Below are 57,671 nucleotides of genomic sequence, written 5' to 3' on the forward strand. Positions count from 1 at the left end.
AACTGGTCCGCATACGTTCACGCTAATCGCGCGGTTGGCTCTGTTTCGTGGGTCTGGCTCACCAGTGCTGGTAAATTCTCACCATAGTGCCGCTCGACCACCCGCCGGTCGTGGTGAACATCGGGGTCGGCCGGCATGGCGTCACCAGCCGCACCGACACGTTCCTGCTGCCGGACCTGTGGTCGCTGCACCTCTACTCGTACGTGGCCGACCTGACCGTCGAGGGCGTCCGGTACGCGATCCGGCCCGGGACGGTGAGCCTGGTGCCGCCCGGTGCGCAGACGCACTATCGCTATCGCGGACCCTCCGAGCACCTGTACGCGCACCTGCGACTGGTCGAGGCCGGCGAGCGGCAGGCCGTGCCGGTCGCGCAGGACGCCGGGGCCGAGACGCCGGCGCTGACCGCCCACCTCCACGAGGCGCTGGCCGCGTCGACACAGGCGCCGCCGCGCGCGGTCGCAGAGGTGTGGTCGGCACTCTGGCGCGTCGCGCGCCTGCGCACCGGCTCTGTCGAGCCGGGACACTCGGCGGTGGCACGCGCGATGGCACTCATCGAGGCGCGGCTGGTCGGTCACCTGACCGTCGCCGGTCTGGCGCGTACGATCGGCATCTCGCACAACCACCTGACCCGGCTTTTCCGTGCGGAGACTGGACAAACGGTCGTCGCGTACGTCCGGCGGCGGCGGTTGGAACGCGCGCGTCACCTGCTGCGCGAGACCACGATGTCGATCCCGGCGATCGCCGCGTCGGTCGGCATCGCCGACCTGCAGGCCTTCAACAAGGCATGCCGCCGCGAGTTCGGCACGTCGCCGCGCAGCCTCCGGTCCTCCTGACGCCATTTCCGTGCGGTCACCTCTTATGTTAAAGTCATTCACATTGTGAATGGCGCTAACATCTGGAGGCAGCGGTGACCAGGCGTCGGCTCGGCCGGACCGACATCGAGATCTCGCCGATCGGCATCGGCACCATGCAGATGTCCAACCGCGGCGTGGTGACCACCGCCTTCCCCGGCGTCAGCGCCGACACGCAGGCGGCGGTCGTACGCGCGGCGCTGGACGGCGGGGTCAACTGGTTCGACACGGCGGAGATGTACGGACGCGGCCAGTCCGAGCGCAACCTGACGAAAGCGTTGCGCGCCAACGACATCGAGCCGGGTGGCGTCGTCGTCGCGACGAAATGGGCCCCGCTCGGCCGTACGGCCGGCAACATCCGCACGTCCATCGACCAGCGACTCGCCGCTCTGAGCGGATTTCCGGTCGACCTCTATCAAATCCATCATCCATGGGGAAGTTTCTCTTCGCTGGCGGCACAAATACGCGCGATGGCCGAGCTGGCGAAGGCCGGCAGGATCCGGTCGGTCGGCGTCAGCAACTTCTCCGCCGCCCAGATGACCGAGGCCAGCGCGATCCTCGACTCGTACGGCCTCAGACTGGCGTCCAACCAGGTGCAGATCAGTGCGCTGCACCGGAAGATCGAGACCGACGGCGTGCTGGCGGCGGCGAAACGGCTCGGCGTCACGCTGATCGCGTACAGCCCGCTGGCCACCGGCATCCTCACCGGCCGCTTCCACGACGATCCCAAGGCCCTGCGGTCGATCAAGCTGGCGCGAAGGCTGGCCGGCGGCTATGGCAAGCGTGTCGGCCAGGCCGCGCCACTGGTCGAGGAGCTGCGTAAGGTCGCGACGGCGCACGGCGTCTCGGTGTCGCAGGTCGCGCTCGCGTGGCTGGTGACCTACTACGGCGACACCGTCGTCGCCATCCCCGGCGCGTCGAAGCCGTCGCAGGCCGAGCAGAGCGCCGGCGCGATGGCCGTCGAGCTGACCAGCGCCGAGCTGGCCGGCATCGCCGAGGCATCTCGACGGAGTGGAGCCCTAGGCTGAGGCGTGTGAAACGGCCTCGATATCACCATGGCGACCTCGCGGCGGCTTTGGTCGACACGGCCGTCGAGCTGATCGCCGAGCGCGGAGTGGCCGGCTTCTCGATGGCCGAGGCGAGCCGCCGGCTCGGCGTCACCGTCGCCGCGCCATATCGGCATTTCGCCGACCGCGACGCGCTGCTGACCGCGGTGGCGGTAAAAGGCGCCGGCGCTCTCACGGCGGCGGTCGCAGCGGAGACCGGCGAGCTGGCCACGCCGGCGGAGCGGCTGGTCGGCGCCGCCGCCGCGTACGTACGGTTCGCCGCCACCAACAAACCGCTGTTCCAGGCGCTGTTCGCCGCCGGCCTGGACAAGCGCGACCGTCCGGACTTCGACGAGGCGACCGCGACGCTGGCCGACACGCTCTTCCAGGCCGCCGACACGCTCACCGGCGGCGGCTCCCACAGCGGCAAGCCACTTACGCTCGCGATCCTCGCGACCTACCACGGACACGCGACTCTCCTGCTCGACGGCGCTTTCGGCCACGGCGAGACCGCCGTCACCGAGGCCGTCGGCCACGCGCAAGCCGCCACGCGCGCACTCATCGCCGGCCGAGACGCACTCCGCACTCCGTAACCGGAGCCGCTGTTGTCCAACGGTACGCGTAGACATATAGTGAAGTTGCTTCACAATGAAGCGAGCACTTCACATCTGAGGAGGGGACCATGGCATCGGACCAGGTCTTGATGGGGGCCCTGATAGCTGGCGGCATCGCACTGGGCGGCGGCGCGATCGGTGCGGCGATCGGCGACGGACTGGTCGGCTCGGCGATGGTGAACAGCCTGGCCCGGCAGCCGGAGTCGCGCGGCCGGACGTTCCCGGTCTTCGCGTTGACCCTCGGCGTCGTCGAGGCAGCGTATTTCATCAACCTCGCCTTCATGGTCGTGTTCGTCTTCACGATCGGCAAACCGTTCGGCTAGCGCACGCCGAAACAGGCCGTCTTTCGGTGGAACGTGGCAGCTTTTCGAGGCCCCGGCCGGCGCAGCGGCTGGCAGCATGTCGGCGTGACGATCACCCCGGACACCAAGGACTGGACCTGGATCCTCGAGCGACGCTGTCCAGAATGCGGTTACCTGAGCCAAAACGTCGACCGTGACCGGGTCGGCGACCTGCTCCGCGCCACCACCGCGCACTGGCCGGCGACACTGAGCGAGCCGACCGCGCGCGAGCGGCCGCGACCAGACAAGTGGTCGGTGCTGGAATACGGCTGTCACGTACGCGATGTCGGCCGGCTGTTCCGGCAGCGGCTGGACCTGATGCTCACCGAGGACGATCCGGCCTTCGCCAACTGGAACCAGGACGAGACCGCGATCGAGGACGCGTACGACCAACAGGATCCGGCGGTCGTGGCCGATGAGCTGACCGAAGCCATCGAGGCTTTGGCTTCGGACTTCGACAAAGTCACCGAATGGGACCGCACCGGGCGGCGCAGCGACGGCGCGCGGTTCACCGTCGACACGTTCGCGCGCTATTTGTTGCATGACGTCGTCCATCACCGCTACGACGTCACCGGGCAGCCAGCTTAGGGTCGTACGATCCCTTTTCGCGGATCACCGGCCGGCACCGGCGAGGTGATGTGCAGCGTCGCCGGTTTGGCCATCTTGCCCTCCAGCAACGCGTTCATCTCGACCAGCACCGGGCCGCCGCCGTGCGCGCGCAGCGCCTCCTGGCTGGTCCATTGTTCGACGAACACGAAGTTGTCGGCGTTTTCCTGCAGCGAATACAGTTCGCAGCCGTCCTCCTGGTGCACCTTCGGGATGAGCGACACGAGTGCGTCGCGCACCTCGTCGCGGTGCTCGGCTTTCGGATGCAGGATCGCAACGACGACGACAGCCATATTAGTCCTTTTGGTAGTAGCCAACGGCAAACTCGGCGATTTTCGGTGGCATCTGCGGCGTCGCGAGCACCAGCAGGGCGAGCGTGTCGGCGATGGTCACCGGCCGCCGACAGCCGGCCTCCACCGCGGCCAAGAACCGCGCCGCCACCACGTGGGCCACGTCCGTACGCGCCGGCGGCTCGACCCACGCGGTGGCGACCATCGCCAGCAGCGCCGCCTCGCTGACCCAGTCCTCCGGCCCGAATGCCAGCTCGAACAACACTTTTCGGCGCGTCGACGACCGCCACGGCTCGTCCGGCAGGTGATGCGCGATGCCGAGGCACGCGGCGACCTGGATCGCGCGCAGCCACCGCGGCCAGTCGGTCTTGTCCTCCGGAGCCGGCGGATGCACCATGACGCCGAGCAAATCCGGCAGCGGGAGGCCGGCGAGGCGTACGGCATCGTCGAACAGCTGCGGCAGGTGCCGCCACTGGCTGGTGGCCAGGTCGCGTACGGCGGCGGCCGACTCTGGCGCGGGCGGCGCCACCGCGGGCTCGCCATCGGGCGTCCAGACCAGCGTTTTCGGCTCGTCCTCGTCGAAAACGTCCGGCACCGGCAGCCACGCGTCCGGCTCCGGCCGGTCGGTCACCTCGATCGACGAGCCGGGCGCCACGCTGCTGAAGGCAAGGAACGCGCTCGGCGGCTCCGGCGCGGTGACGGTGCACGACACCGCACCGGAATTTTCCGGCAGCTGCGCCAAAAGGTTGAGGATCGACTCGTACGTCCGCGGAATCTCGCTGAGCCAGTAACGCGAGCCGGACGTCCGCGCGAGGACGCCCTCGGCGTAACCGTTGTCCGGATGCTCACGCAGATAGTCGGCCAGCGCGACCAGGTGCGCGATGTCGTTGTCCCGCCGGAACCGCATGCCGCAGGCGGTCGGAAACGCGCCTTCCTCCCGCGGATCGCGCTCCAACGCACGCTCGACCCAGGCGAGGCCTTCGTCGTGCCGGCCGTTGTTGTCCAGCAACTCGCCGAGGTCGGTGAAGACCGCGAGGTTGCCGGGGTCGAAGTCCAGTGCACGGATCCAGGCACGCTCGGTGTCCTCGATCCGGCCCTGCGACCGGTACGCGTATCCCAACGCCAGCGCGGCGGGAAACGACGGCTGGATGTCCATCGAACGCTGCGCCAGATCGGCGGCTCGCTCGGGATCGCCCATCCTGCGTACGAAAATCGACGCGCTGGCCAGCAATCCGGCAGCCGTCGGAAAAGCGGCGATCGCGTTCTCCAGAAAGTCGGCGTACGGTGCGAACATCGTTCGCTGATCCTCGGCCACCGGATCGGCCATCACGCCGTACAACTGGTTGAGCAGTTGGACCACGTCGTCCGGTGACAGCCGCGCCGGCAGCGCCGCGTCGCGTACCCAGGGCACGTCGGCCCACGCCGAACGCGGCTCGGCGCATTGCGCGGAAACCAGCCACTCCAACGCCTCGGCCTCCTCGCCGCGCGCGGCCAGCAGGTGAGCGCGGGCCACCGCCTCGCCGAGAAACACCGGCGGCTCCATCGAGAACAGCTCCGGGTCGACGAGCGTGGCGAGCAGCTCATGCACCTCCGGCAACGCCGGTGAGCACACCAGCGCGCGAGCGACGTGCTCCGCGGCGTGCCACCGGTCGCCCTCGTCCAGCGCGATCCGCGCCAGGCTCAGCTCACCTTCGGCTTCCAGGGTCGGATCGGCGACGCCTTCGGTGTCGGTCATGCCGGGTCAGGCGACCGTCAGGTCGACGGTGATGTTGCCGCGGGTGGCGCGAGAGTACGGGCAGACCTCGTGCGCCGCCTCGGTGAGCTGCTTGGCCTGCTCGGGATCGACCCCTGGCAGCTTCACGACCAGCGTCACGGCCAGCCCGAAAGCCGGCCCGTCCGGACCGATGCCGACCCGCGCGGTCACCTCCGAGCCGTCGACGTTTGCCTTGGCGCGCCGCGCGACCAGCCGCAGCGCGCTGTGGAAACAGGCCGCGTAACCGGCCGAGAACAGCTGCTCCGGGTTGGTCCCCTCCCCCGACCCACCCATTTCCGGCGGCATCGCCAGGTCGAGGTCGAGCCGCCGGTCCGACGACGTGACGTGACCGTTGCGGCCGTCGCCGCTGGACACCGACTCGGCGGTGTAGAGGATCTTCTCCGGCATGCTCGTCCTTCCGGTCCGGTGGTCTCGAGGCGAGCGTCGACCAACTTACCGGCAGATGCAACCGCACTCGGCTCGTCCCGGGTCAACCGCGATGAGACCGCACCGAGGAGGCCGCATGGAGGTGGCGATCGCGGTGGCGCGGGTCGACGACGACCGGCACGAGATCGCGCGGATCCACCGCGACACGTACGAGCGGCTGCTGCTGTCCGCGTACGCGCTGACCGGAAGTCGCGCGGAGGCGCAGGACGCCGTGCAGGAGACGTTCGTACGCGCGTCGCGGCGGCCGGCGAGCGTGCTGGCGGCCGACAGCGCCGAGGCGTGGCCGCGGACGGTGACCCTGAACATCTGCCGGAGCCGCTACCGGCGGCGCCAACGGCTGGAGATGCTGCGGCGGCGAAGACCGGCCGAGCCGGACGTGCTGCCCGGCATCGGCCCTGAGCGGCTCGAACTGATGGAGGCGATCCGCCGGCTGCCGCGGCCGCGGGCGGAGGCGATCGCGCTGCTCTACTACCACCTGCTGACCGCGACCCACGAGTGCGGCTATTCCGGATCGATGCTCCTGGCCCGTACGGCCGACGCGGGCCGGCACTGGCAGACGTCGACGATGCCTGCCTCGACGGGGCAGATCGTCGTGGTGCTTGATGAGAACACCGTCATCGTTGGCGGACTGATCAGCCACAACGGCGGCGCGACCTGGGCCAAGGTGCCGGCCGAGGCACCGCCGGCCACCGCGGCACCGGCCAACTGGCCGGTCTTTCGCGACCAGGGCGCGGAGTTCACCGTCGACCCCAAGACCGGCGGCCAGCGGACCTTCGCCGCGCAACCACCGCCGGATCTCACCTATCCCGACCCGAGCCAGGGGCCTTCGTCGTCATCCAGCCTGCTATGCCGGCCACCACGGATCGCTGTGGACGGCCAGCACGACCGGCACGGCCTTGGCGGTGCACGTCAGCCGGGACCGTGGCAGGAGTTGGCAGAACCATCCGGTCGCCAACGCCGCCACCGCCGGCACGTTCCTCAGTGTCGCGACCCACGACGGCCGGACCGTCTACGCGCTGGCGTTCGAGCCGGTGGCTTCGCGACCTCGCCTTTTCCGCAGCCTCGACGGTGGCCTCAGCCGGACGCAGGTGAGCGAAGGCGCCACCCTGCCGACCTGGTCGGTCCAGGTGACCGACGGCAGGTCCTTCGTCCGTGTCGCACCGCCGCCGGACAGCCGGCTGCCGAAGGCCTAAGGCCTAGAAATGGCGGATGTCGCTGCTGCCGTCGGGATGGCCGATCACGACGGCGGCGGCGATGCCGATGAACAGGCCGTGCTCCACCACGCCGGGGATGGTGTTGAGCCGCGCGGCGAGCGCCGGCGCGTCGTCGATCTGCTTCAGGTGCGCGTCGAGGATGTAGTGGCCGCCGTCCGTACGCATGATGTCGCCGTCGCGCATCCGCAGCTCGATTTTCGGGTCGGCATAACCGAAATCGGCGAGCGCCCGGCGCAGGTGGCGCTCGGTGCTGCGCCACCCGAACGGGATCACCTCGACCGGCAGCGGAAACTTCCCGAGCTTTTCCACCACTTTGCTGTCGTCCACCAGCGCGACCATCTTTTTCGCCGCGGTGGCGACGATTTTCTCCCACAGCAGCGCGCCGCCACCGCCTTTGATCATGTTGCCGGCGGCGTCGATCTCGTCGGCGCCGTCGATGGCGATGTCCAGCTCGAGCACGTCGTTGAGGTCGGCCAGCGGCACCTTCGCCTCGGCCGCCACCTCGGCGGTGGTCTGCGAGGTGACCACGCCGGTGATGGTGAGGCCGTCGGCGACCGGCTTGGCCAGCGTACGGACGAACCAGCGCGAGGTCGTGCCGGAGCCGAGGCCGACCCGCAGGCCGTCGGCCAGGTATTCGGCGATGGCCCGCTCCCCGGCCACCCGCTTGGCGTCGTCCTGACCAGTCACTCGCGTCCCCTCTCTCCGGCCGCCATCCTTCCACCCGCCTTCGTGCGCCTGGCGCCAATGCCAGGAACTTAAGGTCGTCCGGATCGCTTTTCTCGTTTGGTGTGACTCGTAGTGACCGGGAGTGTCCCTGCGGCCGGCGCTCAAACGGGGGTGGGGTCGTACGCGGACAGTCCGGACAGGGCCGGTGGCAGCGGGGCGCTGTGCAGCACGCCGAGGCGTTGTGTCGGACGCGTCAGGCTGACGTAGAGGTCGTTCCCGCCATACTCGGACTCGGCCACGATCGCCTGCGGCTCGACCACGAGTACGGCGTCGAACTCCAGGCCCTTGGACTGGCTCGCGGTCATCACGGCGGCCCGCGCCAGCGACGGTGGCGGCGCGGTGAAGGCCTGCGGCAGCGCGTCGACCAGCAGGCCGGACAGCTCGGCGACCAGCGCCGCCGGCGCGATCACCGCCAGCGTGCCGTCCCCCACCTGCGACAGCTCCGCCTCGACGGCCTTCACCAGCTCACCGGAGAGTGTGTCGGCGCTGGCCTGCCGGTGCCATGGCGGGACGCCGGTGCTGCGCACCGACCGGGGCGCGGTGGCGCCGGCGCTGACCTCGGCGAGTACGTCGGCGGCGACCGCCATGATCTCGTCCGGCGTGCGGTAGTTGACGGTCAGCTCGGCCAGCCGCCAGCGGTCGCGGACGTACGGCCGCATGACCTCGTCCCACGAGCCGGCACCGGCCGCCACCGACCGCTGCGAGATGTCGCCGACGACGGTCATCGACCGGCTCGGACAGCGTCGCATCACCGCGCGCCAGGCCATCGGCGACAGCTCCTGCGCCTCGTCGACGATCACGTGGCCAAAGGTCCACTGCCGGTCGGCGGCGGCGCGCTCGGCGGTCGTCTCGTACTCGGCGCTGTGGTGCCTGGAGGCCAGCGCGCTCGCCGTGAACACGTCGGTGACCTGCAGGACCTCCTCGTCGGCGTGATCGGACGGGGTCATGATCTCCAGGACCCCTTCGGCGTACGCGATCTCCATCGCGCGCGCGTGCGCGGCCTGGCGCTCCGCCTCGCGGGTGTCCTCGCCGAGCACCTCGGCGGCCTCGTCGAGCAGTGGTACGTCCGCCGGTGTCCATGGCGAGCCCGGCTCGCGGCGCAGCAGCGCGCGGTCGGCCGGCGAGAACCGCGGAGCGGCCGCCACCAGCCGCTGGTCGCTCGCGTACAGGTCGGTGAGCAGCCGCTCCGGCGTCAGCATCGGCCACAGATGGTCGATCGCGGCGATGACCGACGGATCGTCGCGCAACTCGCCGCGGATGTCGTCCATGTCGCCGCGCTGCAGGAACTTGTCGCCGAGCTTGCGCGCGAACTGGTCGCCGAGCGCGCGGATGATCTGGCGTGCGAAGTTCGCGCGCGCCACGTTGTGCAGCTGCCGCGTGTTGCGCGCGCGGTCGCGTGCCTTCGCGACGGTCTGCCGGTTGAGCCGCAGCGTGTAGCCGTCGACCTTCAGCTCGATCGCCACCTCCGGCAGCTCCTGCCGGTCGCGTACGGCCGCCGCGATCACCTTGGCCATCGCCGCCCGGCCCTTCACCGCGGCCACCCTCGGCGGCTCCACCCCGGTCGCCGTGAGGCCCGGCAGCAGGTCGCCGAGGTCGGAGAGCAGCACGTCGGTCTCGCCGAGCGACGGCAGCACGTCGGCGATGTAGCGAACGAAGGTCGCATTCGGACCGAGCACCAGCACGCCCTGCTTACGCAGCCGGTTGCGATGCGTGTAGAGCAGATACGCGGCCCTATGCAGGGCGACCGCGGTTTTTCCCGTACCAGGGCCGCCCTGTACGACGAGAACGCCGTTCGCGTCGGCACGGATGACGGCGTCCTGCTCGGCCTGGATGGTCGCGACGATGTCACTCATCGCGCCGGTGCGGTTGGCGTTGAGCGCCGCCAGCAACGCGCCTTCGCCGTTGAGCGTGCTGCGGTCGGCGTCGTCGAGCGAGTCGAGGTCGAGCACCTCGTCGTCGATGCCGGTCACCGCGCGGCCGCGCATCCGGATGTGCCGGCGCCGCCGTACGCCGGCCGGTGTCGCTGCCGTCGCGGTGTAGAACGGCTGCGCGGCCGGCGCGCGCCAGTCGATCAGCAGCGGCTCGTAGTCGTTGTCAGGGTCGAAAAGTCCGAGCCGGCCGACGTAGAACCGATCGTTGTTGAGCATGTCGAGCCGGCCAAAGCACAACGCGTAGTCGACCGAGCGGAGCTGCGCCAGCCGGTCGCTCTGCATCGTGTACGCGGCGTCGCGCTCGACCACCGCGCCGGGCGTACGGCCGTCCTGGATCAGGATCTCCTTCAGCCGCCGCTGCGTCGCCTCGCGCTGCTCGTCCAGATGACGGTAGAGAAAAGCCAGGTAGTCGCGCTCGTTCTCCAGTTCGCTTTCGTTGCCTTCGGTGCGTTGGTCCGGACTGACGCCAGCCGCCGAGGTTGACAATGCCGCTGCTCCCTTGGTAGCATTGATGCCAATGGATTTATGTGTTCATTTTTCTATCTAGCAACAAGCTAATCTACCACAGCGAGCATCCGTTCCGGATGGTCGCATTTTTTTGGTCTCCATTTGCCGGGCCGCCTCGGACATGCTTACATGTCTCTTGAGACATATAACTCTGGAGGCAGAAGATGTTCGCGGCACCTGACCTGTCGGATCGCCGGTACGAGCTGACCACCGACCGCGCGATGGCGTTGAGCGCCGACGTGCTCTATCGTGCCTGGACGCAGGAGTTCGACCGGTGGTTCGCCGCGCCGGGATCGGTGCTGATGGAGCCGCGGATCGACGCGCCGTTCTTCTTCCAGACCGACTTCCAAGGCGCGCGCCATCCGCACTATGGCAGGTTCCTGCGCCTGGAGCCGGCGCGGCTGGTGGAACTGACCTGGGTGACCGGCGACGGCGGCACGGAAGGCGCCGAGACGGTGGTGACGGTGACGTTCACGCCGGAGGCCGACGGCACGCGCGTACGCCTGCGGCACGCCGGTTTTCCGCGCGAGGAGCTGCGCGACGGTCACCGGGACGCGTGGCCGCTCGTGCTGGAACAGCAGGAAAAAGCCCTCCGAGCCTGACTCAGGCCGGGCAGAGCCAGCCCGGGTCGCCGTCGCGCGCGTCCTCGGGATCGGCGTCAGGGCTGGGAAAATGGCGCCTGAGGGTGAAGGCGTATGGCGTCGGCCCGTGCTCGCGCAGGTGCAGGATTCGCTCCTCCGCCTCGGCGGTGGTGGGCACGTGTCCGGCCGCGACCCACCAGAGCGCGGTCGTTGGGCGCTCCACCTTCTCGAACCACTTTCGGCGCTGCCGCAGGAAAGCAACGTGCAGCGGGCCGTAGACGAAGGCGGCGAGGGCCTCGATGCTCGTCCACGTCGACATGTTCACGATCACGCCGGCACTCTCGCCGGCGTCCCACTCGAACGCGCGGATCGCGGTCGCGTCGCCGTCCTCGGTCTGCATCCGCCACACGAAGCCGGGCGCCGCATCGGCGACCGCGTTGACCGGCTCCAGGCCGGCGACGAACGCGGCCAGCCGCGGATCGTCGAGCGGAGCGAGCAGCCGGCTGTAGTTCACCTGCGCGAGCTGATAGGTCATGCGCCCAGTCTGCACAACGCCGGCTGGCCGACTCCAGGTCCAATCCGGCCGTAATCGACCGGACCATCTTGACGTTGGACCAGTGCGCGGATACGTTCCGGAAATCGATTTCCAGCGCGCATGGAAGCGAGTCCGAAATGCGTACGATGGCAGCCCTGTTGATCGTCGCGGCCCTGCTGGTGCCGAGCACTCCGAGCGCGGCGGCCGCGCCGCCGGAAAGCACGTACTTCTCCACCGTCAACGTCGAGGAACACACGACCGCCGGCACCAACAGCGACGGCGACCTGTGGCCGTCGTGCTGGTCCGATGACGACAACCTCTACACCGCCAACGGCGACGGCCGCGGTTTCAGCGGCAGCACCGGCTATGACATCGCGGTCAGCCGGGTCAGCGGCGCGCCGGGCAGCCTGACCGGAGCGACGCTGACCGGCGGCGACAACGTCGGCAGCATCTGGACCTCCGGCTACAACCGCAAGCCGACCGGCATGGTCTGCGTCGACGGCACGATCTACCTCGCCGTGCAGGACCTGAAGGCCGGCACCAACGCCTTCGACGCGGCCGACGCCGCGACGATCCTGAAGTCCACCGACCACGGCCAGACCTGGACCTGGGACCATTCGGCGCCGATGTTCGGCAACTTCAAGTTCACCACGATCATGTTCCTGGACTATGGAAAAGACAGCGCCAACAACACTGACGGATACGTCTACGCGTACGGCCTGGACAACAACTGGCGCGACTCCTTCTCCGGCATCGTCGCCGATCCGCAGGACGTTTATCTGGCCCGCGTTCCCAAGGGCAGCGTACAAAACCGGTCGGCCTGGCAGTTCTACGCCGGCGGCACGTGGTCGTCCAACATCGACGCACGTACGCCGGTGCTGACCGACACCAGCCGCCGCTATGTCTCGATGTACAACGGAACGCCGCCGTCGCAGGGATTCAGCGTGATCAGCCAGGGTGGCGTCGTCTACGACAAACCGCTCGACCGCTACATCTACACGTCGTGGACCGAGTTCACCTGGGAGTTCTACGAGTCGCCGACGCCGTACGGGCCGTGGAAGCATTTCCTCACCAAGGACTTCGGCGGATATCCGTGGACCACGGCCAAACACGGCGGCTACGGCGTCACCATCCCGTCCAAGTTCATCAGCGCCGACGGCAAAAGCATGTGGGTGCAGGCGAATGTCTGTCCGTGTGGCGGCGGTGGCCTGAACACCGTCTACAGCTATTCGTTGCGGCGCATGACATTGACGCCGCAGGCCGACACGACACCGACCAACGGCATCGACGGCTCGCGCAACCTGGCGCAGGAGCCGGGGACCGTGCCGATCGAGAAGTCGTTGCATTACGGCAATGTCAGCTATTACAACGACGGTGTCCTGACCCAGACCGACGACGACTGGAACGACGAGAACAAGCCGCAAAGCTGGTGGGGTTACACCTGGCCGCGCACGTACAACGTGAACAAGGTGGTCTACACGACCGGCAACATGTTCAGCGACGGTGGCTGGTTCTCGACACCACCGACCGTGCAGGTGCGCAGAAACAACGTGTGGACCAACGTCACCGGCCAGACCGCGACGCCGGCCTATCCGACCAACAACACCGCCGGCCCCAACAAAACGTACGTCTTCATGTTTGACCCGGTGGTGGCCGACGGCGTACGCGTCATCGGCGGCGCCGGCGGCACGCGTACGTTCACCTCCATCGCCGAACTGCAGGCATATTACGGAACCGCGGTCACCGACCCCGGTTTCGAACGCCAGCCGACCAACACCGTGTCGGCACCCTGGGTCGCCGAGGGACCCGACCAGCACGGCATCGACCACGGCGGTTTCCAGCACGCCGGCAACAACAACGCGTGGATCCACACGAGCACGAAAAACTGGAACGCCACGACACAGCTCGTGCCGGTCAAGCCGAACACCACCTATCGCCTGACCGGCTGGCTGCGTAACTCCAACAACTTCACCGGCGGATATTTCGGCGTACGCAGCGGATCCGCGGTGTTCGCCGAGACCAACTTCGGCGGCCTGCCGGCGTACACGCAGGTGAACGTCGACTTCAACTCCGGCGGCAACACCGCGATGACGGTCTACGCCGGATATTGGTCGCCTGGCACCGATTCCTGGCTCCAGATCGACGACGTCACACTGAATCCGGTCTAGCGGCGTCACCGAACGGTGCGGCTGTAACGCTAAACGCCCGTTCTGCCGGTTTGGGTGATGGTAGCAAGACATCAAAGCGCGCGGCTGTCCGGTTTGTTCGTTCTCCCCCGTCGGCGAGCTCTGCTTGAGCACATTTGCGCCGGGGCTGCCGCGTACGCGACGCAACCACCCACCCAACGCAACAAGCAATCGATGACGTTAACCCAGCCTGGTGCCTTTTACGTGCCCGGTTGGTTGAGGAACGGGATGTCGGAGAGCTTCCGATACGCGTCCAGCGCCGGCTGGGACGAGTCGACCCTGGTGATGCCGACCGGGTGGAATGGCACCGAGTTCCAGTAGACCAGCGCCTTGATGTTGGGATACTGCTGCATTCCGCCGATCTGGTTGAGGAAGAAGTCGGCCTTGCCGTCCGGATCGCTCGGCTGTTCGTCGACGCCCCACTCGGCGAGCATGATCGGCCGGTCGGGGTGATATTGCTTGGCCCAGCTGTAGAAACCCGGCCACTGCGGATGTCCGGATTCCTTGCGGTCGACGGCCGCGCCGAAAGTCGTCGTCCACCACGGATCGGAGCCGCGGATCACGTACGGGTCCTCGGCGATCCAGTCGACCACGTCGTCACCGGGATAGAGATCGTTGAACCACGGCTGGCTGCCCCAGTCAGGCGTGCCGAGATAGTTCAACACAAATACGGCGTTGGTCACGCCGTCGGCACGCAGCCGCTCGACGACGTGCCGGAACATCGCGGCATAATCCTTGGCGGTCATGCCGGAACCGGCGGTCGGGTTGACGTCCATCTCCGGCTCGTGGTGCAGGGCCAGGAAAAACCGGTCGGTGAAGTTTTTCTTGAGATAGCTGGCTTCCTGGTCGATGTACGCGTCGACCGCGCCACCAGCGACCTGCGCCCAGGTCCGGTCACCCTGCGGTTTCCAGTTGATCAGCAGGATCCGCGGATGCGCCGGGTCGTGCGCGCGGGCGATCTCGGTCGAGGAGGGGAAGAACTCCGGCGACTTCTTGTAGAAATGCGCGATGTCGACCGACCGGCCGATCTCGGTCTCGAAGTTGCTCAGCGCCTGGTCCCAGGTCTCGCCGTTGAGCGGATTGGCCGCCACACCCCACCACGCGCCGCACGACGGCACCAGCTTGTCGGACACCGGGCAGGCCGGATCCGGTTGCGCGGACCCGGATCCACTCGGTGACGGGGATGGCGACATCGATGCCGACGGCGTCGGCGAAACCGACGGACTCGGTGACGTGGACGGACTCGGAGACGCCGACGGCGACGGCGACTCCTCGGCGCGTATCGGCGGCGCCTCGCCGTTGAGCTGGATCTCCAGCCGCGGCGGCGATCCGCTCTCCCGTGACGCGAACACGGTTTGCGGACCGCTGCCCCACACCGCGAGGGTGACCTGAGTCTTTCCGCGTACGGCTCGCGTCACGTCGAAACTGGCCGCGTCCTTGCCGGTTTTCCCGCTCGACCGGCCCAACGCGTAGCCAGGGGTCGGCCCGTTTTCCGCGGTGACCCCGTTTTCGGTCCACCAGGAGGCGGCCAGCGCGGTCGACACGGTGGCGCCCGCGGCCGGCGGTGTCGCGTATGTCAGCACCAGACGCGCGCCGCGAATCTGGTTCGCAACGGCGGCCGGCAGCTGGAAGCGTACGTACGACATCGGCCACGACCTGCCACCAACCAACAGCCGCCGCGACTGTCCGAAGTTGACGGTCGGGCGGTCGTGATCCACATAGGAATCGGCTTCCGCCTTCGCCACGACGCTGCTGCCGGCGTCCGGAGCGGCCGTGTTTGCCAGCACCAAACCAGATGCGCCGAGCGGCACGGCGATCGCGCACGAAATGGCGGCGACACGCACGGTGCGACGGGAAATGCGACACCCAGACGACACGCCGAAGCGCGGTTGCCGCTTTCCAGTCCCCCCGGACGGTATTCTTGCTGCCATACTCGTTACCCGATCCGCCCTCTGATCAGACCCCGAAATTAATCCCTGGTCATGGTGTGAGCAAATCGAGGACCCGTCAACGGATCTTTCGTGACCGGTTCGTGACGTCCTGCGAACGGCATTCCGCCACACCGTTGATTACGCTGCGTTATTACAATCCGCAGTCAAAGAATTACTTTTCCAGGCGGCCGGTGAATATTACGGACGCAATAGAGCGCCAGCACCGACAGTGACGTTGGTCGCCTCGTCGATGAGAATGAACGAACCGGTGGTGCGATTGCGGCCGTAGTCGTCGCACAACAGCGGCTGCGTCGTACGCAGCCGCAGCCGGCCGATGTCGTTGAGCCGCAGCTCGGTGGCCGTCTCGTCCCGGTGCAGTGTATTCACGTCCAGTCGATACTGCACCTCGCGAACCATGGTCCGCACCGACCGTGTGGTGTGCTGGATGACGTACTTGCGGCCGACCGCGAGCGGCTGCCGCTCGTCCATCCAGCAGACCATCGCGTCCAGGTCCTGCGTGACGCTCGGCGCGTTGTTCGGCCGGCAGATCAGGTCGCCGCGCGACACGTCCAGGTCGTCGGTCAGCCGCAGCACCACCGACATCGGCGCGAAAGCCTCCTCGATCGGACCGTCCGCGGTGTCGATCGAGGCGATCTTCGAGGTGAACCCGCTGGGCAGGACGAGCACGTCGTCGCCGGGTTTCAGCACGCCGCCGGCGATCGTGCCGGCATAGCCGCGATAGTCCGGATAGGCGGTGGACTGCGGCCGGATCACATACTGCACCGGAAAACGTACGTCCACCAGGTTGCGGTCACTGGCGACGTGCACGTTTTCCAGGTGGTGCAGCAGCGAACTTCCCTCATACCACGGCGTGTTCTCCGACCGGCTGACGATGTTGTCGCCGCGCAGCGCGGAAATCGGGATCGCGGTGAGGTCGCCGACCTCCAGCTTGGCGGCGAACGAGGTGAACTCGTCCCTGATCCGCTCGAAAACGTCCCGGTCGTAGTCGACCAGGTCCATCTTGTTGACCGCCAGCACCAGATGCGGCACGCGCAGCAGCGTGGCCAGGAACGCGTGCCGGCGGCTCTGCTCCAGCAGGCCTTTTCGCGCGTCCACCAGGATGATGGCGAGGTCGGCGGTGGAGGCACCGGTGACCATGTTGCGCGTGTACTGGATGTGGCCGGGCGTGTCGGCGATGATGAACGTACGCCGTGGCGTCGCGAAATAACGATAGGCGACGTCGATGGTGATGCCCTGCTCGCGCTCGGCGCGCAGGCCGTCGGTCAGCAGCGCGAGGTTGGTGTATTCGTCGCCGCGGTCGCGGCTGGTCCGCTCCACCGCTTCGAGCTGGTCGGTGAAAATCGACTTCGAGTCATAGAGCAGCCGGCCGATCAGCGTCGACTTTCCGTCGTCCACCGAGCCGGCGGTGGCGAAGCGCAGCAACTCCTTGCCGGGCAGCTGTGTACGAGGAGCAACCGTGGTCGTCATCTAGAAATACCCCTCGCGCTTGCGGTCTTCCATGGCCGACTCGGAAAACTTGTCGTCGCCGCGGGTGGCGCCGCGTTCGGTGATCCGGGTCGTGGCGATCTCGTCGATGATCTTCGCGACCGTGTCGGCGTCGGAGCGTACGGCCGCGGTCAGCGTCGCGTCACCGACGGTGCGATAGCGGACGGTTTCGGTGCGTACGGTCTCACCGGCACGCGGCTGGCAGAACTCGTTGGCGGCGAAAAGCATGCCGTCACGCTCGAACACCTGGCGCGGCGCCGCGTAATAGATCTCCGGCAGCGGAATGTCCTCACGGGCGATGTATTGCCAGATGTCCAGCTCGGTCCAGTTGGACAGTGGGAAAACCCGGATGCTCTCGCCCTGGTGGACCCGGCCGTTGTAGAGGTTCCACAGCTCCGGGCGCTGGTTTTTCGGGTCCCACTGGCCGAAATCGTCGCGGAAGGAGAAGACGCGCTCCTTCGCGCGCGCCTTCTCCTCGTCGCGGCGAGCACCGCCGAACAGCGCGTCGAACTTGTGTTTTTCCACCGCGTCAAGCAAAACCGGCGTCTGAGCGCGGTTGCGTGAGCCGTTGGGCTCCTCCACCGCGATGCCGCGATCGATGCCCTCCTGGACGCTCGCGACGATCAGCTGGACGCCGAGCTCGCGTACCCGCCGGTCACGATATTCGAGCACCTCGGCGAAATTGTGGCCGGTGTCCACGTGCATGACCGGAAACGGGATCGGCGCCGGCCAGAACGCCTTCTGCGCCAGCCGGAGCATGGTGATCGAGTCCTTGCCGCCGGAGAACAGCAGGCAAGGCCGCTGCATGACGGCGGCCACCTCGCGGATGATGTGGATCGACTCCGCCTCCAGCACATCGAGCTGGCTCAGCCGATAGTCCGCTCGCAACGTATCTCCTCACTGACTCGCGATCACACTGCTCGACTCCGGAACCGCTCCGCGCCTGATGAGCAGCACGCTGACGCACGCTGCTTGCGATGCTCACGAACCCGTCGCCTTCGCGATAGCCGCGAGCACCGCTTCGGCCAGGTCGGCGCGGCACACCACCAGGTCGGGCAGCCACGGGTCGGCGCGGTTGTAGGTCAATGGTGAGCCATCCAGCCGCGAGGTGAAGACCGATGCGGCCTTCGCCACAACGACCGGTGCCGCCGAGTCCCACTCGTACTGGCCGCCGGAGTGCACGTATGCGTCGACCTGGCCGCGTACGACCGCCGAGGCCTTGGCGCCGGCGGATCCCATCGGCACCAGCTCGGCGCCGAGGCGGTCGGCGACCTTGGTCACCAGCTCGGTGGCACGGCTGCGGCTGACCGCCAGCCGGACCGGACCGTCGTGCCTGGCCGGAGGCGGCGGCGGGTCGTCGGTCGCCAGCGTGAGGCCCTGTCCCGGCAGCGCGACCGCGCCGGCCACGAGATCGCCCTGCCACAGCGCCACGTGTACGGCCCAGTCCACCCGGCCGTCCTCGCCGTACTCACGGGTGCCGTCGAGCGGGTCGACGATCCAGACGCGCCCGCTGTCCAGCCTGGCCGGGTCGTCCTTGCCTTCCTCGGACAGCACGGCCTCACCTGGCCGGGTCTCGGCCAGCCGCTTGACCAGTAGCCGGTGGGACAGCTGGTCGGCCTCGTCGCGCAGGCCGGCGGGGTCGGCGAAGCCGCGCTCGGCGCGCAGCCTGAGCAGCTCGGCGCCGGCCTCGTCGGCCAGTTGGCGCGCCAGCTCGTGGTCGTCCATCGTGCCCCCAGGTTACGTTTATCTCTGGGTCAGAACCAATGACGCCTTGGCCACATTCCGCTAGTACGCGCCGGCGTGGCGGAGGACGGCGGTGACCGTACGCAGGAGGATGACCAGGTCGAGGCTGAGCGACCAGTTTTCCACGTAACGCAGGTCCAGGCGTACGGCGTCCTCCCAGGACAGGTCGGAACGGCCGCCGACCTGCCACAGCCCGGTGATCCCCGGCTTGACGACCATCCGGCGGCGGAACTCCTCGTACCGGTGGCCCATCTCGCGGGCCGGCAGCGGCCGCGGACCGACCAGCGACATCTCGCCGCGCAGGACGTTGACCAGCTGTGGCAGCTCGTCGATGGAAAACCGGCGCAAGAAGCGGCCGAACGGGGTCACCCGCGGGTCGCGGCGCATCTTGAACATCGCACCGTCGGTGTCGCTCTGCAGCGCGGCCAGCTGCTGCTCGGCGTCGGCGACCATCGTCCGCAGCTTGAGCATCACGAACTCCTTGCCATGATGGCCGACGCGTACCTGCCGGAAGAGCATCGGTCCGGGGCTGGTCAGCCGGATCACCAGGCCGAGCATCAGCAGCGGCAGCGCGAGCGCGGCGAGGCCGGCACCGGCGACGACGCGGTCGAACGCGCCCTTGACCAGCCGCCTCGCGCCGGAGAGCTCGGCGTGCTCGAGGTGCAGCATCGGCAGTCCGTCGACCGGCCGGATGGTCGTACGCGGACCGGCGACGTCGAGCAGCGCGCCGGCGACCATGAGATCGGTGCCGGTGCGCTCCAGCTTCCAGGACAGCCGGCGCATCGCCGCGGCGTCCATCTCCGGGCAGGCCAGCACGGCGACCGCGTCGGCGCCGGTGCGTCGTACAGCGAGGTCGACGTCGTCGAAGCTGCCGAGCACTGCGACACGTCCGAAGTCGAGGAACTGCGCCGTGTCGCCGGGGCCGGCGATCGGTGCCGTCGGCAGGCACGCGCCGACGACGGTGAGGCCGTGGTGGAAGTTGCGGCGCAGCTCGCGGCAAAGATCGAGAACGGACCGCTCGTATCCGACGACGACGACCCGGCGCATCGCCTCACCGCGCGCGCGGCGGCGGACCAGCCACTGCCGCATCGCGAAGCGGCCGACCATGTCGGCGGCGGTGAGGATCGGCAGCGCGATGAGGACGTAACCGCGCGCGACCTCCAGGCCGGCGACGTACGAGAGCAGCGCGAGCGTGGCGGTCAGGCCGGTGGCCGCGTTGAGCACGCGGCGGTATTCGTCGTTGCCGTCGAAGAGAAACCGCCGGTCGTACGCGCGGCCGAGCGCGAGCGCGGTCAGCCAGACCAGCGGCAGCGCGAGGCTGAGGACCAGATAGGGCCAGGTGAAGTCGCGCAGCTTGCCGAACCGTACCGCGAACGCGGCGCCGCCGGCCAGCAGACCGACGGCCGCGTCGAGCGCGACGAGCTGGTGCACGTAGCGCTCGGCCCACCGCGTTTTCGGCGGCGTTTCGGTGGGGGCGAAGACAATGCGGAGGTCGTCCTTGACGGTTTCGGCATAGTCGACGACCGGCACCGTTGCCTCCTTGCCCTATATGCACTGAAATACAGTGATAAAGCGGCATAGTACAGGTATCGCACGGTTGACCATCGTCAGTCGCCACGTGTCTCGCCGTCGACTGTCCACGTTGGACACACGTGGGATGTCTAAATCGGACAGTCGGGCCAGAGATACCCGCTACGGCACGAAACTGTCGTACCCGTGTGCCAATCTGGGCCCCACCCAAAAACGGGTGGGGGGTGGGTTCGCGGGAAAACTTGGATAAGTAAAACGCGTCAGGAGGCGTGGAAGGCGTTCTGCGCCGCGGTCAACCCGTCGCGTACGACCGCCTCGGCCGCGTCCGCCGCGCGGTCGATGACCAGGTCGAGCTCCTTGCGCTCCGCCGCGGAAAAGTCACGCAGGACGAAGTCGGCCGGGTCCTGCCGGCCCGGCGGACGGCCGATGCCGACGCGTACGCGCACATAGTCCTTGGTGCCGATCGACTGGCTGATCGACCGCAGGCCGTTGTGGCCGCCTTCGCCGCCGCCCTGCTTCAGCCGTACGACACCGAAAGGCAGGTCGAGCTCGTCGTGCACGACGATCAGCAGGTCGGACTTGTAGAACTGGCGCAGCGCGGCGACCGGTCCGCCAGAGACGTTCATGTACGTCAGCGGCTTGGCCAGCACGACACGGCGGTCGAGCCGCGCCTCGATCACCTGGGCCCGGCCGCGGCGCGCCAGCTTGAACGTGCCGCCGGCGCGCGTGCCGAGCAGGTCGAGCACCATCGCGCCGACGTTGTGCCGGTTGCCGACGTAGCCGGGCCCGGGGTTGCCGAGCCCGACGATCAGTGCCGGGCCGTCGGGGCCGGTCAGGCGTTCTCCTCGGCGGCCGGAGCCTCGGCGGCTTCCTCAGCACCCTCGGCGGCCTCCTCGGCGGCCTCGGCCGGCGCCGCGACGACACCGACGACGTAGGCCTCCGGGTCGCCGACCAGCGTCGTGCCGGCCGGCAGCGCGATGTCGCCGGCGGTGATGCTGCTGCCGATCTCGAAGTCCTCGACGGACACCTCGACGCCGTCGGGCAGGTGCGTCGCCTCGGCCTCGACGGTCAGCCGGTCCAGCTCCTGGTTGACCAGGCCGCCCGGCGACGGCTCGCCGACCACCGCGATCGGGATCTCGACGGTGACCTTCTCGCCGCTGCGTACCAGCAGCAGGTCGACGTGGTCGAAGGTGCCCTTGATCGGGTCGCGCTGGATCGCCTTGGGCAGCGCCAGCTCCTTGCCGCCGTCGATCTCGACGGTCAGCAGCGTGTTGATGCCGTTCTTGATGGCGGCGGCGAACTCCCGGGCCGGCAGCGCCACGTGCCGCGGCGCCGTGCCGTGGCCGTACAGCACGGCCGGGATCTTGCCCGCGCGGCGGGTGCGGCGTGCGCCACCCTTCCCGAACTCGGTGCGCGGCTCGGCGGTGATACGGACCTCGGACACGACTCCTGCTCCTTAAAGCTGCGGTACACGCGGCGGACCGCGACGGCTGTACTGGTTGTGTGTGGACAAGGCACCGGGCTGGGTCACCTCACCCGGCCGGCTCGTCGTCCGCCGGGGAAGGCCAAACACGCAGCGATCCGAGCGCGTCGATAACGGAGCCGAGATGGCATCCCTCGCCGGGCAACCCCGCAAGTCTAGACGACCCTTGACCACATCTCCCAATCAGGTGTAGTGCCCGCGGGACTCCCTACGCGCGCCAGGCCCGCGGTCAGGAGACCGCACCGCCGCGGATCGCGGTGAACAGCATGCCGCGCCAGTCCGGCCACGGCGGCAGGCCGGCGCGGATCCACCGGTCGTGGGCCAGCGGCGTGTACGCCGGCCGAGCCGCCGGCCGCGGAGCCGGCGTCCGCGTCGGCGTGAGCAGCGACCGGTCCAGGCCGGCCACCTCGAAGGCCGCCACCGCCTGCTCGTACCGGCTCGCCGACCCGCTCGCCGACCCGTGGTAGACCCCCGGCGCCGCCTGCGACAACGCGAGCGCGACGATCCCCTCCGCGACCGGACGCGTCCAGGTCGGCTGTCCGCGCTGGTTGTCCGGGAGCGTGAGCGGCTCACCGGCGCGGCCGGCCGCGAGGACGGTCGACACGAAGTTGCCGCCGTACGCGCCGTAGAGCCAGGTCGTACGCAGCACGAACCCGTCGGCGGGCAGGGCCGTCAGCACCGCCTTCTCCCCCGCCAGCTTGCTCCGGCCGTACGCGTTGACCGGATGGGTGTTCGCGTCCTCCGGATATGGCCGGCTGGCGGCACCGTCGAAGACGTAGTCGGTCGACACGTGGATCAGCCGCGCGCCGACCTGTCCGCAGGCGCCGGCCAGCGCCGCCGGCCCCTCCGCGTTGACCGCGAAAGCGCCCGCCTCGTCGGCCTCGGCGGTGTCGACGTTGGTCCAGGCCGCCGCGTTGACGACGATGTCGCCGGGCCCGACCGCCTGGCGTACGGCGGCGCCGACCGCGGCCGCGTCGGTGATGTCCAGGTCGGCGCGCGGCAGCGCCACCGTCACGTCGTCGAGGCGCTGCTCGCCGAGCAGCACCGCCAGCTCGCGGCCGAGCATGCCGCCGGCGCCGGTGATCAGCCAACGGGTCACGTGAGCGGCCTCCACCAGGCTTGGTTGTCGCGATACCAGTCGACCGTATCGGCCAGGCCGCGGTCCAGCTCGACCACCGGCCGCCAGCCGAGCTCGGCGCTGGTCGCGCCGATGTCCAGCGAATAGCGCACGTCGTGTCCGAGCCGGTCAGGCACCGTACGCACACGATCCCAGCCGACGCCGCACAACGCCAGCAGCCGCCCGGTCAGCTCGCGGTTGGTCAGCTCGACACCGCCGCCGAGGTGATAGACGCCGCCGGCCTTGCCGTCGCGCAGGGCCGCGGCGATGCCGGCGCAGTGGTCGCTGACGTGGATCCAGTCGCGTACGTTGTCGCCGGCCCCGTAGAGCGGCACCGTCCCGCCGTCGATCAGCCGCGTCACGAACAGCGGGATGATCTTCTCCGGAAACTGGTACGGCCCGTAGGTGTTGGAGCCGCGTGTCACCACCACGTCCATGCCGTAGGTCCGGTGGTAGGCCAGCGCCATCAGGTCGCCGGCGGCTTTCGAGGCCGCGTAAGGAGAATTCGGCGCGAGCGGCTGGTCGGGCGGCCACGATCCGGTGGCGATCGAGCCGTACACCTCGTCGGTGGACACCTGCACGAACCGGGCGACGCCGGCCTGCCGTGCCGCCTCCAGCAGCGTCTGCGTGCCGACGACGTTCGTACGCGCGAACGCCGCCGGATCGGCGATCGACCGGTCGACATGGGACTCGGCGGCGAAATGGACGACCGCGTCGGCGCCGGCCACCGCCTCGGCGACCGGCGCCGGGTCGCAGATGTCCGCGTGGACGAATTCGATCCGGCCCGCCACGGCGTCCAGATTGGCGCGGTTGCCGGAATATGTCAGCGCGTCGAGCACCACCACCGACGGTTCTGCGGCGAGCGCGAGCCGGCCGGCGACCGCGGCGCGGACGAACTCCGAGCCGATGAAGCCGGCGCCGCCGGTGACCACCAGTCGCACGAACGAAAGAATATGCCACGCTGGCCGTTTGGCGGATGGAAGCGTCCGGTGCGGGAACTATCGTCGCTGACGTGCGCGGAATCGTCCTGGCCGGTGGGACCGGCAGCCGGCTGTGGCCGGTCACCCGCGCCGTCTCCAAACAGCTGTTGCCGGTGTTCGACAAACCGATGATCTATTATCCGCTTTCGGTGCTGGTCGAGGCCGGCGTCGAGGAAATCCTGATCATCACCACACCGCAGGACCGGCCGTTGTTCGTCCGGTTGCTCGGCGACGGCGGCCAGTTCGGCCTGCGACTGTCGTACGCGGAGCAGCCACGGCCGGAGGGGATCGCGCAGGCATTCCTGCTCGGCGCGGATTTCGTCGGCGACCAGCCGGTGGCGTTGATCCTCGGCGACAACATCTTCCACGGCCTCGGCACGCAGCTGGACCTCTCCGGCGAGCTGACCGGCGGCCGGATTTTCGCCTATCCGGTGGCCAATCCGCGAGACTACGGTGTCGTCGAGTTCGACCGCGACGGCAATGTCGTGTCGATCGAGGAAAAACCGGTGATGCCCAGATCGCGGCATGTCGTGCCCGGCCTGTATTTCTACGATCACCACGTGGTCGACATCGCACGCGGCCTGACGCCGAGCGCGCGCGGTGAACTGGAAATCACCGCGGTCAACGAGATCTACCGGCGGCGCGGCCAGCTGCGCGTGACGGTGCTGGACCGCGGCACCGCCTGGCTGGACACCGGCACCTTCGAGGCGATGGTCCAGGCGTCCGAGTACGTGCGGGTGATTTCCGAGCGCCAGGGCCGAAAGGTCGGCTGCCTGGAGGAGGCCGTCTGGCGTGCCGGGCTCATCGACAACGACCAGTTGCGCGCCCTCGCTCGGCCCTTGCGGCACAACGGATACGGCCAATATCTCGAAGATCTGCTCACCGACGCCTCGGCGGTGGTCCCGTGAAGATCATCGAGCTGGACATCCCCGGTGCCTATCACGTCATTCCGGAGCGGCACACCGACAGCCGCGGCAGCTTTTTCGAGTGGTATCGCTTCGACCTTCTCTCCGACGCGCTCGGCCATCCGTTCGAGCTGGCACAGGCCAACATCTCGGTGTCGGCGAAAGATGTCGTCCGCGGCGTACATTTCGCCGACACCCCACCGGGACAGGCGAAATACGTGTCGTGTTTCGCCGGTGCCGTCATGGATGTCGTGGTGGACGTACGCGTCGGGTCGCCGACCTTCGGTCAGTGGTCGACCGTACGGCTGGACGACGAGGATCGTTGCGCCGTCTACCTTTCCGAGGGCCTCGGCCACGCTTTCTGTGCGCTGACCGAAAACGCGACCGTGATGTATCTGTGCTCCCAGACCTACGCTCCACGTCAGGAGCACACGATCAACCCGCTCGACCCGAAGTTGGCGATCGGCTGGCCGACACCACATCCGATCCTGTCCGAGCGAGACGCCGCGGCGCAGTCGCTGTCCGAGGCGGCCGCGGCCGGTGTCCTGCCGGACTTCCTGCCGCCGCCAACGATCGACCTCCGCGACCTGGACGGCCGCCGGTAGGATGTCCTGGTGGAGAAGATCATCGCCGATCGTTACGTCCTGCGCGCGGAAATCGGCCGCGGCGGCATGGGACGGGTCTGGCGTGCCGACGACCAGGTGCTGGGCCGGGCGGTCGCGGTCAAGGAAGTGTTGCTGGCCGCCTCCATCCCGGCCGCGCGGCAGGCCGACATGTGCGAGCGAATGGTCCGCGAAGCCAGGATCGCCGCGCGGCTGCGCCATTCCGCCCTCGTGCAGGTCCACGACGTACTGACCTACGACGGACGGCCGTGGATCGTCATGGAACTGCTGGAAGGCCGTTCGCTCGACGAGATCATCGACACCGACGGACCGCTGACCGTCGACGCGGCCGCCCGGATTTTCCTTCCGCTGCTGGACGCTTTGGACGTCGTCCATCGCGCCGGCGTGCTGCACCGCGATCTCAAACCGGCCAACATCATCGTCGAGCAGGCCGGCGCGCCGACGCTCACCGACTTCGGCATAGCCAAGGCCACCGAGGATCCGTCGCTCACCGTCCCCGGCATGCTGGTCGGTTCACCGCCCTACCTGCCGCCCGAACGCGTGACCAACGAAGGGAGAATCGGACCGGCAAGCGATCTCTACTCGTTGGGCGCGACGCTTTTCGCGGCCGTGGAAGGCCAGCCGCCGTACGTGCGCGACACCCCGCTGACGACGGTCGCCGCGATCATGAAGGACCCGCCGGGCCCGCTTCGCCGCGCCGGTGAGCTGTCCGAGCTTTTCGCCGGACTGCTGGAAAAAGACCCGGCCAAACGATGGGACTCCACGCGAGCCCGCGATTTTCTCCGCAAGCTGGTCGACCGCAGCGCGATCTCGTCGGTCACGACACAGAACGTGCCCTTGCCCGTACGGAAAAAGCGGCCCGTCTGGTGGATCGCGGCCGCGGCGGTGGTGGCTGTCGTGCTGGCCGTCGGAGTCGCGGTCGTTCCGCCGCTTCTCGGGGGCGGTCGCGCCGCGCCTTCGCAACAGCTCGCGCTGACCGCCTTTCACCATCCGGACGGGTTCACCGTCTCGGTGCCGTCGGACTGGACCAAACAGACCGGTCCACCGTTGCGCTTCTACCGTCCGGACCGGAAAATCTGGCTTCAGCTCTACGTCGACCACACCGTCGGCGACGTGACGCAGCAGGACGTGTGGGACGCCGGCAACAACCGTCAGCTGTACGGGACGAGCGCTCAGCGTACGGTCGGATACCAACTGCTGGGCATCCGCAACTCGACATTGCACGGCCGGGCCGCGGCCGACTGGGAATGGACCTACCTGGACAAGGGCAACCAACGCCGGCACACGCTCTATCGCGGCACCGTCGTCGGCGGCACGAGCTATCAGCTGGCCGTGTCCGCACCGGAGGCGGACTTCGCCGTGATCCGGCCGCTGTTCGAACGGATCTGCCAGACATTCCGCGCCGGCTGACGAGTTTGTCAGCCGCCGGCGCGTGCCGGCGCGGAACTTGTCATCGGCATGACAAAGCATCGCGCCAAAATGCGCACAGAATCCCCTTCCTCGCCGACTCGTTCTATGATCCTGTCGCCATTTTCGCCGAGGTGAGGATCAACGATGACCAAGGGACTCCGGCTGATTCTGGCGGGCCTGCTCGCCGCCGCACTGGTCGGCTCCGGCGCGGCTCCGGCCTCGGCGTCGCCGTCGGCACCCGACTTTCCGACGGCATATCTTTACTCGCAGGCGAATCCGCTCGCCGATCCGCCCGGCGCCAACGACTGGTCGTGCCGGCCGTCGGCCGCGCATCCGCGACCGGTGGTGCTCGTGCACGGGACCTGGCTGAACAAATACGATGACTTCGCCAAGATCTCGCCGGAGCTCAAGAAAGCCGGCTATTGCGTCTACGCGTTGAACTACGGCGCGAGTCTCAACCTGCTCGGTCTCAATCCGGCGTTGCGCGGCACCGGCGACATCCGGCGGTCGGCCGGCGAGTTGAGCACGTTCGTCGATCGCGTACTGGCCGGCACCGGAGCGTCCAAAGTGGACATCGTCGGCCACTCGCAGGGTGGCCTGATGCCGCGGCAATACCTGAAGTTCAACGGTGGCGCCGATCGCGTCCACACGCTGGTGACGCTCGGCGCCACGCATCACGGCACGACGCTCGACGGACTCGGCACGTTGACCCGGCAACTCGGCATCGTCCAGTACGGCTGGCCACTGCTCGGCGTGGCCGCCGAGCAGCAGGTCGTCGGCTCGGCATTCCTCAACACCCTGAACGCCGGCGGCGACACCGTTCCCGGTGTCACGTACGTGGTGATCGCGACGAAGTACGACGAGGTGACCACGCCGTACGAGTCGACTTTCCTCACCGCGGGGCCAGCTGCGACCGTCCGCAACATCACGCTCCAGGACGGCTGCGCAATCGACGCCTCCGACCATCTGTCGATGGTGTATTCGCCGCGCGCCATCGGCATCGTCGAAAAGGCCCTGGACGCCAGCGCGCCAGCCCCGCCGTGCACGGTGAACCCGCCGGTGGCCTGATGGTGGTCACCGCCAGGACCTGGACCGGCGGCAGCTTCGTCTCGCAGGTCTGGGTCCTGACCACACGGTCGTTGCGCACGTCGTTCGCCGATCGTCGCCTGCTCTTTTTCGGCCTGCTGCAACCGATCGTGTTGCTGGTGCTGTTCAGCCAGGTCTTCAGCGGAATCGCCGCCCTGCCGGGGATAGCCGGATACCACGGCTATGCCAACTATCTGTTGCCGGCGACGCTGGTGAACATCGCGGCGGCCACCGCGATGGGATCCGGCGCTGGCCTGCTGGCCGAGATGTATCGCGGAATCGTCGGCCGGTTTCGTGCGATGCCGATGAGCCTGTTTTCGGTTTTGCTCGCGCGTACGCTGTCCGATTCGGCGCGGCTGGCGCTGCAGCTGACCGTCACGGCGCTGGCGGCGGTGCCCCTGCTTGGATATCGACCGCGCGCTGGCGCGGTCGGCGTTTCTTTGGCCGTGTTGCTGAGCCTCGCGGTGGGCTGGGGGCTCGGCTGGGTGTTCATCGCCATCGCCAGCTGGCTGCGCCGGCCGGAGGCGTTGCAGGCGGCGGCATTCCTGGTCGGATTTCCGCTGATGTTCACCTCAAGCGCGTATGTCCCGGTCGCGACCATGCCCGGCTGGGTGCAGGTGGTGGCGCGCGGCAATCCACTCACGTACGCGATCGACGGCTGTCGTGGTCTGACGTCCGGTGAAAACGTGGCTGGTTCGGTGGCCGTGACGCTCGGAATTGTCGCGTTGACCGCCGGTGTCGGTGGTGTCGTCGCCGCTCGGCAGTTCCGTCGTGGCAAATAGCAATCCGGCGCGACGAATTGTCATGGAAATGAGTCATCCGGATGACCGGAATGGCATTTCTCACCGGCCGCGGTCAATCTCGCGAGTCCGGCGGTAGGGTGAGGCCATGTCGGTACGAATCGGCGCGATGGGTGCGCTGTGCGTCTTCCGGCAGGCCACCGACGTCACCCCCAGCCAACCGAAACTGCGGCAGCTGACGGCCCTGCTGGCGGTCCGCGCTGGCACCGTCGTGCGACTGGAGACGATCAGCAGGGAGCTGTGGGACCGCGACCCGTGCGAGAAAACGACGCGGACCCTGCAGACGTACGTGTCGCAGCTGCGGCGGATTGTCTCCGGCGGTGAGGCCACCATCGAGCACACGCCAAAAGTCGGCTATCGGCTTCGGCTGGCCAGGCCGGAATGTGTGGACGTCAGCCGGTTTCGCGAGCTGGCCGCCGTCGCCGATCGCCAGCTGCGCGCCGATCGACCCGACCAGGCGGGAAAAATCCTGCTGGACGCGTTGGAGTTGTGTCGTGGTCCGGTCCTGTCGGACGTACATCTTGGGCCGGTGCTGTCCGCCCAGGCCGCGGCGCTGGATCGCGAACGCGTCGCGGTTTTGGCACGTTACCTGGATCTTCAGCTGCGGCTCGGCCGTCCGGCCGCGGTTCTGAAGGAGGCCGACCGGATCTGCGCGGAGGATCCCCGGCACGACGGCCTTTACGCCAGCCTGATGGTGGCTTTTGGCGCGCTCGGCAGATCCGCCGAGGCGGCCGATCTCTACGACCGGCTTCGCGTGCGGCAGGCGGTGGAGCCAGGTCCGGCCGTACGTGCCGCCTTTCCCGACGTCGGCGGTGTTTCCGTTGCCACACCGGCACAACTGCCGCTCGCTCCGGCCAGGCTGGTGGGTTTCGAGCGTCCGGCCGGAGAAGTGCGGACGCTGCTGACGATGTCGCCGCGCCCTGGTGTGGTCTGCGTGATCGGCTCACCCGGATCGGGAAACTCGACTTTCTGCGCCCACGTCGCGGATCGCCTGCGCGGCGAGTTTCCCGGCGGTCAGCTCTACGCCGACCTGGCGACCACCAGCGCCGATGCCGCGCTGGAGAGTTTCCTTTCCGCACTTGGAAAATCGGCGCAGGCGGGTCGCGCCGAGCGTGTGCGTACGTTCCGACAGGCGACCACCGACCGAAACCTGCTCGTACTGTTGGACAATGCCGCCGATCCGGACGCGGTTTCGCTGCTGCGTCCGGGATCCGGCAGCACGGCGCTGGTCGCCGGACACGCGCGCCAGTGCGCCGACGGCGCGTCGGCGGTGGTCGAGCTGCCGCGACTGACATCGGCCGACATGGTGCGGCTGCTCGGCTGGTGGATCGGCACGCACCGGCTGGCCGCCGAGCCGGCCGCGGCCACTCGGCTGGCGGCCGGCTGCCACGGCCTGCCGGTCGCGCTCCGGCTGGTGGCCTCGCTGGCCGCTCGGCGTCCACATTGGACACTGGCGCGGCTGGCCGACCGGCTGTCCAGCGCCGCGCTTCCGGTCGCGACCGTACGCCGCTCGCTCCTTCTGCTCACCCCGCTGGAAAAGGCAGCGCTGCACCGGATCGTGGCCGACGGCGGTGACGTGCTGTCCGTACGGTGGACCAGCCGGCTGCTCGGCACGACCGCCAACGGGGCCGAGGCACTGCTGGAAAAGCTGGTCGAGATCCGGCTCGCCGACCCGGTCGACGCGACCGGCGACTACGACAGCTATCGCCTCGATCCGCTTTATCGCCAGACAGTGCGCGCGCTGGACGACCAGTCCGCCGCCTCCCGCTTCGTGGCACCGCTCGTGTCGGCGGTCAGCGAGCCCGCGTGAGAGTCGCGATCTCGGCCGCTGCTCGCTCCGCGCCGCCGGCCTTCGCGAACGACTGCCGGATCCGGTCGGCGTTCAGGCGATATTTCTCGACGCCGAGCACCTCGCGCACGGCCGCCATGACGTCGTTGGCCGTGCTTCTGCCGAATCTGAGCCGGATTCCGGCGCCGGCGTCGACCACCTGTCGGGCGATGATCGGCTGGTCGTCACGGATCGGCGCGACGACCAGCGGCACGCCGTAACTCAGGCTTTCGCAGACGGTGTTGTGTCCGGCATGACACACCACGACCGACGCCTTTTCCAACAGCTGTAACAAAGGCGCCGACTCTACGACGTCGACACCATCGGCACTGCCACCGCCAGGCCGCACGACTATCGGCTGGACCTCGTCGCCCAGCGCGACCATCGCGCGTACGGCTTCGCCCAGGAAGCGGTCGGCGATCTCGGCGCTGGCCGTGCCAAGCGTCACCACGACCAGCGGTCGCGTGATGTCGTACGTGCTCCAACGCGGATCGATCGACGGCATCCGGCCATCCACGACGGGACCGACGAACCGCAGCGGTCCTTCCTCGGACATGCCGGAAAACTCGACGGAACTGAAAACCACCACGAGCTCCGGCGAAAACCGCAGATCGCCACCACCGTCGACGCCGTGCCGCCGCTTCAGACCGGCCTGCAACTCACCAATCCAGGCGGCGACTTTCGGCATCGCTGCGAGCGAATCTGTCAGCTCCGACGTGGTCGTCGCCGAGGTCACCCACGGAATGCCGGCGCGCGTCGCCACCAACGCACCGGCAAGTGCCTGCTGGTCGGCGAAAATCACGTCCGGACGAAAGTCAGCGACCGCGTCCTGGACCGTTTCTGCCATCTCGTCGGCCAGCGGCACCAGGAAGTTTTCCCACAGAAACCGCAATGCGGCAAAGCCACGCAGGCCGGTCGGCCGGTTCGCGGCGCCGTTTCGGGTCAGCGGTCCGGTCACCGGATAGCAACCGACCGGACCGGCGACCCGCCGGATCAGCTCCGCCGATCCCACCCAGGCCACCTCGTCGCCGCGCTCGCGCAACGCCGCCGCCACACCGACCGCTGGTCCGATGTGGCCGATCAGCGGTGGCACGACGAAAAGGTGGCGGCTCATCGCCGCGCGACGCCCCGTCGTGCGCATTTTCTCACCCAGCCCACCAAAAGGTCACGTACCATCCGATGCCGTTCCACCAGCACGGAATGACCCTGGTCGGGAATGACGACCAGCTCGCCACGCGGCAACATCGAGGTGACAGCTTGCAGATCCTCGGCCTGATAGCCGTCGTGGCCGAGGATCGACAGCACCGGACACCCGATCGAGCGCACCTGCTCCACCGTCATGAGTGGTCCGGTCGGGATCTCGGTGACCATGCTGGTGGAGCCGATCCGCTCGGCCGCCATTCTCGCCAGCCTGCGATGGTGTGCGCCAAAAGTCGCCTCGAGCCACTCGTAGGAGTCTTCCAATGCCAGGAAACCGGCGGTGTTGGTCAGCACCTCGCGCATCCGGCCGGCCCACATCCGCGTCGGCGGCTCCGACTCGATGGAGACGATGCTGCGTACGCGCTCGGGATGGGTGTGAGCGTACGAATAGGCAAGCGTGCCACCGAAACTGTTGCCGACCAGGTGGACCGGCTGCTCGATCCGTAACTGGTCGAGCAGCTCGTCGAGGTCCGCGACGAAATCCGACAACCGATAGCCGGTCGGCGGCCGGGTCGTGCGGCCGTGGCCGCGCAGGTCATAGCTGAGCACGCCGATGCCGGCCGCGGACACCGGCGAGGCCAGCGTCAGGTGAAAGCTCGCCAGGCTGTCGGTCCCCAGGCCGTGCAGGAAAACGACCAGCTCACCGCCGGGTTCTCCGGGAATGGCCTGGAAGTTCGTCTCCAGGCCGTTGGCGATGACCTTCGGCACCTATCGATCCCCGTCCACGCGGCTGCTGACGTAGTCGACGATGTCGCCGACGCGCAGGTCGATGACCTCGGACAGGTCGAGCTCGGACAGGTAGGCCGGCAGGTTGACCCGGCCGCCGAACTCCTCGTCCAGGATGCCGGCGAAGGTGACCAGGTCGACGCTTTCCAGCTGCAGGTCCTCGTGAAAGGTGGTGTCCGCGGTGATCGGCACGACGAGCAGGTCGGCACCACCGACGAGTTCGGCGAGCAGCTCCGCCACGCGCTGGAATGTCGGCGATTGCTGCACAACCTCGTTCATCATGTCCCGTCCTTGTCGTCGATCGTCCACGCGGCGACGTAGTCGGCCGCCGGCGACACTCCGTCCGAGCGCCGGAAAACCGTGCATCCCACCGCGAACTCGTCGCCAGCCACTCCCACCAGCAGCCGGTCGCCGGTCGCCTCGGCGACCAGGAAGTCACGTGGCCGGCCGGAAAGTCCGGTCCCCAACGCCTTGCCGACCGCCTCCTTGGCGGCCCAGAACCTGGTGAACCAACCCGCGTGCTCGCCGTTTTCCCTGCCAGCCAGGCGAGTCAGCAGGGCACGCTCGGCGATGCCGAGCGCCACGTCCAGCGTGCCAGGTCCGGGCTCCACCACCTTCTGCACGTCGATTCCCGGCGCCACAACGGCAGACGCCGGCCGGACCATCGCCGCGCCGACAGTGCCGCTGTGCGCCAACGAAAGATCGAGCGGAGGCAGGTCGCGGCCGTGGCTGCCGACCGCGTACGGCCGGCCGGTCCGGTCGTTGCGGATCTCCACCTCGGCAGGGAAAACCGCCGCGCTGCCGTGTTGCCAGAGCCACCGTCGTACGGCGTCTTTCGCGGCCATCCGGCCGAGCAGCCAGTGCCGCTGCGATCGCCGCGGCCGCTGCGCGCACTGATGCCGCTCGGCGGCGTTCAGATAGACGCCGGCGTAGAAATCGCGCGCCGACAGGCTCGGCCACTCGTCGGCCACCAGCTCCCAGCCGCCTGGCTGCGGCTCGGAAAGCGTACTGTTCTCCGGAAACCGGTAGACCTGCCGGCAACGCGCGCCGCCGTCGAGGCGTACGTCATGCCAGCCGGTGACCCGCGCGTGGAGCCGGCCGTCCAGGCACAGCTCGGCATCCATGTCCATCCGGCCGGGATCCGCCGCGTCGGCACGTAACACGCAGTCGAGCACCGCACCGTTCGGTGGCTCCTGGCCGAAGAAGTCGATCGCCGCGATCCTGCGCGGAAACGCGATCAGCCGATCGGTCTGCGTGCTGCGCAGCCAGATCCCGAGAAGCTGGCCGACGTTGTCCAGCAACGCACCACGAGCCGGCAACATCCGGATCGTGCCGCTCAGATGATGGTCGCTGACCGCGGTCAGCCCGGCGATGCCGCGAAACCGCGGGCCGTGGAACATCTCGCGTTCCTCGTAGACCTCCTCCGCACTGATCGGCACCGGCGAGTTTTCCCGCGGCATCCGCAGTCTCGGGGCAGGTGCCGGTGGATAGCTCGTCGCGACCCGTACGGTCATCGAGGCGTACGAGCCGATGTCGACCCGCACCAGATCTGCGCCACGCTCCATCCGGATGTCGACCTGATGCGGCGGAAACGCGACCAGCCAGCTGCGAAACTCCGCGTCGCGTACGGCAACCGGCACACTGCCGGGCCACGCCCTGGCCACCTCGCTCATCGCCAGGTCGACCACCGTCGTCGCCGGCACCACCGGCCGGCTGTCGGCCAGGTCCGGCCAGTCCGGCCGCTGCCGGAAGAACCGGTGGTCGAGCAGATATGGCATGGCGTCGACCGAAACCGGCACCTGCACGCACCTGGTGTCGGACACTATCCGCAGCGACGCGGCGGTCGTCACGGCCGCGGTGGCCGCCCTGGTTTCGGCCATGAGGCTGACGAACTCGGCCGCCACCGTGGCGTCCAGACCGTTCACGCGGGTCGGCTCGACGACGCGGTCGAGCATTCCGTACGCGTCCGGATCGACGGCCAGCGGCGGCACGGCCAACGCGACCGGCACCTCGTGCTTCGGCCGCTTTCTCAGCAGCACATCGAAAGATGGCGAGCCACCGTCGGCCCACAACGCGGCCGCGACGCGAGTCAGCTGCGCCATGCCGCTGCGCAGGCTGGAATTCGCAGCGATGACCAGGTGATCCTGGTCGGCGAGAGTGTCTTCCACGAACGAGCCGAGCTGTCCTGGACCGGCGACGACAAACGCACGTATGCCATCGGCGAACAGCCGAAGAACAAGCTCGCGAAAGCGCACCGGTTCGACGAGATGACGCAGATAGAGCTCACGGATCCGGTCGGTCTCGGCCGGGTAGGGCTCGCAGGTGGTCGCCGACCAGACCGGGACGGCCGCGGCCGCGAACGGCAGCGCGCCGGCCAGCCGGACGAACGGATCGAGGAACGGCGCGACCATCGGAGTGTGAAATCCCGAGCGGAACGGCAACGGCCGCGCGAAAATCCGCTCGTCGCGGCAGCGTCCCACCAGTCGCGCGATGGCCTCCGGCGCGCCACAGACGATGGTCTGACGCGGTGCGTTGTCGTGCGAGACGACGAGATCCTTTTCGCCGCGTATCAGCTCGGCGGCGCGGTCCGCGGCACAACCGAGAGCCGCGAAGTCCAGGCCAGGAAGCCGTACGCCGTCCGGCCACAGCCGCTCCGGGCCGACCTCCGCGGCGGCCGCGTCGTACATGCCGGCGGCCGCCATCGCGGTCCACTCCCCGACACTGTGGCCGGCGAGCGCGTCGGCTCGTACGCCCATGTTTTCCAGCACCCGAAAAAGAAACCGACCGACTTCCAGCACGCTCGCGGCGTCTCTGGCCACGTCACCGGTCTCGATCCGCGGCGCTTTGAGTCCAAAGTGGACGGCCACGTCCGCGCATCGCGGCTCGAACTGTCCTTCCAGGCCGGGAAAGATCACCGCGGTCCGGCCGTCGGCGGCCAGCAGTGGCTCCGGTGCGAACCAGATGTCGTTGCGGCCGGCCCATCTCTGCCCGCGCTCCAGCACTTTGCGCGCCAGCGCCCGGCGTTGCTCGGTCGGATCGACGACGGCGAGGCGACAGCCGCGCGCGTCGTTGAGCACCGGCGGCAGTCCCGGCTCGGCCGCCAGCATGTCGCGCAGGTCCTCGATCCGCGGCGCGACGAGCCGCAGCAGCTGCTCCGGTTCGCTGACCGACATTCGTTTTCTGGTGCCGATACGAGGAATGTCCGCGTCGCGGTCCTCCTCCAGCACCACATGTGCGTTGATGCCGCCGAAGCCGAAGGCGTTGACGGCCGCACGCCGGGGCTCGCCGGACCCCGGCGGCGGCCAGTCGCTGGCCGCACCGATCGGCACGAACCGGGTGTCGGCCATGCCGGGATGTGGGTTCTCACAATGCAAAGTCGGCAGCAGCGTGGAGTTGTGCAGCGCGAGCGCGGCTTTCACCAGTCCGGCCACGCCGGCCGCCGGCATGGTGTGGCCGATCATCGACTTCACCGAGCCGATCACCGCGTCCGCGCCAGCCGGCCGGCCGAAAACCCTGGCCACGGTGGAAAGCTCGGCCTCGTCGCCGGCGCGCGTCGCGGTTCCGTGTGCTTCCAGCAAACCCAGCGCGTCCGGCGCCGCCGGATCCAGCCCGGCCTGCTGCCAGGCACGCCGCACCGCCAGCATCTGGCCGGTGGGGTCCGGACTCACCAGGCTGCCGGTCCGGCCGTCGCTTGACACGGCCACGCCGCGTACGACCGCATAGACCCGGTCGCCGTCACGCCGCGCGTCGGCCAGTCTTTTCAGGACGACGACACCGGTTCCCTCGCCGATCAGCAAACCGTCGGCGTCGCTGGACAGTGGCCTGATCCGTCCTGACCGCGACAATGCCCCGAGTTGCGTGAAAACGCTCCACAACGTCTCGTCATGACAGTGGTGCACGCCACCGGCAAGCACGGCATCGCAGCGCCGGCCGGACAATGCCGCCACCGCTTGGTCAAGTGCGACCAGCGACGACGCGCAGGCAGCGTCCACTGTGTACGCCGGTCCGCGCAGATCGAGACGATTCGCGATCCGTGACGCGGTCAGGTTGGGGACCAGGCCGATCGTCGACTCCGGTCGCATCGGCCCCAGTGGCCGCAAAAGTGCCTGCCTGACCTCCTCCAGCCGGTCCCGATCCAGCGACGGCAACAGCTCCGCGAGCGTCCTGGTGATCTGCCGGACGGCGCGTACGCGCTGCTCGAATCGCGCCAGCCCGGGCGAAAGATAGCCGCCACGGCCGAGAATCACCCCGATCCGGTTCGGGTCGCCAAGCCGCTCCCGGCCGCCGGTGTCGGCGATCGCGGCATCCGCGACCCGCAACGCGATCAGCTGGTCCGGCTCGGTCCCACCGGCCGAGTCCGGCATGATTCCGTACGAGGCGAGGTCCACGGCGGTGGTGTCGGGAAGAAAACCGCCTCGCCGGCAATACGTGCGGTCCGGCGCCAGCTGTGCCGCGTCCGGCTGGTAGAAGTCCGGATCCCAACGGCCGTCCGGAACCTCGGCGATCGCGTCCACGCCGTCGCGCAGGTTTCGCCAGTATGCCTGCAGATCGGCGGCGCCAGGAAAGAGCACCGACATGCCGACGATCGCGACCGGCTCGGTCACATTCGTGGCTACCACAGCGAAGCCGAATAGATCACGGATCGCGCCTCGGCCGGTCCGTACGCCAACTCGCGAAGCAACGCGGCCACTCCTTCAGCCGGATCGATCATCGCGATCCCCCGCCGCCGATAGTCCCGCGCCAGTGTCTCGGACACCATGCCGCCGTGCTCCGGCGCCGGAGCCCACGGTCCCCAGTGGACGGTCAGCACGCCGATTCCGTATCGCTGCGACCATCGCGCGCCGATCGCCTCCAGCGCGTCGTTGGCGGCCGCGTAGTCCGTCTGGCCGCGATTGCCGAGAACCGCCGAGATGCTGCCGAAAAGCGCTACGAACGACGGCCGCAGATCAAGCTCGGCCACGGCGTCGAGCACCGCGTTGGCGCCGTCGACCTTCGTGCCGAAAACCGTGTGGAACGACTCGTCGTCCTTGTCCGTCATCAACCGGTCGTCGATCACGCCAGCGGCGTAGACGATTCCGTCCAGCCGGCCGTGTTTTGTGTGGACATCCTTGACGAGTTGGCCAACTGCCTCACGGTCACGCACGTCCACGCAGTGATAGTCGACGCGGCTTCCGGCGGCTTCGGCGTCGGCGATCGTACGCCGGATTTCGCGCTGAGCAAGAATCGTACGAATCCGCGCTTCGACCTCCGCGACCGGCAGCGCCTGACCGGCCAGCAGAATCCGGCGCAGTGACACCGCGTCCGGAGCGTCCCTGGTCTGCTCGCTTTCCGGCTCGGCCGGCCAGGCCGTACGTCCGGCCAAAGCCAACCGGCATTGGCCGGCGGTGGCCAACGAGGTCGCGACCGAGGCGGTGATGCCACGTGCTCCACCGACCAGCAGGATCACGGCTTCGCGGTCAAGTCCGAGCACGCTGGCCTCGGCACCGCCGGGACCGGCGCCGCCGTACGCGATCGGCGGCAGATCCTCAGCCTGCACTTTCCAGACCTGCCGGCTGTTGCGGGCATAGCTGACGACCGCGTCCGTGCTGGCGGCTTCGGCAACCACACGATCGGCGAGTGCGGTCTCGTCTTCGATCTCGACCAGTGTCGCGGCGAAATCCGGATTTTCCTGGCGTACGGCCCGGAACAGGCCGCGCAGACCGCCGGTCGCGGCATCCGGCTCAGCCGGTGCGACGACGACGACCCACTGCGTGCCTTGCCGAACGGCCTTACGCAGCACGGAAAACACGCTCGGCACGACCGATTCGTCGGTCGCGGCCAACGGCGTCAGGCAGACCAACGCGTCCGCCTGTGTGCCGTCGTCGATGGCCGCTCCTCGGCCGGCGAAGTCGGCCGATAGGGCGTCGTACAAGGCGGTCTGCTCCGAGGTGTGCACGATTCCGATGCGTACGCCGGACAGCTCGGTTTCTGCCAGCGGCGACGAGATTTCGGCCGCGCGCAGGACATAACGACTCGGTGCGGATCCCAGCGGCTGCCCTGTGTCGCCCTGGTCCAGTCGATCGCGGATCGCGCCGGCCGTACGACAACGGCTCAGCTCCTCCAGGCCGTCGTCACCGGCCTGCTCACGGCGACCGAGCCGGTCCAGCAGCATGCCGGCGATTTCGGTGCGCTTGATGGAATCCACCGACAGGTCGGCCTCCAGATCCAGGCCCGGCTCGATCATCGCGGCGGGATAACCGGTGCGCTCGCTGATCACCTCGACCACCGCCGCCAGCGTGTCCTGCTCCTGTTGCCGCGGCGGCGGCTGATCGCTCTGGACAGGTTCGGGCTCTTCGATGACGACAGGTGCGGGCAGTGCGACCTGCGCCGCTGGTTGGCCGAGATAGCCGAGCATGACCTGTTTCTGCGCATCGATCAGCTCGCGGCTGGTCCGCAGGAAATCGGCCACGACCGCATCGCGCTGGCTCTGGTCGGGCACACTTCGCATCGCTGACCTCGTCATCTCGTCGGCCGGCGACAAGCCGCCAGGCACCGCCCCGTCGGCCGTACGCACCAGCCGACCGTCGACCGTCCAGGCCGGCCGCTTGGCCGGACGACCGGTCGCGTCGGCGCAGCCCCGATCTTGGAAGAGCCAACCCGCGTCGATCCGGACGCCGGCCACGGCCAGCTCGCCGACCGCTTCCAGCAGGTCACGTACGCCGGTTTCGCGGCCACCGCAGGAAATCATCCGGTGCGGCCGGCCGGCCAGGATCTCCCCGACCAGCCCGGTCAGCACCCGGCCGGGTCCGGCCTCGACAAACGTACGAGCGCCGGCGGCGTACATTCCCTCGATCTGCTCGACAAACCGGACCGGCGCGCCGATCTGCGCGACCAGCTCGGCGGCCGGATCGCCGGTGTACGGCTCGGCCGTACGGTTGGACCACACCGGGATCTCCGGCGGCCGGATGTCCACTTTCTCCACCGAGCGCTGGAACGTCGATCCGGCACCGGCGAGCAACGGACTGTGGAACGCCGCCGCGACCGGCAGCCGCTTGGCCGCCACGGACCGCTCGCGGAGCGCGCCGACGGCCTGGTCGACCAGCGCGGTCGGCCCGGAGATGACCAGCTGCTGAGGAGAATTGTGGTTGGCCACCACGACGTCCTCGGCTACGCCGATCGCCGACAGCACTTCGGTGACGCGCGTAGGCTCCGCACGTACGGCCGCCATCGCGCCTGAGTCTTCTCCCAAAGCACCGGCGATCGCCTCCGCACGCGCGGCACTCAGCTTCAACAACGTCGCCGAGTCGTAGGAGCCGGCGCAGGCCAGAGCCACCAACTCGCCATAGCTGTGTCCAGCGGCGAAATCCGGTCGTACGCCGCACGACTCCAGCAGCTGGCAGTAGGCGAGATCGACGATCCCGAGCGCCGGCTGCGCTTTTCTGGTGTCGCGCAACGCATCCGCCTGAACCGTCGCCGCATCCGGACCGAACGGATGGAACGGAAACAGCTCCGGCGTCCACTCTCGACCGAGTTCCAGCAGCGAGCGCAGTCCAGGAAACGTCACGAAAAGCTCGGCGGCCATGCCGGTGCGCTGGCTGCCTTGGCCGGGAAACAGAAAGGCGACTTTCCCCGGATCTGCCTCTGGCGCGAGGACGTCCGCGGTTTTCAGCTTCGCGATCAGCTCGTCGTGGTCGGCGCAGACGAACGCCAGCCGCGGTCGACCCGTCACCCAGCCGGCCGCCGTCGCGGCCAGGTCGCGCAGCCGCCAGTCGCCACTTTCGGCCAGCGGCAACAGTTTCCGGACCGCGTCCAGACCGCCGATCAGGAACAGCTCGGCCGGCCATCGCGCCGGACCGAAGCCACCCGCCGGTCCCGCGTCGGACAGGACCGCGTGGAAGTTCGTGCCACCGAAGCCAAAAGCACTGACTCCGGCCGACCGTTGCGCGGCTGGCCAGGGAAGTGGCGTGGTGGTGAAGCCAAACGGACTCGTCACCGCTTCCCAGGCCGGATTGGGCTCGGTCAGCTGAGCCGTCGGCGGAAGCGTGCCGTCGCGTACGGCCAGTGCCGCCTTGACAACTCCGGCCAGACCGGCGGCACATTTGGCGTGTCCGATCTGGCTTTTCACCGAGCCGAGGGCACAACTTCCTGGCTCCAGACCGGTGAAGAAGCCGGAGAGCGTCGACAGTTCGGTACGATCGCCGACGACCGTGCCGGTGCCGTGCGCTTCCAGCATTCCGATCTCAGACGGCGAAACACCGGCCTGCTCGTACGCGCGTCGCAACGCACGCCGCTGTCCTTCCGGCCGCGGCGCGGTCAGGCCGAGCGACCTGCCGTCGCTGCCTTTGCCGATTCCTTTGACCACCGCGTAAATCCGGTCGCCGTCGCGGCGCGCGTCGGACAACCGCTTGAGGACGAGGCAGGCGACGCCCTCGGCCAGGGCGATGCCGTCGGCCTTCGCGTCGAACGGCCGGCATTGGCCGGTGGCCGACAACGCGCCGGCTGAGGCGAAAAGAAGATAGTCGTTGATGCCGTTGTGCAGATCGACCGCGCCACACAACATCAGGTCGGCAGACCCGGACACCAGCTCGCCGCAAGCAGCGTCGAGCGCGGCCAACGAAGACGCGCATGCGGCATCGACGGTGAAGTTCGCACCGCCGAGGTCGAGCCGGTTCGCGATCCGGCCGGAGATGACGTTTGCCAACGTCCCTGGGAAAAAGTCCTCGGTCAATGGTGGCAGCTGGCTGGCCAGCTCGGCCGGCAGATCGCCGAGCAGGCTCGGCAGCAACGCGCGTACGGTGCCGGCGTTCGCGAGGTCACCGCCTGCCTCCGCACCGAAAATCACCCCGGCGCGCTCGCGATCGAAGCCACCGCCGGCATATCCGGCGTCGACCAACGCGCGGTGCGCCACCTCCAGCGAAAGCAGCTGCGCCGGGTCGATGCTGCCCAGCGACGCCGGCGGAATGCCATATGCCAGCGGGTCGAAGGCGATCGGCGGCAGGAAGCCGCCCCATTTGGACGGCGTACGGTCGGCCTCGTCCCCGTGATAAAGGGCGTGATCCCAACGATCTGCGGGCACCTCGGTGACCGCGTCGACGCCGCCGAGGATGTTGCTCCAATACGTCTCCAGATCCGGCGCTCCGGGAAAGACACACGCCATTCCGACGATGGCGATGTCCAGCGGCCGGCACTGCGGCTCGCTGGCCGGCCGGTCACAACTCAACAGGTCGGCGGCGCCGGCCGTGACCTCACGGTGCAGCTCGGCGATCGTCGTGACGCCGTCCCGAAGAACGGCCACCTGTCCGGCCATGAACATGCCGGACTCCAGCTGCACGTCCGCGGACACCGGCTCCAGCTCCCTGCCATGACGCCGGATTCCCTTGCTGGCGATCCGAAGCCGGCCGGCGGTCAGCCGCTCCAGCCGCTGCCACAGCTCGCGCTCGGGCACTCCCTGCCGCTGCCATTCCGCGCGTACGCTGGCAAACTCCCCGACGTACGGACTCGGCACGCAGCGGGTGGCGTGACCTGGCGCGGTCTCGATCAGGGCGGTCTGTGTCGCCGCGACCATACGCTGCTGGAAGACCTCGCCGATCGCACCGGCGGTCACGGCCTCCGCGGTGAACAGATAAGCCGTCCCCATCAGCACACCGACGCCGACACCGTCCGCCGCCAATGGTGCCGCCATCGCGGACACCATCGCCGACGACCGCGCATCGTGAACGCCACCGGCGAAAAAGACTTCCAGTCCGTCGCCGGTGCCGTGCTCGGCGACGAACCGCTCCAGCACCGATATCTGCGTCTCCCACAGGGCCAAGCTGGATCGCGGTCCGACGTGTCCACCACATTCGGCGCCTTCGAACACAAATCGCCGCACGCCGGCGGCCAGAAACTGGTCCAGCAACACCGGTGACGGCACGTGGACGTATGTCGGAATGCCGTCGGCCTCCAACGTCTTCGCCATTCCGGGCCGTCCGCCGGCGATCAGTGCCGCACGCGGCCGCGCGGCGCGCACAACCGCCAACTGCTCGGCGCGCAGCTCCGGCGGCACGAACCCGAGCACGCCGACACCCCACGGCAGATCGCCGAGCTCCTCGGCCGTCCTGCGCAACAGATCCGCGGACTGCTCTGCCGTCGCCAGCGCCAAAGCGATGAACGGCATCGCGTCGTTTTCCGCGACAGCGCGAGCAAACGCCGGCTGATCGCTGACCCGCGTCATCGGCCCCTGCGCGACCGGCAGATCCACACCAAGTGACCGGCACAACGGGTCTCCAGCCGTCGCAACGAAAGTCTCGCGTCGCAACCGCCGGCGGACGTCGCGTATCGAGACCTCCGGATCCAGCACGACACCGGCCGCACCGACAGCGATCGCGCCGACCGCCGTGTGTGGCCCGGCGCAGCCTCCCGACCACACCGGAACGTCCATCTGCGACAACAGTTGTTGCAGCAGCACGAAACTCGACAGGCCGTCGCGTTCGCCGCCGCGGGCGATCACACCGTAGGCGCCGCCGGCCACGGCCTGCCGTGCCTCGTCCAATGTGGTCACTTCGACCAGGACACGCACCGGCAGCGCGGAAATCCGCCAGGACGAACCGGCCGGCAGGATGACGATCGCGCATTCACCGGCCAGCACGTGGTCAGGTCGCAGTGGAGAGTCGGCCGCAATGCGAACACCGTACGAGCCGGGCAGCACCTTGCCCAGACGTGCCATGCTCTCTCGTGCGGCCGAGACGGAGCCGTCCAGGTCGAGCGCCGGCAGGCCACCTTGTGCCGCCACCCCGATCGCGCGCGACACGTCCGATCCGCCGCACGGACACAGGCGGATCAGCGACCCTGCGGTTCTACGGTCAACGGACATGCGTCCTGCCTTCGACGGAAAGCGGGGAAATGGCGGCCGGTCGCGGCGCTTTTCCAGGGAAGCCCAACAACGCGGTGAATGCAAGGGGCGGCCCGGAATTGAGCGATAATTGAGGATGCCACAAGGCCGTGTTGACATCACCGGGCATTCTCCGCGGTGCCACGATTTCTGTGTTACGTTGGACAAACCTCGAGTTGTGGCGGCCGGGCACACACATTCCGGCGGCGAGAACACTCACCGCGGTGATATCTCAGAAACCTATGGAGCCGCCATGATTCTGACCGACCGGGTCGCGGTGGTCACCGGCGCCGGCCATGGCATCGGCGCGGCCATCGCGCGCCGGCTCGTCGTCGCCGGCGTAGGCGGCCTGGTGGTGTCGGACATCGATGGCGCCGCGGCGGAAGAAGTCGCCGCGTCCATCGTCGCCGACGGCGGCGCGGCAATCGCCGTGCGGTCCGACGCGTCGGTGAAGGCCGACCTGAAAGATCTGGTCGGCATCGCCGAAAAAACCTACGGTGGCCTGGACATTTTCTGTTCCAATGCCGGCCGCGCGTTCGGCACCGGCATCCAGGCGGCGGACACCCAGTGGACGAAATGCTGGGAACTCAACGTGTTGCAGCACGTCTACGCGGCACAGGCCGCCGTCCCCGGCATGCTCCGGCGCGGCGGCGGCTATCTGCTGATCACCGCCTCGGCCGCCGGTCTGCTCAGCGCACCCGGCGACGCGCCTTATTCCACCACGAAACACGCCGCCGTCGGGCTCGCCGAATGGCTCGCGATCACCTACCGGCCACGCGGCATCCGGGTCAGCGCGCTGTGCCCGCTCGGCGTACGCACCGACCTGCTGATGCCCGGCATCGCGGCCGGCCATCCGGCGGCCATGTCGATCGCCGCGGCCGGGCCGCTGTTGCGGCCGCAAGACGTTGCCGAGGCGACCATCCGCGGCCTGAACACCGAGGATTTCCTTATCCTGCCGCATCAGTCGGTCGCCTCCGACTACGCCATCAAGGCCGCCGACCCGGACCGCTGGATCGACCAGATGGCACAGCACGCCCGGTCGGCGACGCGGCCGACCATGCGAGAGCGGGAAAAGGCATGAGGTTTCGCCAGCTCGGCCACAGTGGACTGTCGGTCAGCGAGATATCGTACGGAAACTGGCTGACGCACGGTCTGCCGGAGTTCAAGGCATGCGTGCGCGCGGCGCTGCGCGCCGGGGTCAACACCTTCCACACCGCGCCAATGCTCGGCGACGGCCACGCCGACGAGATGCTGGCCGACGCACTGTCGTCCGCGGCTCGCGAAGACCTCGTGCTGTGCACCGGCGCGTACTGGCCGGAAACCCTCGGCCCCAACCGCGCCGGCCTCGGCCGCAAGCATCTCGTCGGCTCATTGGATGGATCCCTCCGCCGGCTCGGCACCGACTACGTCGACGTCTTCCAGCTTCTTCGCTATGACTACAAAACTCCGCTGGAGGAGACCTTCCTCGCGCTGTCCGACCTGGTCCAGCAGGGAAAAATCCTCTATGTCGGCACCTCGGAGTGGAATGCCGAGCAGCTGCAGGCCGCCGCTCACCTCGCGGCGGCGCTGCGGGTGCCGCTGGTGTCCAACCAGCCGCATTACTCGATGGTCTGGCGGGTGCCCGAGTCGCAGGTTTTCCCTCTCTGCCAACGACTCGGCATCGGACAGCTGGCCTGCGCTCCGCTCATCCAGGGCGTGGCAACCGGAAAGTACGCCGGCGGCGAGCGACCGGCCGGGTCGCGAGCGGCCAACCCGGCCACCTCGGCCGCCGTCGCACCACTGCTGTTCCCGGATCTCCTCGACCGGATCGGCCTGCTCGCCGGCGTCGCGCAAGCGGCAGGACTCACCCCGGCGCAGCTCGCCATCGCATGGGTTCTGCAGAACGAGACCGTGGCCAGCGCGGTGATCGGCGCGTCGACTCCCGAGCAGATCGAGGAAAACGCCGCCGCGTCCGGTGTCGAGCTGTCGCTCGACGTGCTGACCCAGATCGACGAGCTGCTGGGTCGTGTGGTCCAGACCGATCCGCGCATGACGTTTTCCCCGCCGCAGCACGCGTTCTGACCTCAGCAGTTCGAAGTGGCCGCCACGCCGGCGAAGCGGTCCTTGACGAACTGCGCGACATCCGCGTTTCCGGTGTAGACCAAGGTGATGTGATCGGTCGCGTACGTCTTCCACTGCACCTTCACGCCGGCCTTGCAGTACGTGTCGCGCAAAGCCGCCGCCTGACCGGGATCGACCAGGTCGTCCTGCGTGCCGTGGAAGTCGAAGACCGGCACCTTGATCGGCACCGCGCCGAGCTTGTTCTCCTGCAGCCTGGCCATCCATTCCGGTTTGAGAAACGGACTGCTCGTGCTGTAGTCGTTGAAATGCTTGTCGCGATATTGCGTGAGCAGCTCCAACACGCAGTCCTCGCGCGACATCTTGGCGAACTCGGCCTTGCCCGCGTCGGTCAGATAGGACGACAGTTTCAGCTCCGGATAGGCGTTGTCCAGGCCGATCAGGCCATACGCGAGCAGGCCGAAGCCCGGTTTTCCGTCCAACGGCAGGGTGACCTGCACCAGGTCGGCCGGTACGCCGCCGGCCGCGATGCCGACCAGGTTGAGCTCCGGCGCGTACGACGGCTGCAGCTGCCCGGCCCACATGGCCGCGCCACCGCCCTGCGAATAGCCGCGGATCGCGACCTTCGCGTTGGCGGAAAGTCCGGTCGCCGGCAGTCGCTGGCTCGCGCGTATCATGTCGATGACCGCCGCGCCCTCAGATTTTCCGGTGATGTAAGTGGTCCGTGGCGTGGGCTGGTAACCCTCGTAATCGGCCGCGACCACCGCATAGCCGCTGGCCAGCATGTCGTTGACCGCCGGCTGCTCGTAAAGCGCGCCGACCTGGATCATTTTCGAGGTGGCGCACCGAAACGCCGGCCCCTGCGTGCCGGCCGCGAAACTCACGATCGGCGCGGTCGCCGGGTTGACGCCGTCCGGCACGAGTACGGTGCCGGTCACCGCGTCCGGTTGCCCGAGCGCGTTGGTCGACAGATACATGATCTGCCAGGCGTGCACCTGATATTTCGGCGCGCCAGCGATGGACGGCCGCCACCGGATGACATCTCCCGGCGCGCCGGCCGGAAGCGGCGACGGTGGGACGTAGAAGTCGTCGGAAACGGTGGCGGCGGCCGACACCGGCGGCGCGCCGATCCCAACCGCCACCAGCAACAACACCAGCAGGAACTTCACCTCTTGCCTCCCGTAAAAGAAGAACCGGGATTCCGGCCACCCCGCCGTCATGGAGTGGCCGGAATCCCGCTGTGCTGGCAGCCGTTGCCAGCGGCCCGGTGCCTAGGCCCGCGAGTGCGCGTGCGGGGCTTTTCCGCCAAAACCCCGCCGCGGGTTGGACACCTGGTTGTTCGCGGCGCCGGCCGGCGTGACCTGCACGCTGATCGAGTTGTTCGGCCCGGCGGTGAAATAGCTGATGTAGTCGTTGAAACTGCCGCAACCCTGCAGCGGCGGGATGGTGTACGTGCCGGTCAGCTTGCCACCGTTCTGCACGCTGAAGTCAGGGCCGGAGACCATCGGGATGTCGGCCGGCGTCTTGGTCTGGCAGGTCGTCGAGTTGCTGACGATCGGGAAGCCGAAGAGCGCCACGTCGGTCAGCCGGATGGTTTCCCTGCTGTCGGAGTTGACCGTGTTGTTCTTGAACGTACCCGTCGTCTGGCCATCCGGGATCAGCTTCACCTTTGCCGTACCCGGCAGGAAGCCGAAAATCGTGAAGCTCGAGCTGGTGTCCGGCAGCGCCAGGTCACCGGCCAGGTTGCCGGACTGCAGGTCCACCTTGACTTTCAGCGTGCCGGGGCCGACTTTCACGTCCGATCCGAGCGCCTGGATGTGCGTCGAACCGGCCACCGCGTAGTTCAGGTCGAGCGAGCCGCCACCAGGAGGCGGCGACGACGCGGGTGGCGTCGAAGGTGAGGACGACGGAGACGACGACGGAGACGACGAAGGCGACGAGGATGGTGAGGACGACGGTGACGACGACGGCGAGGACGACGGTCCAGGTTGGACGGTGAACTTCGCCAATGTCGTGTCCTGACCGGAATCCACCGTGCACTTCGAGTCGAAGGTGCCAAGGCCGGTCGGCGTACCGTCGGATTTCTTCGGTGTCAACGTGGTCGTGTAGTCGCCTACCGTGATCGAGCTCGCGCCCGCGTTGGGGAAGGAAACCGACGGCGCCTTACCGGTCGCGTGCACGGTGAACGCCTTGCCGTCGGCCGGCACGTCCGTCTTCGGAATGCTCAGCACCGGCGAGATGTCCAGGCCGAGACCGGCGTTGTCCAGGTGCGCGTTGGCTTTCGCGCTGCCTTCGATCGTGGTGGCACCGACCAGGTTGAGGCCCTGCGTCGCGGTCGCCGGCACGGTCACGTCGGCGCTGATCGGGATTTCCGGCGTCGGCTGGTTGACCACGACCGAGTCCGGCAGCGTCACGGTGATCTTGGTGACCAGCGCCTGGTTGCCGATCAACGGAAACGGACAGGTGTAGTTGAGCGTCAGGCTGGAGTCGGCCGCCGAGCTCGCGGTCGCACCCGCGAAGCCGACGGTCGCCACCATGGCGGTGACGACTCCCGCGCCGGCCAGGATTCGGGGCAGCAACCCCAGTTGCGGTGTCACTTTCATCGCTGTGTCTCCAGGTGAGAAGAGGTGGAACGTCTCGACGGAAAATCGGAACGCGGTGAAAATCTCCCCTTTCCAGATCGGGGACATAGTGAATCGACAACGCCTCTTTCCCTTGTACGGCCCGGAAAAGTAACCGAGCGGAAATACCGGCGCCACCGCCAGGTAACGTACTCGCCGGTAAGTTGAGGTGGCAAGAATCACCGGCACAGTCGGCGCTCAGGAGCGATTTTCCGCACTCGCGACGTTTTTTGTTGTCACGTTCGGATGGATACGCGACGGCCCGGTTGGCACCGCAATGCACATCAATCCTGCATACATTCCACCGTCCGCCGGCGCACCGGCGACCAGCCGCCGAGTCGGCCGGCAAGCGTTTTCTTGTCACGTACGTGACAATCGCTGGCGTACGTTTTGTCCGCGAGCGGCCAAGAAGCGGCCAGAACGGCGCCCGGTATTCCGTTTCGTATGCCGATCTTGGTAGGCCGGCGCCGACGCAACGCCAAGATTTCTGGGATCCGGCCGGCAATACGAGGTGTCATCAGGCTCTTGACACTGAATCAGTGGCATCTTTATCGTTCGGTTCACAACTTCCGCCGATTTCGGACAAACCGCGTCGAGGGTGGGTCGCCATGACAGGTTTCTCGAACAGGGCCAGACCGGACAGTACGGACCGGCCTGCCGCCGGTCGTGCCGGTGCGGCCGGGGTTCGCGCTCGGCCGGCCAACCGGCGCAACGGAATCGCGCCGTACGGCAGCCGGGTCACGCACACCGAGCCGGGCTTTACTTCCGCCGGCCTGTGGTCGTCGCTGCCGCGCGAGCTCGGCAGTGTCTACCGGCCGTACGCTGACCGGATCGCGCGCGAGGTGTTGGCCGAGATCAAGCGGTCGGTGCCGGAGTACGCCGTCGACCTGACCGGCGGCTGTGTGGAGAAATACCTGACCGAGGCGGTGCGCGAGGCGATTCTTTACAGCATCGACAGCCTCGGTGGTTCGACCGCGCCGCGCGGCGCGTGGGCCGAGGTGTTCGTCCAACGTGGACGGATGGAATATCGCGAAGGCCGCACGATGGACGCGCTGCAGACGGCATATCGGGTCGGCGGCCGCGCGGCTTGGCGTACGGTCTCGGAAATCGCGCAGTCGATGGGGATCCCGGCGAAGATGACCTCGATCGCCGCGGAGGCGATTTTCGCCTTCGTCAACGACCTTTCCGCGCTGTCGCTGCAGGGATACGCGGCCGAGCAGGCGCGTACGGCCGGCGCGCTGGACCGCCGCCGGCGGCGGCTGGTCGAGCTGATCCTGTCGCAGCCAGCGGTTTCCGCGCAGGCGGTGGCGGATCTGGCCGACGGTGCACAGTGGACGATCCCGGAGCGCCTTGCCGTGGTGGCGCTGGAAAGACGCGACGGCGGCGTGGAACCGCCGGCGGTGCATTTCGACGAGGACGTGCTCGTCGACCTGGAAGGCAGCCAGCCGTGCGTCATCGCGGCCGACCCGGACACCGCGTTGCGGGACATCGCCGACGGCCTGCCAGGATGGCGCGCAGCCGTCGGACCGTCGGTGCCGTTCGCCGAAGCACCGGCGTCATTGCGCTGGGCCCGTCGTACGCTCAAAACCGCACGCCGTGGCCTGATTCCGGACTCCGGCCTGATCTGGTGCCGCGAACACCTGTCGACCCTGTGGCTGCTCGCTGACGAGGTGCTGGTCGACGAGTTGGCTCGGCGCGTGCTGCGGCCGATGGACGGCCTCACCACCAACCAGCGCAACCGGCTCAGCGAAACGCTGCTCGCCTGGCTGGAAACCCGTGGTGGCGCACCGGAAATCGCGCGTACGCTCAACGTACATCCGCAGACGGTGCGCTATCGGATGCACCAGATCGAGGCGCTGTTCGGCGACCGGCTGAACAGTCCGTCCGAGCGTTTCGACCTGCAGGTGGCGTTGTCGGCTCGCCGGTTGGTGCAGGACGACTGAACACCTGTCGCTGCCAAAGGCCATCCTCCGCGGCGAGGATGGCCTTTGTTCTACGTATGCGAGGAGGGTAAAACTCAAAAACGCCCGGCGCGGTTTCGCACCACCGTCACAAGTTTTCGGGTGAAAATCCGGCAACATTGTTGAGACTGGAAACCCGGCGGTAACATCGGCAGCCATTCAGGCGAACCATGAAACGGGTTGGCATGCCGAGAATCCGACGATTGGCCGGCGCGGTGGCGCTGACCGTTTTCCTGGCGATGTCCGCGAGCGGAGCGACCGCGCGCGCTGGCGAGGAGAAGCCGCCAGCGGCACCACAGGCCGGCTTGGCCGTCTCGTACTGGGTTGACGGGTTGTCCACCATCAACAAGCTCGACTCCTCCATCGTCGTCGGTCGCGGCCATTTCGACTCGATGGTCGACCTCGCCACCGGGAAAATCACCGGCGATCTGCACCTTCCACCGTCCAAGGGCCAGTTTCTGGCCTTCCGGTTCATGCCGGTCGGCGCGGTCACCGACTTCATCCCGGCCGGACCGTCCAGCGGCACCATCACCGCCGGCATCGTCGACATCACCAGCGAGGTCTATCTGCGTACGCGTGACGCCAACCAGAACGGCGTGCCGCTGGACCTCGGCGCGGAATGCGTCACCTCGACACCGGTCAAGATGCACATCCGCGGACCGCTCAACCTGCTCGGCAAAAGCGAGTTCGACACGACGTACGCGATCCCGCCTTTCGTCGGCTGTGGCGGAAAGGAAAACCTCGACCGGCTGCTGACCGCGATGATCTCCGGGCCGGACAACGCACTGCACCTGACGCTGACCTTCCGGTGCTCCGGCGTCAACTGCTCCTGATGGAGGAAGACATGAAGCTCAAGCCCATGCTGATCGGCGCCGCGGTCGTCGTCGTCCTCGCCGCGGCCACGACCGCTTTTGTGCTGGTACGCAACCACATCGAGGCGGAGAACCGTGCCGACGCTGCGGCCCGCGCCGCGGTTCTGGCCGCCGGCCGCAGCGGCATCGCGGCCATGACCACAGTGGACTATCGCGACATTCCCGGGCTGCGTAAGCGCTGGCTGGACGTATCGACTGGCAGTTTGCACGCGACAATCGCGAAAAGTGGCGACGTCCTCGCCAAACAGCTGCAGCTGGCGCAGGTCACGGTGTCCGGGACGGTCGCCACCGCCGAGGTTTCGTCGGTCGACCGCGAGACCGGCACGGCCGGCATGACCGCCTCGGTCGACATCGTGATGACCATGCACGGCCAGAAAGCGACCACCACCCGCAACAAGATCACCGCACTGCTGCAGCGTACGGCCAACGGCTGGAAACTCACGTCGATGACCGGAGGACCGTCTTTCTAGGGCCTGTCTCCATCGACCCAGCGTGCTCGACAGCTTGCACCTATCGTGGCCATCGGTGTGCCGCGCCAGACTCGTCGCCAAATCGCCGGCCAGTGCGAGCGGTCACGCTCACGGTGGACGGCTGGAAGCCAACCCATGGCGCGCCGTTCGTACGCCACCAGTCGAGCTGGCTCAACCGCGTACGCTCCGAACTCAACGCCGACGCGGTGATCCCCCTCCACCGTGACCGCGACCTGGCGCCCGTAAGAGCAGCGGTTGAGCGTTTTGCCAACGGCATCTCAGCCTCGAACGCTGATCTCGGTCTCGTCGGCGCCACTGGTTATGACACATACGATCCCGTGTTGCAATGCCATTAAGTTAAGGGAATTGCAACACACGTTCAACTCCACGCCTCAGCAGTCGGCATGTTTGAGACGAGGAACGCGTGTGCCCTCATGCCTTCAGCCTGGCATGGGGGCGAAGCTCCGTTCGCCGTCGCGCCGATACCCCATCGGCTCCCATAGCACCGTCGGAGCGTGGGAATGGTTGCTTGATGGGGCACGAGCAAGTCCCGCCGCTGCCTAACCTCGGGATTTCATCTGATGGCCGAAGACACGGTCTGAAACACGGAAGTGCCTGTCCAGGGCGGGAAGCTTGGGGTTGCGAAGTCTCAAGGCACCGCGTCTGGAAGGCAAGACACGAACCGGATCCACAACCGTGGATCACCGTGGTTATGTTGTCCACTCGGCTCACGCAGTACTACGACCGCCTCCGGCGCCCACCCGGCCAGCGACTCACTTCCCGAGGTCATCGGTTATAGAGCGCCCCGCGCCGGCAACAAGCTCCCGCAGATCACCGGGCCGGGGAGGGCCTCACCAGTTCCCGCCGCCACTGTCTGAACGTTCCGCACCCCATACGCCGGGGAGTTCCTCAGCGCCTGCACATCCAGGTCTTCAGCGCCTTCCATGGCCTTCACCCTGATTTCGGGGGCTCGGCACTCCCTCTACCCGCCCCAAAGGCAGGCCCCTAACGACGCCGCAGGTTTCGCGTCATGCCACGGACCACTCAGTCACTCCCCCGACAGGGCTTTCGACACGGGCTTCAACCCGACCGGTTTCCAGACCAAGCCGCCAGTCTGCTACCGGGCTTTCCTGACAGCTACCCGGACCGGACTCACACCGGCAAGCGACAACGAGCTGACGACCACAGATCACCTACACGTGGCAACCTCCAGTCTGCTGGTCGCACGAAAGATCGAGGCTAGTCGTCTCGTACACATCTGGGCTCAGTGACTTCCGCTGAAGACGAGATCCGCCAGAGCCACAGCGCCGCCACCAGACCACCGACGGACATCACCCATGGCACCCACTCGAAGCCAGCACCCGGCGCCAAGACCAGCGACGCCAGCGCGGCGCCGAGCACGGAATCCACGACGCGTACGACGAAAACCTCTCGCGACCGCTTCTGCGCCACCAGCTTGCTGACGTACGGCAACGTGGCGGCCCAGGTCGCCAGATAGCCGGACCAGCCGATGACGGCCAGCCACGGCAACGAAAACCTGCCGCCGGTCACCAGCCAGCCAAGCGGCCCCGAAAACGCGGCCGCGATCACACCGACCAGCACGACGACACCGACGAGCAGCCACACAGCGCGGTCGGCCAGCCTCTTGGAAGGTGTGGCGGCAGCGAATGTCGGCAGCAGAAAGCTTCCGGCACCGTTGACCACGGTTTGCGCCGGAGCAAGAAGCAATCGTGCGCCTTCCAGTGCGCCAACCGCCGCGAGTGAGCCAAAAGACGCCACCAGTACGCGCGCGAGCAGCAGCGACGCCGGCCGCAGCGTCGCCTGCGCGGACCGCCAGGTCGCGAAGCCGGCGACCGTACGAAGGCCGGTCAGGCCTGGCCGTACGACCAGAAACTCCTTGCGCGGCAGCTGAAACACCGCCACTGCGCTAGCCGCCACGGCACCGGCGGACATCGCGCCGAGAAAGCCGTCCACCGACCACGGCAGGACCCACACCACGGCGACCGACACGGCGAAATACGTCGCATCGTTGACGACGAGCCGGCCAAACTCCCGTCGCGCCATCAGCAGACGCCGGCCGGTCTCCTCGACCAGCCAGCAGCAGATCAGGATCCCCAGAAACCAGCCGTAAAACAGCACGCCGACCACCAGCCCGGCCAGACAGCCGCAGAAAAAACTCAACGACAACGCCGGTCGTACGGCCGGATCGAAGCGGTCGAGCACGGTCAGGCTGTCGCCGACCCAGCCGGTGTAGAGCGCGGTCGCGGCCACCAGAACGGCCGTACACAAGGCAAAACCGCCATAGCCGCCGGCCCCGAGCGTACGCGCCGCGAGCAGCTGCAGCACCAGGCTGGCCAAAGCGGTGATGCCCTGCGAGACAATCGCGTACGACGCGCGCCTCACGGCTGCGGCGCGGCGGCCCGCCGAGTCGGTCGCGCGGTGGCGCTGAAGGTGAAGACGTGGCCGACGACCGTCACCGAATAGAGGTCGAGCTGCTGGACCAGCCGGCGCAGCGGTCCGAGCGTGGTGCCGCGCCGAGTGACCACCAACGCGGCGCCGCAGTGCCGCGCCATCGCGGCCGCGTCCGGCGAGCTGACCAGCGGCGACGAGTCGACGATCACCAGGTCGTACTTGGTCCGCATCTCGACCAGCGCCTTGGCCATCGCGGCGGAGGAAAACAGGCTCGGCGTGTTGCCGTACGACCCGCCGGCCGGCATCAGCCACAGCGTGCTGTCGCCGCCGAGGTCGACCGAATACGTGCACTCGTCGACGGTGGCGTGCTGCGAGGCCAGCGCCGCCAGGCCGCGCCCCTCCCTGGCCAGGCCGAACAGCTCGGAAAGCCGCTGCACGCGCAGGTCGCCGTCGACGATCAGCACGCGCGCACCGTCACGCGCCGCAGCCGCGGCGAGGTGCAACGCGGTGGTCGTGCGCCCCTCGGCACGGGTCGCACCGGTGATCATCAGGACGCCGCCACCCATCGTCGCCTGCAGTCCAGAGGCCACCAGTTGGTAACTCTCCGAAGGCATGTTGGCGACATGGTCGAGCGTCACGGCCTCCGTGCGGGGCACCTCCGGCACCTCGCCGAGCAGCGGCGCGCCGATGATCGCGCCGGCGTCCTCGGCCGAGCGCGCTCGCCGGTCGCGGTCGGCGCGCAGCCAGGCCAGCGCGCCGGCGAGCAGCAGCCCGAGCGCCAGACCGACGGCCGCCTCGCGCAACGGCAGGCCGCCACCGGTCGCCGCGTCCGTGGTCGCCGGCGACACAAACGACACGCCACTGCCGAAAAGTGACGACGTCAGGCGGATGTTGTTCGCCTCGACGTCCAATTTGGACAGTGCTGCCGCCGCCGAGCTCTGGCCGGCGCGGTCCGCCGGCGTACGCGGCACGGCGGCGAGTTGCTCGACGACCTTGGCTCTGGTGGCGGCCACCGCGGCCAGCGCCGAGTCGGTCGCCGCGGCGACGTCCTGCTTGGTTTCGTCCTGGTAGGCCTGCACCACGGCGTTGGCGACGCGCACCGCCTGCGCCGCGCCGTACGCCGTCGCGGTCACCACGATCGCCTCGCCGCTGTCACTCGCGGTAGCGGTGACGTTGGTCCGCAGGTCGGCCGCGGACGTGTCCTTGAGAAGCTTCGCGGCCTGCTGGAGGACGCGGTCGGAGGTCGCGTAGATCGCGCGCTGCTTCACATAGCGTACGAACGCGGCCTCGCTGTTGATCGTCACGCCGATGACGTTGTCCTGCGCCGGCGTCGCGAGCGCCATCTCCGCCTTCGCGGTCGACTCGCCTTTCAGCACGAAGGTGGCGACGACGCTGAGCAGCACGACGAACAGGACGATGGCCGCGGAGGTGGCCCGATAGCGCCACAGCGCCTCCAGGATCCCCGGCGCGGATCGGTCATCCATGCACTCAGGTTACTGCCGGCGCGAGCGCGAAACGGCGGAACGGACGAATTCATGGTTTACGCTTTTGCGATGCGGCGGCTGATTGTGACCGGCGTCGTGGCCATCGTGGCGGTGGTCGCGGCGGTGGTAGGCGTACGGCTTTTCTGGACCGACCAGCCCGGCGCGATGAGCTCGGAAAACGGTGACCCGCCGGCGGCCGACCAGGCACGCACCGACCGCGCGAACGCCGTTTCGGCGAGCATTCCGGTCACGCATTATCCTGTCCCGGCGGACAGCGTTTTCGTGGCACCCGGCGGCGATGACAACGCGGCCGGCAGCAAAACCTCGCCATTGCGTACGGTCGGGGCCGCGCTGCGCAAGGTCTCCGCCGGCGGCACTGTCGTGCTGCGCGCCGGTGTTTACCGCGAAACGGTCGGCGGAGTGTCGCGGCCGTTCGTGCTGCAGCCCTATCCCGGCGAACAGGCCTGGTTGTCCGGCGCTGACGTCGTACGGGGTTGGACCGCGGACGGCTCCGCGTGGCGACACGACGGCTGGAACATCACTTTGTGCCACACCTGTTTCCTGCCGGAGATCGTCGACCCGGCCGATCCGCTGGCTGGCTGGCCAGACATGGTTTTTCTGGACGGTCGGGCATTGCGGCAGGTGCCCAGCCGGTCGGCCGTACGCGCCGGCACGTTTTTCGTTGACCCGGACCGGCATGCGCTCTACGTCGGCACGTCGCCAGACGGCCACGCGGTCGAGTCGGCCACCCGGCCGCAGTTCATGGTGCTCAATCCCGGAGCGACCGGCACAGTGATCCGCGGCATCGGCTTCCGGCATTTCGCGTCCAACCAGGAATATTCCGATCGTCCAGCGATGGTGTCGGTGAACGCACGGCACGTGACGTTCGAGAAGGACGCGTTCGTCGAGTCGGCTTCGACCGGCATTCTGGTCGGCCAACCCGAGGCAACCGTCACCGGCAGCGTCTTCGTGCGCAACGGTCTGGTCGGTCTGCTGGCCAACCGCGCCGACGGCATCCGGATCGTCGGGAACACCGTCATCGGCAACAACGCCGAGCATTTCGCGCTGAGCGGTCAGGCCGTCGGCGCGGCCGGCATCAAGATCACCCGTACGAAACGGCCGTATGTCGCGGAAAACGTGTTCCGCGACAACAATGCCAACGGCTGGTGGTGCGACCTGGGCTGCAGCGACGCGGTGGTGATCGGCAACCTGTCCGCCGGCAACCGTGGCAGCGGACTGTTCTACGAGGTGTCCACGCGCGCGCTGATCGCCTCCAACGTGATGTCCGGAAACAGCAGGCTCGGTCTGAAAATTTCCAGCGCCGACAACGTACGCGTCGTCAACAACACGTTCGTCGGCACGCAGCTCGGCGTCTACAACGACCCGCGCGACTCCGACTCCGACGCGTACTCGTCCGGCCAGCCATGGGTCAGCACCGACACCCGGCTGCTCAACAACCTGATGGTCGGCGGCGGCACCTTCATCGACACCGCCGACTACAAGGACCCGCCGCGGATGGACGCCGGCAGGATGATCGTGCAAAGCGACGGCGGTGTTTACGCGCGTACGGACACCTCTGGCGTCCTGGTGTCGTGGTGGCTGTCACCGTCCAATGTGGACACCTACGGCTCGGTGGCGGCGTGGCGGTCGGCCACCGGCCGCGAGCCACACGGCATCGAGACGACATCGTCGGCCAACGCGCTTTTCGTCAATCCGTCCGGGTACGATTTCCGGCTCCGTCCAGGCATTCCTGCCGCCGACGGTGGACAGCCGCTGCCGGCCGACATCGCCGGCATTCTCGGCGTGTCCGTCGACAGCTCACCGGCTCGCGGTGCGCTGGCCGGCGCCGGCGTCAGCTGACCACCACCGACGCGGAGTTCGGCGTGGATCGCGCGTTGCCAAACGGATCCACCGCGCGTACGCGGTAATAGTGTGACGAGCCGGTGACAAGTCCACTGTCGGTGAACGAAACCGACGGCAGAGTCCAGAAGTTCGACGCGACCGTGGTCGTGTGGACCGAAGTCGCCGCGTTGTCACGGACCACCCCGTAGCGGAGGTTGGCGTTGTCCCTGTCCCAGGTCGTCTTCCAGGTCACCTTCAGCTTTCCGCCGCCGGCCTCCGTGACGGTCGGCGCGGCATAAGGCACCTCGGCCGGATCGACGTCCGGCGCGACCGAGGTCGGCGCGAACCGCGTCAGACCCTGTTGCGCCACCCCGCCGACCTGGGTGAACTCGCCGCCGACCCAGAGATAGCTGTTGTCGTTGGCCATAGCCCACGGACCCTGCTTGTAGTACGAGTCGGCCGGTCCGTAGTTGATCTGCGGAAACCAGTGCAGTAGCTGGTTTTTGGCGGCTCCGCCGGAACTCGCGGTCTCGGCGAGCAGTCGCTGGTAGGTCGCCGGACTGGTCTGCGGCCAGCCACCCATCGAACTGCAGTCATGTGCGTGCG

45 protein-coding genes and 1 pseudogene (1 of these 46 running past the window's edge) are annotated in these 57,671 nt (G+C 68.1%); 21 read left to right on the forward strand and 25 right to left on the reverse strand.

Annotated elements, in window-relative coordinates; genetic code table 11:
- Positions 1–86: 86 nt before the first annotated feature.
- The 5 genes from GNX95_RS32395 (at position 87) to GNX95_RS32415 (ending at position 3,440) form a co-directional block, all read left to right on the forward strand.
- Positions 87–833 carry an AraC family transcriptional regulator gene (locus GNX95_RS32395; RefSeq protein WP_222854086.1) on the forward strand — a complete coding sequence of 249 codons (747 nt, stop codon included), beginning with the start codon at positions 87–89 and terminating at the stop codon, positions 831–833.
- 74 nt (positions 834–907) lie between these two features.
- The gene (locus tag GNX95_RS32400) at positions 908–1,879 is read left to right on the forward strand and encodes an aldo/keto reductase (RefSeq protein ID WP_163511464.1); all 972 of its coding nucleotides are present in this window, start codon (positions 908–910) and stop codon (positions 1,877–1,879) included.
- Between the two features lie 5 nt (positions 1,880–1,884).
- Positions 1,885–2,490, forward strand: coding sequence for a TetR/AcrR family transcriptional regulator (locus GNX95_RS32405; RefSeq protein WP_163511465.1), 606 nt, complete (start codon positions 1,885–1,887; stop codon positions 2,488–2,490).
- An 89-nt stretch (positions 2,491–2,579) separates the two neighbouring features.
- On the forward strand, positions 2,580–2,834 hold the full coding sequence (locus GNX95_RS32410; protein WP_163511466.1) for an ATP synthase subunit c family protein: 255 nt from the start codon (positions 2,580–2,582) through the stop codon (positions 2,832–2,834).
- 33 nt (positions 2,835–2,867) lie between these two features.
- On the forward strand, positions 2,868–3,440 hold the full coding sequence (locus GNX95_RS32415) for a DinB family protein (RefSeq protein ID WP_246281833.1): 573 nt from the start codon (positions 2,868–2,870) through the stop codon (positions 3,438–3,440).
- On the opposite strand, the gene GNX95_RS32420 is transcribed toward GNX95_RS32415, so the two are convergent.
- Genes GNX95_RS32420 through GNX95_RS32430 form a run of 3 tightly spaced genes read right to left on the reverse strand, consistent with a single transcriptional unit; the run spans position 3,437 to position 5,909 of the window.
- Complete coding sequence (locus tag GNX95_RS32420) at positions 3,437–3,751, reverse strand: putative quinol monooxygenase (RefSeq protein WP_163511467.1); 315 nt, start codon at positions 3,749–3,751, stop codon at positions 3,437–3,439. The two genes, GNX95_RS32415 and GNX95_RS32420, sit on opposite strands and share 4 nt — an antisense overlap.
- A 1-nt stretch (position 3,752) precedes the next feature.
- Positions 3,753–5,483 carry a tetratricopeptide repeat protein gene (locus GNX95_RS32425; RefSeq protein WP_163511468.1) on the reverse strand — a complete coding sequence of 577 codons (1,731 nt, stop codon included), beginning with the start codon at positions 5,481–5,483 and terminating at the stop codon, positions 3,753–3,755.
- Positions 5,484–5,489: 6 nt separating this feature from the next.
- Positions 5,490–5,909: an organic hydroperoxide resistance protein gene (locus GNX95_RS32430; protein WP_163511469.1), complete on the reverse strand. Its 420-nt coding sequence runs from the start codon at positions 5,907–5,909 to the stop codon at positions 5,490–5,492.
- Positions 5,910–6,024: 115 nt separating this feature from the next.
- Between GNX95_RS32430 and GNX95_RS32435 the strand changes: the two genes are divergently transcribed.
- Positions 6,025–7,212, forward strand: a complete 1,188-nt coding sequence (locus GNX95_RS32435) for a sigma factor (RefSeq protein WP_163511470.1) — start codon at positions 6,025–6,027, stop codon at positions 7,210–7,212.
- Here GNX95_RS32435 and rpiA read toward each other — a convergent pair.
- Together rpiA and GNX95_RS32445 are read right to left on the reverse strand one after the other, a co-directional pair.
- Positions 7,145–7,849 (reverse strand): ribose-5-phosphate isomerase RpiA, encoded by a 705-nt coding sequence (gene rpiA / locus GNX95_RS32440; RefSeq protein WP_163511471.1) that lies wholly within the window; start codon positions 7,847–7,849, stop codon positions 7,145–7,147. The two genes, GNX95_RS32435 and rpiA, sit on opposite strands and share 68 nt — an antisense overlap.
- Positions 7,850–7,989: 140 nt before the next feature.
- On the reverse strand, positions 7,990–10,305 hold the full coding sequence (locus GNX95_RS32445) for a HelD family protein (RefSeq protein WP_163511472.1): 2,316 nt from the start codon (positions 10,303–10,305) through the stop codon (positions 7,990–7,992).
- Positions 10,306–10,490: 185 nt separating this feature from the next.
- On the opposite strand from GNX95_RS32445, the gene GNX95_RS32450 reads away from it, so the two are divergent.
- Positions 10,491–10,928 carry an SRPBCC family protein gene (locus GNX95_RS32450; protein WP_246281834.1) on the forward strand — a complete coding sequence of 146 codons (438 nt, stop codon included), beginning with the start codon at positions 10,491–10,493 and terminating at the stop codon, positions 10,926–10,928.
- 1 nt (position 10,929) lies between these two features.
- Here the strand turns inward: GNX95_RS32450 and GNX95_RS32455 are convergent, their stop codons facing one another.
- Positions 10,930–11,442, reverse strand: a complete 513-nt coding sequence (locus tag GNX95_RS32455; RefSeq protein ID WP_163511473.1) for a DUF3291 domain-containing protein — start codon at positions 11,440–11,442, stop codon at positions 10,930–10,932.
- Between the two features lie 146 nt (positions 11,443–11,588).
- On the opposite strand from GNX95_RS32455, the gene GNX95_RS32460 reads away from it, so the two are divergent.
- Complete coding sequence (locus tag GNX95_RS32460) at positions 11,589–13,610, forward strand: DUF4185 domain-containing protein (protein WP_187369732.1); 2,022 nt, start codon at positions 11,589–11,591, stop codon at positions 13,608–13,610.
- A gap of 218 nt (positions 13,611–13,828) precedes the next feature.
- Here the strand turns inward: GNX95_RS32460 and GNX95_RS32465 are convergent, their stop codons facing one another.
- From GNX95_RS32465 to rfbB, 9 genes and pseudogenes are all read right to left on the reverse strand, one after another.
- The gene (locus GNX95_RS32465) at positions 13,829–15,472 is read right to left on the reverse strand and encodes a CBM96 family carbohydrate-binding protein (RefSeq protein WP_163511474.1); all 1,644 of its coding nucleotides are present in this window, start codon (positions 15,470–15,472) and stop codon (positions 13,829–13,831) included.
- A 291-nt stretch (positions 15,473–15,763) separates the two neighbouring features.
- A pseudogene (gene cysN, locus GNX95_RS32470) lies at positions 15,764–17,047 on the reverse strand (sulfate adenylyltransferase subunit CysN); the annotation flags it as partial.
- On the reverse strand, positions 17,048–17,953 hold the full coding sequence (cysD, locus tag GNX95_RS32475; RefSeq protein ID WP_163511476.1) for a sulfate adenylyltransferase subunit CysD: 906 nt from the start codon (positions 17,951–17,953) through the stop codon (positions 17,048–17,050).
- 93 nt (positions 17,954–18,046) lie between these two features.
- A complete protein-coding gene (locus GNX95_RS32480; protein WP_163511477.1) occupies positions 18,047–18,790 on the reverse strand; it encodes a 3'(2'),5'-bisphosphate nucleotidase CysQ in 744 nt (247 codons plus the stop codon).
- 60 nt (positions 18,791–18,850) lie between these two features.
- Complete coding sequence (locus GNX95_RS32485) at positions 18,851–20,338, reverse strand: sugar transferase (RefSeq protein ID WP_222854087.1); 1,488 nt, start codon at positions 20,336–20,338, stop codon at positions 18,851–18,853.
- Positions 20,339–20,598: 260 nt separating this feature from the next.
- Entirely contained in the window at positions 20,599–21,174 is a 576-nt protein-coding gene (gene pth / locus GNX95_RS32490; RefSeq protein WP_163512069.1) for an aminoacyl-tRNA hydrolase, read from the reverse strand.
- Positions 21,171–21,782, reverse strand: coding sequence for a 50S ribosomal protein L25/general stress protein Ctc (locus GNX95_RS32495; protein WP_163511478.1), 612 nt, complete (start codon positions 21,780–21,782; stop codon positions 21,171–21,173). The genes pth and GNX95_RS32495 overlap by 4 nt, the downstream gene beginning before the upstream one ends.
- Before the next feature lie 268 nt (positions 21,783–22,050).
- A complete protein-coding gene (gene rfbD, locus GNX95_RS32500) occupies positions 22,051–22,920 on the reverse strand; it encodes a dTDP-4-dehydrorhamnose reductase (RefSeq protein ID WP_163511479.1) in 870 nt (289 codons plus the stop codon).
- Positions 22,917–23,879 (reverse strand): dTDP-glucose 4,6-dehydratase, encoded by a 963-nt coding sequence (gene rfbB, locus GNX95_RS32505; protein ID WP_163511480.1) that lies wholly within the window; start codon positions 23,877–23,879, stop codon positions 22,917–22,919. The genes rfbD and rfbB overlap by 4 nt, the downstream gene beginning before the upstream one ends.
- 71 nt (positions 23,880–23,950) lie before the next feature.
- Here rfbB and rfbA point away from each other — a divergent pair, with 71 nt between their 5' ends.
- The 6 genes from rfbA to GNX95_RS32535 all read left to right on the forward strand — a co-directional run bounded on the left by rfbA (position 23,951) and on the right by GNX95_RS32535 (position 30,552).
- On the forward strand, positions 23,951–24,826 hold the full coding sequence (gene rfbA, locus GNX95_RS32510) for a glucose-1-phosphate thymidylyltransferase RfbA (RefSeq protein WP_163511481.1): 876 nt from the start codon (positions 23,951–23,953) through the stop codon (positions 24,824–24,826).
- Positions 24,823–25,428, forward strand: coding sequence for a dTDP-4-dehydrorhamnose 3,5-epimerase family protein (locus GNX95_RS32515; RefSeq protein ID WP_163511482.1), 606 nt, complete (start codon positions 24,823–24,825; stop codon positions 25,426–25,428). Before rfbA ends, GNX95_RS32515 begins: the two co-directional genes overlap by 4 nt.
- 9 nt (positions 25,429–25,437) lie before the next feature.
- Positions 25,438–26,856 (forward strand): serine/threonine-protein kinase, encoded by a 1,419-nt coding sequence (locus tag GNX95_RS32520; RefSeq protein WP_163511483.1) that lies wholly within the window; start codon positions 25,438–25,440, stop codon positions 26,854–26,856.
- A 144-nt stretch (positions 26,857–27,000) separates the two neighbouring features.
- Positions 27,001–27,924, forward strand: coding sequence for a lipase family alpha/beta hydrolase (locus GNX95_RS32525; protein WP_163511484.1), 924 nt, complete (start codon positions 27,001–27,003; stop codon positions 27,922–27,924).
- Positions 27,924–28,724 carry an ABC transporter permease gene (locus GNX95_RS32530; RefSeq protein ID WP_163511485.1) on the forward strand — a complete coding sequence of 267 codons (801 nt, stop codon included), beginning with the start codon at positions 27,924–27,926 and terminating at the stop codon, positions 28,722–28,724. The genes GNX95_RS32525 and GNX95_RS32530 overlap by 1 nt, the downstream gene beginning before the upstream one ends.
- A 106-nt stretch (positions 28,725–28,830) precedes the next feature.
- Entirely contained in the window at positions 28,831–30,552 is a 1,722-nt protein-coding gene (locus tag GNX95_RS32535) for an AfsR/SARP family transcriptional regulator (RefSeq protein ID WP_163511486.1), read from the forward strand.
- Here GNX95_RS32535 and GNX95_RS32540 read toward each other — a convergent pair.
- From GNX95_RS32540 to GNX95_RS32560, 5 genes are read right to left on the reverse strand one after another with little or no spacing between them, the layout of a single operon-like run.
- Entirely contained in the window at positions 30,536–31,711 is a 1,176-nt protein-coding gene (locus tag GNX95_RS32540) for a glycosyltransferase (RefSeq protein ID WP_222854088.1), read from the reverse strand. The genes GNX95_RS32535 and GNX95_RS32540 overlap by 17 nt on opposite strands.
- Positions 31,681–32,478: an alpha/beta fold hydrolase gene (locus GNX95_RS32545; RefSeq protein WP_163511487.1), complete on the reverse strand. Its 798-nt coding sequence runs from the start codon at positions 32,476–32,478 to the stop codon at positions 31,681–31,683. Before GNX95_RS32545 ends, GNX95_RS32540 begins: the two co-directional genes overlap by 31 nt.
- Complete coding sequence (locus GNX95_RS32550; RefSeq protein WP_163511488.1) at positions 32,479–32,778, reverse strand: acyl carrier protein; 300 nt, start codon at positions 32,776–32,778, stop codon at positions 32,479–32,481.
- Positions 32,775–37,100, reverse strand: a complete 4,326-nt coding sequence (locus tag GNX95_RS32555; RefSeq protein WP_163511489.1) for a type I polyketide synthase — start codon at positions 37,098–37,100, stop codon at positions 32,775–32,777. Before GNX95_RS32555 ends, GNX95_RS32550 begins: the two co-directional genes overlap by 4 nt.
- Before the next feature lie 8 nt (positions 37,101–37,108).
- On the reverse strand, positions 37,109–43,264 hold the full coding sequence (locus GNX95_RS32560) for a type I polyketide synthase (RefSeq protein ID WP_222854089.1): 6,156 nt from the start codon (positions 43,262–43,264) through the stop codon (positions 37,109–37,111).
- 334 nt (positions 43,265–43,598) lie between these two features.
- On the opposite strand from GNX95_RS32560, the gene GNX95_RS32565 reads away from it, so the two are divergent.
- Positions 43,599–44,426: an SDR family oxidoreductase gene (locus GNX95_RS32565; RefSeq protein WP_163511490.1), complete on the forward strand. Its 828-nt coding sequence runs from the start codon at positions 43,599–43,601 to the stop codon at positions 44,424–44,426.
- A complete protein-coding gene (locus tag GNX95_RS32570) occupies positions 44,423–45,406 on the forward strand; it encodes an aldo/keto reductase (RefSeq protein ID WP_163511491.1) in 984 nt (327 codons plus the stop codon). Before GNX95_RS32565 ends, GNX95_RS32570 begins: the two co-directional genes overlap by 4 nt.
- Positions 45,407–45,408: 2 nt before the next feature.
- Here GNX95_RS32570 and GNX95_RS32575 read toward each other — a convergent pair whose 3' ends face one another.
- Positions 45,409–46,572, reverse strand: a complete 1,164-nt coding sequence (locus GNX95_RS32575; protein ID WP_222854090.1) for a lipase family protein — start codon at positions 46,570–46,572, stop codon at positions 45,409–45,411.
- 102 nt (positions 46,573–46,674) lie between these two features.
- Positions 46,675–48,006: a DUF6801 domain-containing protein gene (locus GNX95_RS32580; RefSeq protein WP_163511493.1), complete on the reverse strand. Its 1,332-nt coding sequence runs from the start codon at positions 48,004–48,006 to the stop codon at positions 46,675–46,677.
- Positions 48,007–48,632: 626 nt separating this feature from the next.
- Between GNX95_RS32580 and GNX95_RS32585 the strand changes: the two genes are divergently transcribed.
- From GNX95_RS32585 to GNX95_RS32600, 4 genes are all read left to right on the forward strand, one after another.
- Positions 48,633–49,967, forward strand: a complete 1,335-nt coding sequence (locus GNX95_RS32585; protein WP_163511494.1) for a PucR family transcriptional regulator — start codon at positions 48,633–48,635, stop codon at positions 49,965–49,967.
- Positions 49,968–50,170: 203 nt separating this feature from the next.
- Positions 50,171–50,818 (forward strand): hypothetical protein, encoded by a 648-nt coding sequence (locus GNX95_RS32590; RefSeq protein WP_163511495.1) that lies wholly within the window; start codon positions 50,171–50,173, stop codon positions 50,816–50,818.
- An 11-nt stretch (positions 50,819–50,829) separates the two neighbouring features.
- Positions 50,830–51,327, forward strand: a complete 498-nt coding sequence (locus GNX95_RS32595) for a hypothetical protein (RefSeq protein WP_163511496.1) — start codon at positions 50,830–50,832, stop codon at positions 51,325–51,327.
- 113 nt (positions 51,328–51,440) lie between these two features.
- Entirely contained in the window at positions 51,441–51,683 is a 243-nt protein-coding gene (locus GNX95_RS32600) for a hypothetical protein (protein ID WP_163511497.1), read from the forward strand.
- 883 nt (positions 51,684–52,566) lie between these two features.
- On the opposite strand, the gene GNX95_RS32605 is transcribed toward GNX95_RS32600, so the two are convergent.
- Together GNX95_RS32605 and GNX95_RS32610 are read right to left on the reverse strand one after the other, a co-directional pair.
- A complete protein-coding gene (locus GNX95_RS32605; protein WP_222854091.1) occupies positions 52,567–53,730 on the reverse strand; it encodes a lipopolysaccharide biosynthesis protein in 1,164 nt (387 codons plus the stop codon).
- A complete protein-coding gene (locus GNX95_RS32610) occupies positions 53,727–55,223 on the reverse strand; it encodes a polysaccharide biosynthesis tyrosine autokinase (RefSeq protein ID WP_163511498.1) in 1,497 nt (498 codons plus the stop codon). Before GNX95_RS32610 ends, GNX95_RS32605 begins: the two co-directional genes overlap by 4 nt.
- A 69-nt stretch (positions 55,224–55,292) precedes the next feature.
- Here GNX95_RS32610 and GNX95_RS32615 point away from each other — a divergent pair, with 69 nt between their 5' ends.
- Positions 55,293–57,083 (forward strand): NosD domain-containing protein, encoded by a 1,791-nt coding sequence (locus tag GNX95_RS32615; protein ID WP_163511499.1) that lies wholly within the window; start codon positions 55,293–55,295, stop codon positions 57,081–57,083.
- Here GNX95_RS32615 and GNX95_RS32620 read toward each other — a convergent pair.
- Positions 57,076–57,671: the 3' portion of a hypothetical protein gene (locus GNX95_RS32620; RefSeq protein ID WP_163511500.1), read on the reverse strand. Its footprint extends 346 nt past the window's final position; only the last 596 of its 942 coding nucleotides appear in the window; the start codon falls outside the window, past its right edge; its stop codon occupies positions 57,076–57,078. The two genes, GNX95_RS32615 and GNX95_RS32620, sit on opposite strands and share 8 nt — an antisense overlap.

It is taken from the genome of Fodinicola acaciae, from assembly GCF_010993745.1.
GTDB classification, from domain to species: domain Bacteria; phylum Actinomycetota; class Actinomycetes; order Mycobacteriales; family HKI-0501; genus Fodinicola; species Fodinicola acaciae.

What these genes read in the sequence shown, in the direction of transcription:
- GNX95_RS32565 (WP_163511490.1), top strand. Translation starts at nt 43,599, where the DNA reads ATGATTCTGACCGACCGGGTCGCGGTGGTCACCGGCGCCGGCCATGGC.
- GNX95_RS32615 (WP_163511499.1), top strand. Translation starts at nt 55,293, where the DNA reads ATGCGGCGGCTGATTGTGACCGGCGTCGTGGCCATCGTGGCGGTGGTC.
- GNX95_RS32550 (WP_163511488.1), bottom strand. Translation starts at nt 32,778, where the DNA reads ATGATGAACGAGGTTGTGCAGCAATCGCCGACATTCCAGCGCGTGGCG.
- GNX95_RS32585 (WP_163511494.1), top strand. Translation starts at nt 48,633, where the DNA reads ATGACAGGTTTCTCGAACAGGGCCAGACCGGACAGTACGGACCGGCCT.
- GNX95_RS32410 (WP_163511466.1), top strand. Translation starts at nt 2,580, where the DNA reads ATGGCATCGGACCAGGTCTTGATGGGGGCCCTGATAGCTGGCGGCATC.
- GNX95_RS32580 (WP_163511493.1), bottom strand. Translation starts at nt 48,006, where the DNA reads ATGAAAGTGACACCGCAACTGGGGTTGCTGCCCCGAATCCTGGCCGGC.
- GNX95_RS32535 (WP_163511486.1), top strand. Translation starts at nt 28,831, where the DNA reads ATGTCGGTACGAATCGGCGCGATGGGTGCGCTGTGCGTCTTCCGGCAG.
- GNX95_RS32570 (WP_163511491.1), top strand. Translation starts at nt 44,423, where the DNA reads ATGAGGTTTCGCCAGCTCGGCCACAGTGGACTGTCGGTCAGCGAGATA.
- GNX95_RS32435 (WP_163511470.1), top strand. Translation starts at nt 6,025, where the DNA reads ATGGAGGTGGCGATCGCGGTGGCGCGGGTCGACGACGACCGGCACGAG.
- GNX95_RS32460 (WP_187369732.1), top strand. Translation starts at nt 11,589, where the DNA reads ATGGCAGCCCTGTTGATCGTCGCGGCCCTGCTGGTGCCGAGCACTCCG.
- GNX95_RS32590 (WP_163511495.1), top strand. Translation starts at nt 50,171, where the DNA reads ATGCCGAGAATCCGACGATTGGCCGGCGCGGTGGCGCTGACCGTTTTC.
- GNX95_RS32540 (WP_222854088.1), bottom strand. Translation starts at nt 31,711, where the DNA reads ATGCGCACGACGGGGCGTCGCGCGGCGATGAGCCGCCACCTTTTCGTC.
- GNX95_RS32530 (WP_163511485.1), top strand. Translation starts at nt 27,924, where the DNA reads ATGGTGGTCACCGCCAGGACCTGGACCGGCGGCAGCTTCGTCTCGCAG.
- GNX95_RS32450 (WP_246281834.1), top strand. Translation starts at nt 10,491, where the DNA reads ATGTTCGCGGCACCTGACCTGTCGGATCGCCGGTACGAGCTGACCACC.
- GNX95_RS32430 (WP_163511469.1), bottom strand. Translation starts at nt 5,909, where the DNA reads ATGCCGGAGAAGATCCTCTACACCGCCGAGTCGGTGTCCAGCGGCGAC.
- GNX95_RS32525 (WP_163511484.1), top strand. Translation starts at nt 27,001, where the DNA reads ATGACCAAGGGACTCCGGCTGATTCTGGCGGGCCTGCTCGCCGCCGCA.
- GNX95_RS32425 (WP_163511468.1), bottom strand. Translation starts at nt 5,483, where the DNA reads ATGACCGACACCGAAGGCGTCGCCGATCCGACCCTGGAAGCCGAAGGT.
- GNX95_RS32610 (WP_163511498.1), bottom strand. Translation starts at nt 55,223, where the DNA reads ATGGATGACCGATCCGCGCCGGGGATCCTGGAGGCGCTGTGGCGCTAT.
- GNX95_RS32480 (WP_163511477.1), bottom strand. Translation starts at nt 18,790, where the DNA reads ATGGACGACCACGAGCTGGCGCGCCAACTGGCCGACGAGGCCGGCGCC.
- GNX95_RS32420 (WP_163511467.1), bottom strand. Translation starts at nt 3,751, where the DNA reads ATGGCTGTCGTCGTCGTTGCGATCCTGCATCCGAAAGCCGAGCACCGC.
- GNX95_RS32595 (WP_163511496.1), top strand. Translation starts at nt 50,830, where the DNA reads ATGAAGCTCAAGCCCATGCTGATCGGCGCCGCGGTCGTCGTCGTCCTC.
- GNX95_RS32455 (WP_163511473.1), bottom strand. Translation starts at nt 11,442, where the DNA reads ATGACCTATCAGCTCGCGCAGGTGAACTACAGCCGGCTGCTCGCTCCG.